Consider the following 57,671-nt stretch of genomic DNA (forward strand, 5'->3'; position numbering starts at 1 on the left):
GAAGTTTCACAAGGAAAAACAACTCAAGCTAATAAAGTAAACAAAGGTAAATCAACTAAACTTCCTAAGACAGGAACTCCATTTGGAGCAACTGCGATGGAAATAACAGGATTTATGGCATTAGCAATAGGTGGATATTTATCTAAGAAGAAAAAGGTTTCGTAGGATAAATATAAATTGACACTATTAATATTACTGGGATTTTTGATCTCAGTAATATTTTTTTGTTTTATATGTTATAATAAATTAATATATTTAACTTAAGTCTATTTTAGGAGGAATACTCATGATAAATAAAGATAGAGTTTTAAAAAGATTTTTAGATTATGTTCAAATTGATTCAGAAAGTTATAAAGAAGGAACCTTTGCAAAAAGGCTTGCAAAGGATTTAGAAGAATTAGGATTAGAAGTAGAATTTGATAAAGCTTATGAAGTTGTAAAATCAGATACTGGGAACTTAATAGCTAGATTAAAGGGGAATAGAGAAGGCGAACCAATTCTATTTGCTTGTCATATGGATACAGTTACTCCATGTACAAATATAAAACCAATTATAAAAGATGGGATTATATATTCAGATGGAACAACAGTACTTGGCGGAGATGACAAGGGTGGAATAGCTGCAATTATTGAAGCTTTAACAGTTATAAAAGAAAACAATATAAAACATCCTACTATTGAAATTGTATTTACAATTGCAGAAGAAGTTGGGATATATGGAGCTAAAAATTTAGATTATTCTAAGATTGAATCTAAAAGTGCTTTTATATTTGATACAAGTGGAGATATAGGAACTATAGTTATTAAAGGACCAGCACAAGATAAACTATTAGTTAAAATTAAAGGAAAGTCAGCTCATGCAGGAGTATGTCCAGAAGATGGTATAAGTGCAATTCAAATAGCTTCTGAAGCAATAGCTAATATGAAGTTATTAAGAATAGATGAAAATACAACTGCAAATATAGGGAAAATTAATGGTGGAGTAGCAACTAATATAGTTTGTCCAGAAGTTATTATTGAAGCAGAAACTAGAAGTACAGTAATAGAAAGTCTAGAGAAGCAAACAGCCCATATGATAGAGACTTTTGAAAATGCAGCCAAAAAATTTGGTGGAGAAGTTGAAATAAGTGTAAATAGATTATTTGGCCAATTTGTAATTGATGAAAATGATGAAATTGTAAATAAGGCTAAAAAAGCATTAAAAGCTATTGGTATAGAAGGAAAAACAACATCAACAGGTGGCGGAAGTGATACTAATGTATTTAATGGTAATGGCTTAAAGGCTATAAATTTATCTAGTGGAGAAAGAAAACCTCATACATTAGAAGAACATATGAAAATAGAAGATTTGGAAATATTATCAAAATTAATAGTTGAATTAGCAAGAGTATAAAAAAGGTGGAATTAAATTCCACCTTTTTTATAAAGAAAATCTAAAAGTTAACACATACCATTATTTCCACCACCAGCATTTCCGCCAGGGCAGCCTGACATATTATTACTAGTATTAGTGTTATTAGGTTGAGTGTTATGTTGTTTATAAACATTCATAATCTCATTAGCTCTTGATTGAAGTGTTACTAAGCTATCTTTATACTCAGAATTTTCAGGGTCAAGATCAGTAGCTGTTTTAATATGATTTACAGCTGTATCAAACCAACCCTTTTTCAAAGAGATAAATCCTTGAAGGTAATTCCATTCTGCAGAATTTCTATGATCAATTAGATTTAATTTAGATTCTGCTAAAACAAAATTATTATTTTCAATCAAGTTTCTAATTTCTTTGTATAAATTTCCGTTTATTAATAAATCATAAGCTATGTTTGCATCAGTTAAAGCTTTTTCAGTTGAAGAATTAACAGAAAGATTATTCATGTTTACATTAAATTTTGCAAGTACATTATTGTAAGCATTTTTGATTTCATCTGTAGATGAGTCTGGTTGAACTCCTAACACTTTATATGGATCCACTTTTAATTCACCCCTTAAATAATTTTAATAGTACTACTTTAAATATATTTTAAGATTTCAATATTATTCTAATAATTAAATTAAAGAATTGTTACAAAAAAAATTATTTTAATTAAACAAGCAAGTTTTATAAAAAGAAAAATCGGATTTCTAAAATAGAAATCCGATTTTATTTAGGCAAAAAAAGTATTTTATATTTTAATTAAAGTAGAGCTTGGCATCCGGCGAAGGACAAACCAAGCTCTACAGGTAATTAGCACTTAACGTACCAACTGCTAGTATATAATACCATGATGGTAAAATAAATTCAACAAGAATTTTATGGTAAATAGATTATAAGAAATAAATTTATAAATATATTGGCAAATTTATATATAGTATGGTAAGTTAATAATTATGAAATTAGAATTAGAGGAGAAAAGCAAATGACAAGATTTAAAAAGGTTTATATAGAAACCACTAATATATGCAATTTAAGTTGTAATTTTTGTCCTAAGACTAAAAGAAAACCAATGTTTATGGATGTGAAGGCATTTACTTATATAGTTAAAAGTATAAAACCTTATACAAATCATATATATTTTCATTTAATGGGGGAACCTTTTCTAAATAAAAATATAGAAGAATTTTTAAGAATAAGTAATGATGAAAATTTAAAAGTGAATATTACCACAAATGGAACATTAATTAATGAGGTTAAAGATATTTTATTAAAATCAAAGGCTTTAAGACAATTAAATATTTCACTTCATAGTTTTGAAGCAAATACTGAAAATGTAGATTTTAATAAGTATATAAAAGATATAATTAATTTTATTATAGAAGCTACTGAAACAACAGATATAATATGCTCATTAAGATTATGGAATATGGATAGTGAAGAATTAAAGGCAAGCAACAAATTAAATAATGATATATTTAGTTTATTGGAAGAAATGTTAAAATTAGATATTAATTTAAGAGAAACTTTAAGTCAAAAAAATGGAGTAAAGCTTAAAAAAAATATATATATTAATATGGCAGAAAAATTTAACTGGCCTAATATAGATCTTAAAAATGAAGAGCAAGAAATATTTTGTTATGGATTAAGAGATCAAATTGGAATATTAGTAGATGGAACTGTAGTCCCTTGTTGTCTAGATAGCGAAGGTAATATACCCTTAGGAAATATTTTTAAAATGCCTATAGATAATATTATAAACTCAAAAAGAGCACAGGATATTTATGATGGATTTTCAAGAAGGTGTGCAGTTGAAGATTTATGCAAAAGATGTGGATATGCTAAAAGGTATAAAAAGTAATAGCATATTTTAGGCGGAGGTAGTAAATGAAACATATTTATAATTTAGCGTTTAAAATGGCTATATCTGCAACAGTTGCTTTAATATTTGCCAATTCTTTAAATTTAAAGTTTGGGCCAGTTGCTGCAGTAATAGCTATATTAAGTATACAAGATACTAGAAAAAAGGCTTTAATAGTAGGCAGGAATAGAGCCTTTGCATGTTTGATAGGACAAGGAATATCATTTGTTCTATATATTTTTATTGGACAAAATCCAATAGTTTTTGGACTTTTTCTTATAATATTTATTCCATTAACATCTAAATTAAAGATTGAAGAAGGTATGATAGCAGCGGTGGTTTTATCAACCCATTTATTAGTAGCTGAAAATATAAATTTTTATTGGATTGTAAATGAAATCCTTATTATGTTAATTGGTATAGGGACTTCAGCAATTGCTAATTTATTTATGCCATCATTAGAACATAAATTTAAGAAAAATAAAGATTATATAGAAGAATCTTTTAGAGTAATATTGTTTAAGATGTCAAAGTCTTTACTTACTCATACAGTAGATATTGATGAAGCAAAATTAATGAATGAGTTAGAAAGAAATTTAGATGAAAGTAAAAATACAGCGTATAAGATAGTAAACAATAATTTCTTTAAAACAAATTCATATCATACCGATTATATAAATATGAGATTAAATCAATTTGATACTATAAAAAGAATGAGACTACATTTTGATAAATTTTCAATGTCTTTTAAACAAACTACTATAATGGCAAACTTTATAAAAGAAGTAGCTAAAAATATAAAAGAAGCTAATGATTGTAGAGAGCTACTTAGAAAATTAAATATATTAAGAGCTGAATTTAAAAAAATGGAGTTACCAAAAACCAGAGAAGAATTTGAAAATAGATCACAATTACTTCAGCTTTTAAATGATATGGAGGAATTCTTAGAAATAAAAAGGAATTTTGTGAAGAGTTCTTTAAAACATGAAATTTAGTATGTCATCATGAATTAGTAAAACAAGGAAATATTGACAAATATTTAGAATAGATATAATATAATAGTATAAAAGTTAATAAGTTTCTTCAGGGCAGGGTGAAAATCCCTACCGGCGGTAAAGCCCGCGAGCTATTTTTAGCATGATTCGGTGAAATTCCGAGGCCGACAGTATAGTCTGGATGAGAGAAGAAAAATTTAAATTTAAAACTATGATTATATTTATAGATTTTTTGCTCTGAACTTTTTTAGTTCAGAGTTTTTTGTTTTTATAAATAGATATAGTGTATTTCTGCATAGAAATTTTAAGTTTATAAAAGCCCTGAATAATAATACTCAGGGCTTTTATTATTTTTTAGGGGAGGATAAATCTATGGATGAAGCTTTTATGAGAAGAGCATTAGAGTTAGCTAAGAAAGGGGAAGGTAGTGTTAATCCAAATCCATTAGTTGGGGCAGTTATAGTAAAAAGTGGTAAGGTTATAGGAGAGGGATATCATCGTGAGTTTGGTAAGGAGCATGCAGAAATTAATGCAATAAAAAATGCTAAAGATAATTTAAATGGAGCAGATTTATATGTAACTTTAGAACCCTGTTGTCATTATGGTAAAACACCTCCTTGTGTTGAAACAATAAAAAAATATGGATTCAGAAGGGTAATAATAGGAACCTTAGATTTAAACCCAATAGTAAGAGGAAAAGGCATTAAAATTCTTAAAGAAGCAGGTATAGAAGTAGTAGTAGGGATTTTAGAAGAGGATTGTAGAATTTTAAATGAAATATTTAATCATTATATTATGAAAAAAAAACCATTTGTAGCTTTAAAATGGGCAATGACAATGGATGGTAAGATAGCTACTTGTGATTATAAATCAAAGTGGATTACCAACGAAAAATCTAGAGCTTTTGTCCATAATTTAAGAAATAAATATAAAGGAATAATGGTTGGTATAAATACTATATTAAAAGATAACCCAGATTTAAGGTGTAGAAATGAAGATTTTAAAAACAAAGATCATTTTAGGATAATTTTAGATAGTAATTTAAGAATTCCTTTAGAGTCAAAAGTTTTAGAAAATCAAGATTATTCTAAAACTATTATTTTTACAACTAAAGGGGCTAATAAGACAAATAAAGTACTTCTAGAAAATAAAGGAATAGAAGTTATAGAAGTAAAAGAAAAAGAAGGCAAAATAAATTTAAAAGAAGTAATGCAGATATTAGGTAATAAAAATATAGATTCTATTCTTGTTGAGGGAGGAGGCACTTTAAATTTTTCCCTTTTAAAAGAAGGGCTAGCCAATAAAATATATGAATTTATATCTCCTAAAATTTTTGGTGGAAAAGAGGCATTAACTCCTGTTGAAGGGGGTGGAGTTGGACAAGTTGAAGAAGCATATAAGCCAGAAATAGAAGAGCTTTTAAGATTTGATAATGATATTTTATTGGTGGGAAAATTCAACAATTAACTTTATAAGCTTTAGATTAATTAGGAGGGTTATAAATGTTTACAGGAATTATAGAAGAAATAGGAGAAGTAAAGTTTATAGAAAAAAGAGAGAAAGCATATAAGGTATTTATAAAATGCAAAAAAGTATTAGATGAAGTAAAAATAGGTGATAGTATAGCAACAAATGGTGTTTGTTTAAGCATAACAGAAAAGGGGAAAGATTTTTTTTCAGCTTATGTAATGAAAGAAACTCTAGATAAAAGTAATTTAATTTATTTAAAGATAGGTTCTAAGTTAAATTTAGAAAGAGCTATGAAAATTAATGATAGGATTAATGGACATATTGTAAGTGGGCATATTGATTCTACAGCTGAAATAGTTAGTTTTAGAAAAGAAGAGCAAACTACTTGGATTACCTTAAAAGCAGATAAAGCTACAAGTAAATATATAGTATATAAAGGATCTATTGCTCTTGATGGAATAAGCTTAACAGTAGCTAAGGTTAATAATAATATTTTTAGTGTATCATTAATTCCACATAGCCAAGAAGGAACTACTTTAATTAGTAAGAATATAGGAGATAAAGTTAATATTGAAGGTGATATTTTAGCTAAATATTTAGAGCGTTTATATGTAAAGAAAGATATTGAAGATAATAATTCTAATATTTCAAGAGAATATCTAATAAAACATGGATTTATGTAGTGATTATAATATTGAGTGAAGGGTGGTGAAGGGAAGAAATTCCCTAAGATTATGAGTAAATTTATTTCTATAGAAGAAGCAATAAAGGAAATAAAAAAAGGAAAGATGATTATAGTTATAGATGATGAAGATAGAGAAAATGAAGGCGATTTAGTAATGGCAGCAGAGCTTGTAGATGGAGAAAGTATAAATTTTATGGCCACATATGGTAAGGGGTTAATTTGTACACCTATAAGTGAAGAGATAGCAAATAAGTTAAATTTAAATCCAATGGTAGAGGATAATACAGACAATCATGAAACAGCATTTACAGTATCAATAGATTATAAAGATACTAATACAGGAATTTCAGCTTTTGAAAGAGCAAATACAATTATAAACTTAATTAAAGAGGATAGTGTGCCAGGAGATTTTAGAAGACCAGGTCATATTTTTCCTTTAATAGGTAAAAAAGGTGGGGTTTTAAAAAGAGCTGGACATACAGAAGCATCATTAGATTTAGTTAAATTAGCTGGGCTAAAAGAAGCTGGAGTTATATGTGAAATAATTAAAGAAGATGGGACTATGGCAAGAACACCAGAACTGGTAGAGTTTAGTAAAAAGCATGATATCGGTATTATAACTATTAAAGATTTAATAGCTTATAGAAATCAAAGAGAAATTCTTGTTGAAAAAGTAGTAGAAACTAAAATGCCAACACAATATGGAGAATTTAAAGCTATAGGATTTATAAATAAATTAAATGGAGAGCATCATGTTGCTTTAGTAAAAGGAGAGGTAGAGAAGGAAGATTCTGTTTTAATTAGAGTTCATTCAGAATGTTTAACAGGAGATGTTTTTGGATCTAAAAGATGTGATTGTGGTGAACAATTTGATAGAGCAATGAAGCAAATAGCTAAGGAAGGAAAAGGTATTCTTCTTTATATGAGGCAAGAAGGAAGAGGAATAGGGTTAATAAACAAATTAAAAGCATATAAACTTCAAGATGAAGGCTTAGATACTGTTGAAGCAAATATAAAATTAGGCTTTCCAGAGGATCTTAGAGATTATGGTATTGGAGCTCAAATATTAAAAGTATTAGGAGTTAAGAAAATCCGTTTAATGACTAACAACCCTAAAAAAATTTCAGGTTTAGAAGGATATGGGCTTAGTATTATTGAGAGAGTTCCAATAGAAATTGAATCCAATAAAGATAATAGGTTTTATTTAAAAACTAAAAAAGAAAAAATGGAACATTTACTTAATATATAACAAATTTAAATAAAAAAATTAATTTATGATAGTGTAAAGTTTCGTATGAAAAAATAGCTTACAGCTAATTTGGAATAATAGTTAAAAATATCTTTGCAATATCTAAGAAAATTTTAAAATTGAATATGCTAAAAAGACCTTCGGTAACGGAGGCAAAAACTTAATCAATATTTGATTTTATGATTTATCAAGAAGTTTGTGATTCTTGCATATGTAATATGGTTTGTTGACCGAGACTGATAAGAATTTGCCACTTTGCAGGCATATTGTCAATACCATCTAGTTGCTTTAATTCGTTTAAAGGACGCCAGTAATTGTAAGGATGCGGGCGTAAGAAATTGTAATAAGCAACCCAAAGGGAGAAGCCATAAAGAGCACCTTCATCACTTCCATAACCACAGGTACCCCTGTAGGAAGATTTAAAGGTACGGTTTAAACGCTCTACAACTTGCTCAACCCAACGAAATTCTTCAGATACTGGATCATCGTTAGTAAGTCCGATAACTTGAGTTAGATTAAATTCTTTATTTTTTTCTAATTCAAATTGTTGCTTCGCTAACGGATATGAACTGTAACCATCGGCAACAAAGTTTAAAGCTTTTCCAGAGAAGTCTTTAAACTTATCAAAAGCCATACGCATTGTTAGTATACAAGGGTCAGTAGCTCTTGTATCAGATACTTGATAACCTAGAATAGACATTTTACAATTAACGTGATAAGTCAAGCATAGTCCCATTATATGCGGGCTAAACTTCTTAAAACTAAATCCGGTAGCATGTTTTGATATTGGATTTAGTTTTAAGAAGTTAATATTAAATTCACGATATATGTAATGAAGCTTATACTTGTATTTATCACAAGGATCAATATTCTTTGGAAGATTCTTAAGATTTCTTTGATAGTATAAGCATTTAGAATTATTACATTTATGTATTTTAAAGTGCTTGCGTTGCTTTTGTTCCGTAAGCGTAGCACCGCAATAAGGACATATAAATACTATTGGTTTAGTTGTGTAATTAGTTTCTTTAAATGTAAGACCACAAACTTTACATTGAAACTGTCCTTTACTGCCATTGTTATCGTATATATATTCATGTGGTGCACCACACTTAGGACATTTAGTTTTTTTAGGGATAGACTTCCCGTTCCGTCTTTGGGCGGGTTTTACGGTCTTGTTATATTTATGTTTGTAATAAGCTAAAAGTAATATATAGTCTACTTTTTCAAATCTAATAATTGTGGGTAGCTTATCTACTTTGAATTTTTGGTATTCTGGGCTATTAGAATCATCAAATATCATCTGGTTAAGTGGAATATGTTGTGAGATGAATAAAAGTAATTGACCGATAATGGCAATTAAATATTGATTATAAGTAATTAAATAAGTTATAATTGAATCTATAATAACGATATCCTTTCATGTGTGATTTTGTTTGGTGAGAGATTCAATTTTAACATGAAATTAGGGGGTCGTTATTTTTTTATACAAAAAAACTGGCGAAACCTTGATATATAAAGATTTAAAAAGAAAAGTAGGGTAAAAAACTTTACACTAACTAATTTATAAAGGAGATTAATTTATGAGAATAATACAAGGAGATTTAATAGGCAAAGGAAAAAAATATGCAATTGTATCAGCAAGATTTAATGAATTTATAGTATCAAAATTAGTAGATGGAGCAATAGATGCATTTAAAAGACATGGGGTAGATGAAGGTGATATTGATATAGCTTGGGTGCCAGGAGCTTTTGAAATACCTCTAATTGCAAAGAAACTAGCCAAAACTAATAATTATGATGCAATAGTATGTTTAGGGGCAGTAATACGGGGAACAACTAGTCATTATGATTATGTTTGTTCAGAAGTGTCAAAGGGAGTTGCGAATGTAGGGTTAGATACTGAAGTTCCAGTAATATTTGGAGTAATAACTACAGAGAATATAGAACAAGCTATCGAAAGAGCAGGAACTAAGGCTGGAAACAAAGGATTTGATTCTGCTATATCAGCTATAGAAATGACAAATTTATTAGACTCTATATAAATAAAGTAGGATTTTTTAAAGTCCTACTTTATTTATTATGAAAACGTTAAACTAAAATGTTGTATTATGTTTAAATATGGTATATAATGTAGAAGAAAGATAACATTTACATAAGTAAACCGATTTAAACTTATAAATTTAGGAGGGACATTATGAAGAAAACATCTAAGAACTTTTTTAAAATATTAGTTTCTAACATAGCACTAATATTTTCAGTAAATTTATTTTTACCTACAATAGAAGTATTAGCTGATGTTAAAGTAGAAGAAAATATTATTGTTAATAGTGAGTATAATGACAATAATAATGATGGAAAACCAGAAGATTGGAATTATTATGCTAATGGAGGAAATTACATATCTTCAGTTGTATCAAATACAATTAAAGAAAAGCCTACTAGTTTATTACTAGATATTACAAAGCAAGATAAAAATACGGTAATAGTTCACCAAACTGTAAAATTATCTGAAAATTCATTAGATAAAAAATATTCTTTTTCACAATGGTTAAAAACTGAAGACTTAAATGGGGGTATAGCTAATATAAGATTGCAAATTGTAAATAAAAGTAATAAAAAGATAGATATATTAGAATTAACTCCAAAGTTAACAGGAACAAGTGACTGGACTAAATTAGAGACTCAATTAGATATTCCTAAAAAGTTAAATGGAGAAGAGGTTTATGGAATAAAAATTGAGAATTACATATCTTCAAATACAACAGGAAAGGTTTATTTTAATGCACCAACATTAAAAGCAATAGGAGATCTTAATAACACTCAAGTAAAAGCCACAATAGCTTCAGTAGATACTTTAGTTAAAAATGGTGGATATGAAAATGTAAAAAGTGATGGAGTTCCAGAAAGTTGGGGAGTCTGGAAAAGTACTGGAGGATTAGAAGTTTCCACAGATAAAAATATTTTTAAAGATGGGAAAACTTCTGTAAAGATAGAAAATGAAATTCCAGGAAGAAGTTCAAGAGGAATATTAAATCAAACTATTAAAAATATACCTCAAGAAATGCAAAAGCAATCAGTAAAGATTTCACAATGGATAAAAACAGAAGGTTTTAAAGGTAAAGGGTTAAGCTTAAGATTACAATATAAAGATACAAGTGGAAATAAAGTTGAACCTATGAGTATAGTTACTATAGATGCAACTGAAAATATGGATTGGACTAACTTTGAATATGTTATAGATTTACCACAAGAAATATTAGGTAATATAATATTTGAATATCTATACGATGATAGTGAAGGAAAAGTTTGGATTGATAATACTACCGTTGAACAATATATTAAAGTAAAAAGTATTATAGCAAATCCATCTATGATAAAATTAAATTCTTCAGAGAGTAAGAATATAAATTTAGAATTTAACCCAGTTAATGCTACTAATAAAAATGTGAAGTTTGAAACTTCAGATTCAGCTATTGTAGTAGTTGATGGAAATGGAAGTGTACAAGCTGTAAATAAAGGAATAGCTAAAATAACAGTTATACAAGAAAAAGAAAATATTAAAATTGAAATTCCTGTATTAGTAGGAGATACAGATATAATTAAAATAAAAAAAATAGATGACATAAACATAAAGCAAAGTGAAGTAGCTAGTGGAATTATAGAAGCTAAATCTATAAATGGAGATAAGCTTAGTTATGAGTTATTAGCTAATCCAGCAAATGGTACTGTTAATTTAAAAGAAACAGGAAACTTTGATTATTATCCTAATAAAAACTTTTATGGAACAGATAGTTTTACAATAGCTATTAAAGATGAAAAAGAAAACTATGGACTATTACAAATTAATGTAAACGTTAATAAATTAAACGGAAGTCCTATATTTGATAATTTTATTATAAAGACTAATGAAAATACTAAGGTTTCAAAAGAGTTAATAGCTAAAGATCCAGAAGGTGAAAGTTTAACATTTAAAATTTTAAAAGATACTAAAAATGGAAAATTTACTATAAAAAATGGGGAGTATGAATATACACCAAATAATAATTTTAATGGTTATGATTTTGTACAAGTAATAGCTAAAGATAGTTATGGAAATGAGACTTTAGCAGAGGGAACAATATTTGTTTCACCATCACTAGATAATATAAAAGCTTTAGTTAAAAGTGAACACCCAAGACTTTTGGCTGAAAAGTCAGATTTTGATAGAATAAAAAAACTTATAAAAACAGATAAGAATGCAAAAGATTGGTATAGTAAGTTAAAGATAAAAGTAGATAAAATAATTAATAATCCAGTGGTTCCATATAATAAGACAGATGGAGTAAGATTAGATACATTAGCATCTAAAAATATAGTAGACTTAGCTTTTATGTATCAAATTACTGGAGATACTAAGTATGCAGATAGGGCTTGGTTAGAGCTTGAAAATGTATCTGTAAATTATCCAGATTGGAGTAATCAACATTTATTAGATACTGCAATGACATCAAATGGAGTAGCTATAGGTTATGACTGGTTATATGATTATTTAAATGATAATCAAAAAAATATAATAGAGAACGCCATAGTAAATAAATCATTAAAAATAGCTTTAGAGCATTACACTAAAAATAATCATCACTTTGTAGAAGATGGATTTAATTGGAATTTTGTGTGCAATACAGGATTTTCAACTTCAGCATTAGCAATAGTTGGTGGGAATAATACAGACCTTGCAACACAAATAATACAAGAAGCTTTTAAATCAATACAACATGGATTGCCACAATATGCACCAGAAGGAGCTTCGATAGAAGGAATTTCCTATTGGGATTATGGAACAAGATATCTTGTTTATTTCTTATCTGCTGTAAGTTCATCAATTAAAGGTGATAATCCATTTATAAAAGCACCAGGAATTAAATATACGGCTGAATATCCTATTTTTATGACAGGTAAAGCAGGAACGTATAATTATTCAGATAATGATTTAGTAAATCCAATAGGATATTTAAATCTTTGGTTTGCTAAAGAATTAAATAGACCAGAATTGACTTGGTATCATAAGTATTATATGGAACAAAAGGATTCCAATGTAAACGTTTATGATTTGTTGTGGTATGATCCAAGTTTATATACAGGAGATATTCCTAAAGAATTAGATAAATCATATAAAAATCAATCTGTAATAACTATGAGAGAAGACTGGACAAGTAAATCAACTAGCTTTTTAGGATTTAAAGGTGGGTTAAATGGAGCACCACATGGAGATTTAGATATAGGTAGCTTTGTATATGATTCATTAGGCATAAGATGGGCTATGGATTTAGGTAAAGAAAATTATAACCTTCCAGGATATTGGGATAAGGGTTCCAATGGTGAGAGATGGACATACTATAGAAAAAAAGCAGAAGGACATAACACTTTAGTTATAAATCCTTCAAAAGATTTAGACCAAGCTGTTCCTGCATACGCACCAATAATTGATATGAAGCTTAATAACAAAAATGGTGGTTATGGAATATTAGATTTAACAGAGGCATATGAAAAAGATGCTATAAAAATAAATAGAGGATTTAATTTTATAAATAGAGATGAATTATTAATGAGAGATGAATTCCTATTAAAACAAGAAGGGGAAGTTATTTGGCAAATGCATACAAAAGCAGAGCCAGAATTGATTGAAGGTGGAAAGGCTGTTATTTTAAAGGATGGAGATAAAAGATTATATGTTAAGTTATTAGAACAAAATAATTTAGTATTTGAAGTAGTAGATGCAAAACCTTATGCAAAATCAATAAATCCAACTGGACAAAATGAAAATATAGGAATAAAAAAACTAATAGTAAAAGCTAAATCTAAAGAAGGTAATATAAATGTTTGGATGGCTCCATTTATGCAAAATGAACAAATTCCAAAGAATTCTCCAGAAGTAAAACCATTATCTAATTGGGGAGAATATTATTAAAAAAGAAGTAATAATATAGATATACTCATCATATAAGTATTATATAAATAATAGAAATGGTGGGATTAGAAAATGGGATGGCAAGAAAGGGTTAATGAGCAAAAAGAAAAGATATTAAAAAATATAGAGTATGGGAAAAGTATAGGAGTAAATAAGATATCAGCTATATTTATGTTAGATGATAAAGAAAAGGATAAGATAGAAAAAGAACTTATTACTTGGCTTATACTAGATGGGTACAGGGTTGAACTTAAACAAGATGAAGTTAAAATTTTGGTTATAGAATGGAATAATTAGTAAGAAGGTCCACAGTTTTATTTTACTGTGGATTTTCTTATTCATTTAATTTAGTATTAAATTTATAAGTTTGTTTATACTTTATAATATAAAATCTAAATAAGTGGTGAAATATATGATATTAAGTAAAGAATTTTATAGTGATAATGCATTAGAATTATCAAAAAAACTTTTAGGAAAAATTTTAGTTAGAGAAATAGATGGAATAAAAATAAAAAGTAGAATAGTTGAAACAGAAGCGTATATTGGAGCTATAGATAAGGCTAGTCATGCGTATAATGGAAGAAGGACTGAGCGAACAGAACCTTTATACGCTGAAGGTGGAATAGCTTATGTTTATTTTATATATGGAATGTATCATTGTTTTAATGTTATAACTGGTAAAAAGGATGTGGCTGAAGGAGTATTAATCAGGGCAGTAGAACCATTAGATAACTTTGAGTATTTATCTAATATTAGATTTAAAAAAAATTACGAAGAATTAAATAAAACACAAAGAAAAAATTTAACTAATGGTCCATCTAAGCTTTGTATGGCATTAAATATAAATAAAAATGAAAATTATAAAAGATTATATGTAAAAGAAGATTTATACATAGAAGATTCAGATTATAAGGATTTTGAAATAATTGAAACTAAGAGAGTGGGTATTGATTATGCAGAAGAAGCTATCCATTTTCCCTGGAGGTTTTATATTAAAGATAATCCATATATATCAGTTAAATAACCAATGGAAAATATAAACTGGTATATTTAAGTATAAAGATTAAAAAACTATTTTTAATTGCTATATTTAAAGGAGGAGTATATGTGAAAATAAAAAGAATAACTTTAGCAGTTTTAATTTTCATAATCATAGGGTCTATACCAGTATATGCAGCACCATGTAAATCAGCAGTTATGATTGGCGAAATATTGGAAGTTCAAAATAATGAAGAAGAAAAGACTATAAAATTATTAGTAGATGGCTATATTAAAGGTCAGGAAATTTCAAAAGAACAAGTATTAATTTTAGTAAATGAAGAAACGGTAGTTATGGATTCTTCTAACGATACTAAAGAAAAAATTGAATTCGAAAAAGGTGACAAGGTTTACATAAGATTAAGTGAGGCTATGACAAAATCAATTCCACCTCAATCAGTAGCAAAAAGGATATATATTTCAAAGAAATAGGGTAATAAAAGAGTTGTATAATTAATATGACTCTTTTATTATTATGGAATTAAATCTCACTTTATAGTAAAATATTACTAAAATACAATAAATAGGAGGTGTTGATACTAATAGTAAATGGTGCTTTGGGAGTAGGAAAAACATCAGTTGCTAAATAATTAGTTTAAAATTTTATTAATAATAACCAATAAACATTTAAAGCTATATGAAGGAAGAGATTTTGATGATATTAAAAAGAAATATATAAAATTAATATTTGAAATAAAAAACCATTAATTAAATTAAAACTTTAAAAATTTAAAATTAGGATGTATAATTAAAAATCATAATAATATCATTAAATATTTAATTAATTTAAATATAATAGGGAAATTATAATGTTAATAACTATTTAAAGGAGAGGTATAGAATATGAGAACAGTAATAGTTACAGACTCTTGTTGCGATTTACCAATAGAATTTGTTAAAGAAAATAATATAGAGGTTTTACCAATAAGAGTTAACTTAAAAGGTGAAGATATACCTGATGATTTAGGACAAACTATAAAGTATAGAGAATTTTATGATATGATTAGGGCTGGAGAGTTACCTACAACATCACAAATAAATTCATATGCCTTTAAAGAAGTTTTTAAAAAACATATTGATAATGGTGAATCTGTTATATACGTAGGATTTTCATCAGCATTAAGCGGATGTGTAAATAGTGCTAAACTAGCTAAAGAAATGTTGGAAGAAGAATGTGGAGAAGTTAATGTAGATATAATAGATTATAAAAGTGCTTCATTAGGTTTAGGACTTATAGTTTATTATTTATCTAATTTACTTAACAGTGGCTCAAGTAAAGAAGCGGCAGTTAAGTGGGTTGAAGAAAATAAATTAAAAGTTAATCATTGGTTTACAGTAGATGATTTAAACCATCTAAAAAGAGGAGGGCGTGTATCAGCAGCAGCAGCTACAGTTGGAACTGTTTTAAATATAAAACCTATTTTACATGTTGACGACGAAGGAAGATTAATACCTGTATCTAAAGTAAAAGGAAGAAAGAAATCATTAAAGGTATTAGCAGAAAAATTAAAGGAAAAAATAATTGATAGTGAAAATCAAGTTATATTTATAAGTCATGGAGATTGTGAAGAAGATGCTATTTATTTAAAAGATATAATATTGAGCAGTAATTCTGTTAAAGATATAGTAATAAATAATATTGGACCAGCTGTAGGATCTCACTCAGGCCCAGGAACAGTTGCACTATTTTTTATAAGTGATAATAGATATTAATTAAAATTTTTAATAGTGGCTATGTTTGACAATAGATAAAATAATTTTTATCATATTCTTAGGAGTGTGAGTACCATGGGAAAAGTCGAAGAGAAAAAAAGAAAAAAAGAAGAGATGTTATTTAATACAGCATTTAATTTATTTTCAACAAAAGGTATAAATAATACAGCTATAAGTGATATTGTTAAATCAGCAGGGGTAGGAAAAGGTACATTTTACTTATATTTTAAAGATAAATATGATATAAGAGATAAATTAGTTACAAAAAAAACAGGAGAATTATTTGAAAAGGCTACAATAGAATTAAAACTAAATAATATAAATGATTTTGATAAACAAGTAATTTTTGTAATTGATTATATAATAGACCAATTAAATAAAGATAAACTTCTTTTAAAAATGATTGCTCGTAACTTATCCTGGGGAATATATAAAAAGCTTTAGATAAAGCAAGTGAAAAAAACAGTTATAGCTACTATGATTTATTTATGGAAAATGCAAAAGAAAAGAATATTAAGTTTAAAAATCCGGAAGTGTTGTTATTTACCATTGTAGAAATGGTTGGCTCAACTTGTTATAATTCGATATTATATGAACAACCAGTTCCTATAAAGGAGTTAAAACCTCATCTATATGAAAGTATTTTAGCTATATTAGCGGCAGGAAGAATTTAATATTTAAATAAAAGATATAAAGGTTAACATAAAAGTTAATTTTTATATCTTTTTTATTTTTATTAATTAATAATTTAAAAGAAAACAAATGTAAAAGTTTTCAAAATAATGTATTGGAAAATTATTAAAATAATATTGACCGATGGTCATAAAAGTGTTAAGGTAAAAATATACAAATGACCAATAGTCAATAAATGGGGGTGAATAGAATGTATAAATTCGGAAAGTTTATAGGTAAAAACAGAATAATAGTACTTATAATAGCTGTACTATTAACTATTCCATCAATATTTGGAATGGTAGCTACAAAAACTAATTATGATATGCTGACATATTTACCTAAGGATTTAGAATCAGTAGAAGGACAAAAAATTATAGATAATTCTTTTGGATCATCAGAAATAGCTATGCTTGTTCTAGAGAATGTAAAAGATTATGAAGTGTCAGATATCGTAAAAGAAATTGAAGAATTGGATGGTGTAGATTCAGTAATTTGGTTAAGAGATTTAGTTGATTTAGAGATTCCTAAAGAAATGTTACCAAAGGATATTTTGGATATGGTATATAGAGATGAGTGTACATTAGTTCCAATAAATCTTTCAGAATCTTCAGCAGATGATAAAACATTAAAAGCTATAGGAGATATAAGAAGTATAGCAGAGGAGCATACAGGAAAATATCATTTAAGTGGTATAGCACCATTACTTAAGGATATGATTCAAGTTGCAGATCATGAAAGAGGTTTTTATGTATTGTTAGCAGTAATTTTAGCAGTAATAGTACTTATTTTAACTTCAACATCTTTTATAATACCAATATTATTTCTTTTAGGAATTGGATTTGCTGTAATTTATAATATGGGAACAAATTATTTTTTGGGAGAAATATCTTATATAACAAAAGCTATTGCAGCAGTACTTCAATTAGGGGTAACAATGGATTTCTCTATATTTTTATTTCATCGTTATGAGGAGGAAAGAGAGAAGGGGATTGATAAATTGGAAGCTATGGCAATAGCTATAGCAAATACAGCAAGCTCTGTATCAGGAGCAGCCTTTACAACAATAGCAGGATTTTTAGCTTTAGTATTTATGAAGCTTGGTTTAGGTAAAGATATAGGGATAGTAATGGCTAAAGGAGTTTTATTTGGTATTATATCGACAATTACAATATTACCATCATTAATAATAATTTCAGATCCGATTATTAATAAATTTAAACACAAAGAAATAATACCTAAGTTTGATAAGTTAGCAAAAACAGTTACTAAAAGACCAATACTATTTATAATTATAGCAATAATTATAGCTATACCAGCTATTTATGGGCAACAACATACTAAAGTTTATTACAATGTTGATAGAGGACTACCACAAGATATGCCATCAATAGTAGCATTGAATCATTTGAAAGAAACCTATGATATGCAAACAACAGATTTTATAGGAGTTAAAGATGATTTATCAATTAATGAAGTTAATGAGATGGTTAGTAAAATAGAAAATGTAGCTGGAGTAACTACGGTTCTTGCATATACTAAAGTTGTAGGACCTATGGTGCCATTGGATGCTATACCAGATAAAGACAAAGAGGTGTTTTTTGGAAATGGTTATCAACGTATTTTTGTTAATTCATCTTATTCAAATGCATCTGATGAAGTATCTAAACAGTTAGAAGAGATAGATAATATAGTCAAGGAATATGATGAAGATGGTTTTATAACAGGGGAAGCACCTCTTACAAAAGATTTAATTACTATATCAGATATTGATTTTGAAAATGTAAATATTATATCAATATTGGTTGTATTTATAATAATAGCAATTGTATTACAATCTATAAGTTTACCTATTATATTAGTTGCAGAAATACAACTAGCAATATTTATAAATATGGGGATACCAACATATACACATACAGTCATACCATTTGTATCCTCAATTGTAATTGGATGTATTCAATTAGGATCAACAGTTGACTATGCAATATTGCTTACTACTAGATTTAAAGAAGAACTTCAATATACAACTGATAAAAGAAAGGCTATGGAGAAAGCCCTTTCATCTTCAGGAAAATCAATAGTAACTAGTGCTGCATCATTTTTTGCAGCAACTATAGGAGTTGTATTTATATCTAAGATAGATTTAATTAGTTCATTAACATCTATGATGGCAAGAGGAGCCATAATAAGCATGTTAGTTATATTGTTTATATTACCAGCTATATTGCTTGTTTTAGAGCCGGTTATAAATAAGACTACTTATAATTGGAAAAAAACTAATAATATTCAGGAGGAGAAGTAATTAAAATGAAGAGTAGGAATAAAAGAATAGCATGTATAAGTGCAATTGCTTTAGCAACATCTTTAGCTTATAACGGTACAGTAGCATTTGCAGGAACTAAAAATGAAGTTGTATTTATTACAATGGATTCTAATGGTGATACTAAAATATAACGGTAAGTAATCATATTGAATCAGATGGAAAAAAAGAAATAAAGGATAAGAGTTCTCTTGAAAATATTACAAACCTAAAAGGAAAAGAAAGTCCTATTAAAGATGGAGAATCATTAACTTGGAAGACAAATGGGGATGATGTATATTATCAAGGAACTATAAAAAAGGATTTACCAGTAGATACTAATATTAAGTATTATTTAAATGATAAAGAGGTTAAGGGGGAAGAGTTAGCTGGTAAAACAGGTAAATTAAAAATACAAATTCAACAAAAAAATAATATATCACAAGTTAAAAATATAGATGGGCAAAATAGATTGATATATACACCATTTTATTCTTTGGTAGCATTACCTTTTGAAACAGATTATATAAAGAATATAAAAGTTAGTGATGGTGGTAAATTAATAAGTGATGGTAAAAGAGAAGTAGCTTTTGGAGTTCTATTACCTGGAATGAAAGAAAACTTAAAAGATGTAGAAGATGTAGATATCTATGATTCTTTAGAGATAGAAGGAGATATAGAAAATTTTAAGATGTCATCAATATATATTAATACATCATCAAAACTTCCAGATATTAAAAATATAGATGGAATAGGGGATTTAAGTAATATGACATCTGATTTAGAGAGATTAGTAGATGCAAGTAAAAAATTAGTAGATGGTTCAAATGCTTTAGCTAATGGAGTTACAACTTATTCAGAGAAAATGCAAGAGTACCAAGGGGGAGTTACAACATTTATGAGTGGAGTTGAAACTGTTATGAATAGTTTAGATAAAGCTGGTGAGGGAGTAACAAAGCTACATGATGGAACAAATTCATTAGCAGAAAATGCAGGAGTTTTTGTAGGAAAAGGAAATGAACTTATTGCAGGTGCACAAACACAAGCAGAAGCTATTGGGAAAGTAAATCAAGCTTTAGGAGCAATTGCAGCAACTTTACCAGATGGACAACAAAAACAAATGCTTTTAGGATTGCAAGGAAAAGTTACAGAGTTATCTAATGGCTCTAATATTTATGTAAAAGGTATAACAGATTATGTAGGAGCTGCAGGTCAATTAAAACAAGGAATAGATATGGTAAATGGTGGGGCTTGTGAACTTTATAATGGATTTTCAGCAGTTGGTAATGGAAAGTCTCAATTAAATGAAGGTAAAAATAAATTAGAGGGAGCAACTAGTGCATTAGTTTCAGCTTCAGGCCAATTAAAAGAAGGGGCAGATACATTAAAGGATGGAATGTTGAAATTTAACAATGAAGGAATAATGAAATTATATAATACTGTAAATGAAAAAGTAGATGAAGTAAAAAAAATACAAGATATAGAAAAAGAAGTAGTAGGTATGGCAGATGAATATGATACTTTTAGTGGTAATGACTCAGAAAATACTAGTAAGGTATCATTTGTATGTAAAACAGAAGCTATAGAAAAGAAAGTAGATAAAAAAGATACAGATAAATCAGAGAATCATAAAGAAACAAGTAGTTTAAATAAAGAAGTATGTAAAGTAAAATCAATAAAGCCATCAGTATTAGAGTTAGTTTTAAATATAATAAAAAAATAGATATTAAAAGTAAGGGATAATTTTAAAATTATTCCTTATTTTATTGTATAGAATGATTAAAAAAACAAAAAAATGGAAAACATATTACTAAGGAGTGATAATATGGAAGAGAAAAAGAAAGTTAATAAAAAAAAGATGGGTATAGTAGTTTCAGCTATAACTATATTAGCAATATGTTTTTGTGTAAGTTATTTTATTACAGATTATATGAGAAATCCTAATAGAGAGAGAGTAGAAGTAACAAATGAAGAGGAAAAAACAGTATATAATCAAGTAAGTAAAGTTATAAAAGATAATGCTACAATTATATTAAAAACAGGTGATAAAATAGATACTGAGGAGCAAATGACAGCATTAAAAGAGAGGTTAAATTTAACTGGTGATATAACAAAAGAAATATTATCAGAAGAACTAGCAAAACAAGGCTATAAAATAGAAGAAATGTCTGATTTAAAGTACACTTTTTTAAGAGCAGAAGAAGATTCTAATAAAGTAGAACCAAATAAGTTCTTTATAGGAGAAAAGGATGGCTTTTTAGCTGTATATAAAAGCGATGAAAATGGAAAATTGACTATAACAGCTGAAAAGGATGTATTTAGAGATAATAAAAGAGTTAAAGATTTACCAGAAAGAGAACAAGATAAAATTAAAAACTTTCAATTTATATATGACTCTAGAGAAAAAGCTATTGAGGACATAACTGAATTAATATCATAATAAATAATCATAGAATAACAAATTTCAAATAAGGGGATAAATAAAATATACACAAAAGTATTAGCTTTAAATTTAGGAGGTATTTTTTATGAATATAAGCCCTTATTATGATTATTTATTAGTTATGACAGATGGAAGTACAAAAGGATTTAATGATTTAGAAATTGCTAAGGGTTATATAAATATTTATTATGAAAACAGAATAAAGAAATATTCTCAAAAAGAAAATTATCATGATATAACAGAGCTTCCTGGTCAATTTAGAAATAGTCTTTGTCAACATATGGGTGTAGGTGAAGGCGAATGTAGAGTATATAATCTACAAGATTTTATAGGGAAGTTAAGAGAAGAATTGATTTTTGATGATGAAAAACAAGAGGTAATTTCTAAACTACTAAAAAAAGATATAGATTTAAATATTTATGATTATGAATTAGATAAAATTTTAACTGATGTTGAAGTTATAAATATGATTGAACCTTATGGTGAAGTTTAATCTTTAAAGAGATGAACTAATGAAAGAAAAGGATAGAAAATTTAAAATTTCTATCCTTATTTATATTTATCTTAGTTAATTCATTTACTATAATGGAGTGTTGAATTATTTAGTTTATAGTGATAAAGTATAAGTTAGGTTTATTATGCATTGTGGAGGTATTTAGTATGTATGAATATATAAAAGGTAAATATATGGGAATAAATAAGGATTATATTATTGTTGAAAATAATGGAATAGGTTATAAAATTTTCACATCTGGTGCTACAATGTCCTCCATGCCTAAAGTTGGGGAAGATATAATGTTATATCTTGAACAAATAGTAAGGGAAGATTTTTTAGGTCTTTATGGATTTGATTCTAGAGAAGAATTAGATATGTTTAAAATGTTATTAAGTATAAATGGTGTTGGAGCAAAAGCAGCTCTATCATTGTTATCTATAAGCAGAATAAATAATTTAAAATATGCAATTATGATGGGAGACGATAAACACTTATGTAGAGCTCCAGGAATAGGTAAGAAAACAGCAGGAAGAATTATTTTAGAATTAAAAGATAAATTGAAACCAGATGAATTAGTTGATGACATAGAAAATGAAGTAAATGGAGAAGATAAAGATTTATACAATGTAAATGCAGTTACAGAAGCGTTAGGAGCTTTACTTGCTTTAGGATACTCAGAAAAAGAAGCAGAAAATGCTATTAAGAAAGTAAATAAAAACGATACAGTTGAGAATATAATAAAAAATTGTTTAAAAGCTTTAATGGGATAGAGGTGAAGTTATGGAAAGAATAATAACACCAGAAGAACTTTTAGAGGATGGTAGTGGTTTAAGTTTAAGACCACAGACGATTAATGAATATATAGGTCAAGATAAAGTCAAAGAAAGATTAAATATATTCATAAAGGCAGCACAAAATAGAAATGAAGCATTAGATCATGTTCTTTTATATGGACCACCTGGACTTGGAAAAACTACTTTAGCTAATATAATAGCTAAAGAAATGGGTGGAGAACTTAAGATAACTTCAGGACCTGCAATAGAAAGGGCTGGAGATTTAGCAGCTATATTAACTACATTAAAAGATAATGATGTATTGTTTATAGATGAAATACATAGATTAAATAGAAATGTAGAGGAAATACTATATCCTGCAATGGAAGATTATGTTTTAGATATAGTAATTGGTAAAGGAGCAGCAGCAAAGTCTATAAGATTAGATTTACCTAAGTTTACATTGATTGGAGCAACTACTAGAATTGGTATGTTAACATCTCCACTTAGAGACAGGTTTGGAGTGCTTTGTGATATGCAGTATTATACAGAAGAACAATTAAAAGATATAATAATAAGATCTGCCTTTGTTTTAAATTGTGATATTACAGAAGAAGGAGCTTATGAACTTGCAAGAAGATCAAGAGGAACGCCAAGAATCGCCAATAGGTTATTAAAAAGAGTAAGAGATTATGCTGAGGTTTATTCAGATTCTTTAATAAGCTTTAAAGAGGCAAAAGCAGCTTTAGAACTTTTAGAGGTAGATAGTAAAGGATTTGATAGAGTTGATAATAAGATATTAGAAGCTATAATCGATAATTTTAACGGGGGACCAGTAGGGATAGAAACATTATCCTATTTTATTGGAGAAGAGCTTGGAACTATTGAAGATGTATATGAGCCTTATTTACTTCAAACAGGATTTATAGTAAGAACAGCAAGAGGTAGAATGGCTACAGATAAAGCATATGAACATTTAGGGAAAAATAGAAAAAATAAAAAAGTGCCAGGAGCACAACAAACATTTTTTAAATAGATATTGTACGTAAGAAGTTAGGAGAGTAAATATGAAAGTTAGTGATTTTGATTTTTATCTACCAGAGGAGCTTATTGCTCAACATCCATTAGAAAAAAGAGATTCTTCAAGATTAATGGTTTTAGATAGAAAAACAGGAAAAGTAGAACATAAACATTTTCATGATATAATTGAATATTTAAATGAAGGTGATACGCTTGTTTTAAATAATACTAGGGTATTACCTGCAAGACTTATAGGAGAAAAGCAGGGTACAGGTGGAAAAATAGAATTTCTTCTTCTAAAAAGAATAGAGGGAGATAAATGGGAATGCTTAGCTAAACCAGGAAAAAGAGCTAAAATAGGTCAAAAATTTGTATTTGGAGAAGGTAAGCTTACTTGTGAGGTTGTAGATATTATTGAAGAAGGAAACAGAATAATTGAGTTTTCTTATGAAGGAATCTTTGAACAAGTTTTAGATGAACTTGGGGAAATGCCATTACCGCCATATATAACTGAAAGATTAGAAGATAGAGAAAGATATCAAACAGTTTATTCTAAAGAAAAAGGATCGGCAGCAGCACCAACGGCAGGATTACATTTTACAGAAGATTTATTAAAGCAAATTAAAGCTAAGGGTATTAATATAGCTTACTTAACTTTACATGTTGGACTAGGTACATTTAGACCAGTAAAAGCTGAGACTATAGATGATCATATAATGCATTCTGAATATTATTTACTAGATGAAGAAGATGCTAAGATAATAAATGAAACTAAAAAAAGAGGAAACAGAGTTATTTCTGTAGGTACAACCTCAACAAGGACGTTAGAAACAATTGCTGATGAAAATGGATTTGTAAAAGCACAAAGTGGATGGACTAATATTTTCATATATCCAGGTTACAAATTTAAGGTTGTTGACAATTTAATTACTAATTTTCATCTGCCAGAGTCAACATTAATAATGTTAGTATCAGCTTTAGCAGGGAAAGAAAATGTTATGAATGCTTATAAGGAAGCAGTGGAGGAAAAATATAGATTCTTTTCCTTTGGTGATTCCATGTTTATAAAATAAATTAGAAATTTAAGACTTACTAGCGAAAAAGGAAGTGGGATTTATTAATGAGTAAGAAAAGATATACATTACTGAAAAAAGATGGAGCAGCAAGAAGAGGAAGATTTGAAACACCACATGGAACAATAGAAACACCAGTTTTCATGAATGTAGGTACTTGTGCTGTTATAAAAGGTGCAGTTTCAACTATGGATTTAAAGGAAATAGGTTGTCAAGTTGAATTATCGAATACATATCATCTTCATTTAAGACCATCAGATAAAGTTGTAGCTAAGCTTGGTGGATTACATGAATTTATGAATTGGGATAGACCTATACTTACAGATTCAGGTGGATTCCAAGTATTCTCATTATCAGGAATGAGAAAAATAAAAGAAGAGGGCGTTTATTTCTCATCTCACATAGATGGAAGAAAAATATTCATGGGACCAGAAGAAAGTATGCAAATTCAAAGTAATCTTGCGTCAACTATAGCTATGGCATTTGATGAATGTATTCCAAATCCATCAACAAGAGAGTATGTAGAAAAGTCAGTTGCTAGAACAACAAGATGGCTTGAAAGATGTAAAGTAGAAATGGATAGATTAAATTCTCTTGATGATACAATAAATAAGGAACAAATGCTTTTTGGTATAAACCAAGGAGGTTGTTATGAAGATATAAGAATTGAACATGCTAAAACAATAACTAAAATGGATTTAGATGGATATGCAATTGGTGGATTAGCAGTTGGAGAAACTCATGAGGAAATGTATAGAATTATAGATGCTGTAGTACCATATCTTCCAGAAGATAAGCCAATTTACTTAATGGGAGTTGGAACACCTGAAAATATTTTAGAAGCTGTTGATAGAGGTGTTGATTTCTTCGATTGTGTTTTACCAGCGAGAAATGGAAGACATGGTCATGTGTTTACTAAGAATGGTAAAATAAATCTTATGAATGCAAAATTTGAATTAGACACAAGACCTATAGATGAAGGATGTCAATGTCCAGCATGTAGAAGTTATACAAGAGCTTACATAAGACATTTATTTAAAGCGAAAGAAATGCTAGCTATGAGATTATGTGTTCTTCATAACCTTTATTTCTATAATAAATTAATGGAAGATATAAGGGCAGCAATTGATGGAGGGTATTATAAAGAATTTAAAGAACAAAAGATTAAAGAGTGGAACACTAAAGCTTAAAAGTAAAACATATTCTTTTAAATAGTTGACAATACTATATAAATGGAGTATATTACTTTATACGAAGGATAGTTCATAAAAATAAGGGAGGGAATTAATATGAATTTTCTTATAACATTAATGCCAATAATTTTAATGTTTGGACTTATGTATTTATTACTTATATTACCTGAAAAGAAAATAAATAAGAAATATAACCAAATGTTAACAGAACTAAAGAAGAATGATGAAATTATGACAAGAGGTGGAATTATCGGTAAGATAATAATAATAGAAGAAAACAATGTCATAATAGAAACAAGTGCTGAAAGAACAAAAATTAAAATTTCTAAAACTGGAATTGCAACAAAATTAAATAAAGACGAAGAATAAGAATATTACCCCTTGATATATCATAAGATTAAATATCAGGGGGTGATTTTATATGGAGTGGAAAAGTTACTTTAGAAGTATCTTAAAGGGTGTAGTAGGAGCATTAATCATAACTATTTTAATTACATCAATCCTTTCTTTAATAATGACTAAAGTTACGTTTAGTGAAGGCGTATTTAATATTATTTACGTTGTAATTTCTTGTGTTGCTTTAGTTATTGGAAGTATTATGGGAGCTAAAGCTCATGGAAGTAAAGGATGGTTAGTTGGATTAGGAGTTGGTATTATATTTTACATAGCATTATACATAATAGGCGTTATCTGCGGTGCTGAAGCTGGTCTTGCTATGTATGATTTAATAAAATTCTCTTTATGTGTTTTAATTGGTACCTTATCAGGAATGCTTGGAATCAACCTTTAAGATTAAAAAAAACTTCAACATTTGTTGAGGTTTTTTTTATGTTAAAAATTTGTAACAATTTAGAAAAATTAGCGTTATAATTCAAAAAATTAGCAATTTATATTGATATTACTTAACATAAGTAATATAATTTAGAGTGAAAACGAAACAGAGGGGGAAAAACATGAAAGCAAAAGGCAAAAGTAAAAGCAAAAGCTCAATAATACTTGTACTCTGTGTCATTGCTATATTTTCTTTAGCATTTGCAGGCTTTAAGGGTTTTAAAGTAGCGGGATGGGAGTTTAAGTCATTCGATAAGGTTATAACCAAGGGGTTAGATTTGCAAGGCGGTGTTTCTGTATTAATGGAAATACAAGAAGAAAATATTTCTAGAGATGACCTTGAAAAAACAAGACAATTGTTAGAGTTAAGAGTTAATAAACTTGGAGTAGCAGAAACTACTGTAGCAACAGAAGGGGACAAGAGAATAAGAGTTGATATTCCAGGAAAGTTTGACTCAAATGAAATCGTTGATAGCTTAGGCAAAACAGGAAACTTAACATTTAAAGATCCAGAAGGAAATGTGGTTTTAACAGGAAAAGATGTTAAAGAAGCTACAGCTATGTTAGATAATCAAACTAATAAACCTGTAGTATCATTAAAGTTAAATGAAGATGGGCAAAAGAAGTTTGCTGATGCAACTTCAAAAAATATAGGGAAACAAATATCTATATCAATGGATGAAGAAGTAATTTCTAGTCCTAAAGTTCAAAATGCTATAACAGACGGAAATGCAATTATAACAGGAAGTTCAACAATAGATGAAGCAAAGAATTTATCAGGACTTATAAATTCAGGGGCATTGCCAGTATCAATTAAAGCAGTATCAGTTAAAAATGTTGGAGCACAACTTGGTGCAGAAGCACTTCCAAATGCTATGAAAGCTGGTGTTGTTGGTATAGCTTTAATATTTATTTTTATGATAGTTTATTATAGACTTCCAGGATTGTTATCAAGTATAGCATTAACGCTATATATAACTTTAGTTCTTTTAATATTTGTAGAAGTTGGTGCAACGTTAACATTACCAGGTATAGCAGGCTTCTTACTTACAATAGGTATGGCAGTTGATGCGAATGTTCTTATATTTGAAAGAATAAGAGAAGAATTAGCAAAGGGTATCAGTATTAAAAGTGCTGTTAAAAAAGGATTTGAAAATGCATTATCATCAATAGTAGATTCAAATATAACTACAATTATAGCAGCTCTAGTTTTATATTTTATAGGATCAGGGGCAGTAAAAGGATTTGCAGTAACACTTATGATAGGTATATTAGTAAGTATGTTTACAGCTTTAGTAGTTACAAAACTTTTAGTAAACTTAGCAGTTGAAATGGGCCTTTTAAAAGATACTAGACAATTTAGAGTAAAGAGGGGGGCTAAGAATGCTTAAAATAGTAGAAAAAAGTAAGCTTTGGTTCTCAATTTCATTAGTAGTAATTTTAATAGGGTTAGGCTTTATGTTTACAAGAGGTCTTAATTTTGGAATAGATTTTAAAGGTGGAACTAAAGTAACAATAGAGTTAGGGGAAAACTTTAATAAGACTGAAGTTGATGAAATTGTAAAAAAATATGCAGATGATGCAGTAACAAATGAAGTTGATAAAACTCAATATGAAATAAAGTCAAAGGATTTAGATACTTCTAAAGTTGCAGAACTTTTTAAAGAAATAAAAGAAAAGTACAATTTAGAAGATAAGGCATTATTATCACAAGATGAAATTGGAGCATCTATAGGTAAAGAGTTGACAAGAAACTCAATTGTTGCATTACTTATAGCTTGTGGAGCGATGCTTGTTTATATAGCATTTAGATTTCAAATGAATTATGGTATAGCAGCGCTATTGGCATTATTACACGATCTTCTAATTACAATAAGTGTATTTGCTATATTTGATATACCAGTAAACACACCATTTATTGCAGCTATTTTAACAATTATAGGTTACTCAATAAATGATACTATAGTAATATTTGATAGAATCAGAGAAAATTCTAAAAATATGAGAAGAGCATCTTCTATAGAAATTGCTGATAAGAGTTTAACTCAAACATTAGCAAGATCAATTAATACAACATTAACAACATTATTTGTAATTGCAGCAGTTAATGTATTTGTACCTACAGTTAGAGAATTTTCATTCCCATTACTTGTTGGTATAGCAGTAGGAGCATATTCTTCAATATTTATAGCTTCACCACTTTGGGTTCTATTAAATGATAGAACAGCTAAGAAAAAGGAAGTTAAAGCAGTATAATAATTGTATAATATACTATATATGTAAACCTTCAAAAATTTTTGAAGGTTTATTGCTTTTTTCGTAGAAAACATTTGTAATATTAGTGATTTTCAATTATAATATATGTGTTTTCTTAGTTTTATGGAGGAGTTTATAATGCGCAAGTTTTGGGAGAGTATTTATAGTCCAAATTATATAACTGGATATAATCCCTTTATACTTAAAGATATGAATAAAGCCATTGAAAGAGTAGTAGAGGCTGTTAATAACAGAAAAAAAATTGTTATTTATGGGGTGCCGAATGTAGACGGATTGTGTGCTCTTGCATCATTGAGTTTGGTTTTAAGATATCTAAATGCAGATATTGAATATATAATTCACGATGATGACTTAAATACTTCTGGAGTTACATCTAATGATATAATTAATAATGTTAATTTTTTAGGAGGTCAACTTCTAATAACTTTGGGGATAGATTTGAATTCAGAAGAAGAGCAATTGCTTTGCGAAGATCTTGGTATAGATTTGATAGTTTTGGAAAATAAAGTAACTAGTAGTGCTAAAAAATACATATACATAAATCCGAATCAAAAAGGTTGTCAATATAGATATAAAAATTTATCTATTAGTGGATTAACTTTTAAATTAATGCAAGCCATAGCAATATATTATAACATAAAGAGCATTAATAAATATTTGGATTTAATTTTAATTGGTGAACAATGGGCAGAAGTACCCTTAAAAGGAGAAAATGCTGTTATTTTAAAAGAAGGTAGGAAATTTTTAATTAATACTAATAATCATGGATTAAGATCAATTATGGATTATTACAGTATAGTAGAAATGGATGAGGACTGCATTTTAAAAATAATAGATGTAATAACACCGACTATTAATGCAGTTAGAATGATGGACAATGCTCGAATAATTATAGAGCTATTAACAACTACTAAAAAAGAAAGAGCAGAACAAATAACTAAATATTTAAATAAATCAAAGATAACTATATAATATAGTATTAGCAAAATAAAGTTAGTATTTTAGCTTACGATAATTATATAGTTTATAATTTTTAAAAATGGAGGATTTACTATGAATCTAAAAGAGAAAATAAGAATAATTGATAATTTTCCAAAGGAAGGAATAAGCTTTAAAGATATCACAACTGTAATAGGTGATGGAGAAGCTTTAAAATATTCAATAGATAAGATGGTTGAACATCTTAAGGATAAAAATATAGATTTAATAGTTGGACCAGAAGCTAGAGGGTTTATTTATGGAGTTCCAGTAGCTTATGCTATGGGAATAGGTTTTGTACCAGTTAGAAAACCTGGCAAATTACCAGGAGAAACAGTTTCAGTTGATTATGATTTAGAGTATGGAAAAGATACATTACAAATACACAAAGACTCAATAAAAAAAGGTCAAAGAGTAGCTATAGTTGATGATCTTTTAGCAACAGGAGGAACTATAGAAGCTGTTGCTAAACTTGTTGAAATGGCAGGTGGAGAAGTTGTATCTTTAGAATTTGCAATAGAACTAACAGACTTAAACGGAAGAGATAAATTAAAGAATTATGATGTTATGTCATTAGTTCAATATGATATCTAAATTTATTGAAAATAATAATTAAATATTATATAATAGAAATAATAAGATGGCTGGTTTTTTAAACCAGCCATTGATTTTAGAATTTAATGTGGCAAAAAGGAGAGGTATCTCAATGGTTGAGAATCTATTGCAAAAAATAAAAGAAAATTGTAATAATATAGATATTGAAGTTATAAAAAAGGCATATGATTTAGCTACAGAAGCACATAAAGAGCAAAAAAGAGAATCTGGTGAACCCTATGTTATTCATCCTATAGATGTTGCGTGTATTTTAGCTGAGATGGGGATGGATACAAGTACTATAGTAGCAGGTTTACTCCATGATGTTATTGAAGATACTGATTATACATATGAAGATATAAGCAATATATTTAGTGAAGAAGTTGCAAATTTAGTTCAAGGGGTAACTAAACTAGGTAAAATAGAGTATAAAACAAAGGAAGAACAACAAGCAGATAATGTAAGAAAAATGCTTTTAGCTATGGCTAAAGATATAAGAGTTATAATAATTAAACTTGCAGACAGACTACATAATATGAGAACTTTAAAATTTATGCCTAAAGAAAAGCAAAAACAAAAGGCAAAAGAAACTTTAGATATATATGCTCCTTTAGCTCATAGACTTGGTATATCTAAGATAAAATGGGAACTTGAAGATTTATCTTTAAGATATATGCACGAAGAAGAATATTATGAGTTAGTTAAACAAATTGCAGAAAAAAGAGTTGAAAGAGAAACATACATAGCTAATATAACAAAAGATTTATATGAAAAACTTGAGGAATCTGGCGTAGATTCAGATATAGAAGGAAGACCTAAACATTTTTATAGTATATACAAAAAAATGGTTAACAAAAATAAAAGTATAGAACAAATATTTGACCTTACAGCTATAAGAATATTAGTCAATTCTGTTAAGGACTGTTATGGAGTTTTAGGTATTGTTCATACAATTTATAAACCTATACCAGGAAGATTTAAAGATTATATAGCAATGCCTAAACCTAATATGTACCAATCATTACATACAACCGTAATAGGACCACAAGGGAAAACTTTTGAAATACAAATTAGAACTTTTGAAATGCATAGAACTGCTGAGTATGGTATAGCGGCACATTGGAAATACAAAGAAGGAGATACTGGGGAAGATAAGGAAAAAAACTTAGAGAATAAATTAGCTTGGCTTAGAGAGATGTTAGAATGGCAAAAGGAAACCTCAGATGCTGAAGAGTTTATAGAAGGGTTTAAAATAGATTTATTTGCTGACGAAATATTTTTATTTACACCTAAAGGAGTAGTTATAAATCTTCCAAATGGATCAACACCTATAGATTTTGCATATAGAATACATACTGATATAGGAAATAAATGTGTGGGAGCTAAAGTTAACGGAAAGATAGTTCCTCTTGATTATAAGTTAAAGACTGGTGAAATTGTTGAAGTTCTTACGTCTAATTCAGCTAAGGGTCCGAATATGGATTGGCTAAATATGGCTAAAAGTAATCAAGCTAAGAGTAAGATAAGACAATGGTTTAAGAAAGTCAAAAAAGAAGAGAATATTGACAAGGGAAAAGAAGTATTTGAAAAAGAGTTAAAAAAACAATCAGTAGTATACTCTGAAATAGCTAAAGGTGAAAGTTATGAAAGATTATTGAAGAAATACAACATTCATAATATAGAAGATCTTTATGCTAGTATAGGAATAGGTCAAATAACAGCATCTTCATTTATAGCAAGATTAAAAGAAGAAAATATATCAGAAAAGGAAAAGCATTCACAAGAGACAATAAATAAAAGCATAGATGATCATATTCAAAAAAGTGATAAAAAAGTATTAAATAATAGTTATGGGGTTACTGTTAAAGGCCTAAATAACATTATGGTTAGATTTGCAAAGTGTTGCAATCCTGTTCCAGGAGACGAGATATTAGGATATATAACAAAGGGGAGAGGAGTATCTGTTCATAGAGCAGATTGTAGTAATTTAAAGGCCTTAATAAATTATGATGAAGAAAAAGTAGTTGAAGTAACTTGGGGAAAAGCAAAAGGTGCTGGATATGTTGCTGAGATTCAAGTAAAGGCAGAAGATAGAATAGGAATATTATCGGATATCATGATAATAATAACAGATGCTAATTTACCTCTTAATGCCTTAAATGCTAAATCATCTAAGGCTAATATAGCAATAGTTAATATAAAGGTTAAAATAGATTCAATAGAACAATTAAAAGAGCTTATGAGAAAAATAAGAAGATTAAAAGGTGTAATGGATGTTTATAGAATGAATAACTAAAGGATGTGTATAAATGAGAGCTATAGTTCAAAGAGTATCTTCATCTAAGGTTACAGTTGATAATTCAATCATAGGATCAATAAGTAAAGGTGTGAATTTATTAATTGGAATATCAAAAGAAGATACTGAAGAAGATTTAAAATATATAAGAGATAAAGTTATAAATTTAAGAATTTTTGAAGACGGAAATTCAAAAATGAATTTATCTCTTTTAGATGTAAAAGGTGAAATTCTTGCTATCTCTCAATTTACTTTATATGGTGATTGTAGAAAGGGTAGAAGACCTAATTTTATGAATGCAGAAAGTGGCGAAAAAGCAAAAGAGTTATATAATAAATTTATAGATCTACTTAAAGAGTCAGGTTTAAAAGTAGAAACTGGAGAATTTGGAGCCCATATGGAAGTAGATATTCAAAATGATGGGCCAGTAACTTTACTTTTAGAAAGCAAGAGAAATTTTTAGTTTGGAGGTTTATTATGATAATAAAAACAATACCAGCAGGTAGTTTACAAGCAAATTGTTATATAGTTATGGACGAAGAAACTAAAGAAGCCGTAGTTATGGATCCAGGTGGAGATGCAGATTGGATTATAAAAGAAATAGAGACTTTAGGTGCAAATATAAAATATATTTTATTAACTCATGCACATGCAGATCATGATGGAGGGGTAGTAGACCTAAAGAAGAAATATGATGTGCCAGTTTATATGCATAAAGAAGAAGAAATGTATATGGAAAAAGATAACTTTGTTTTTGGGAAAATACCTAAATTTTATAGTTTCATAGAAGATGGAGATGAATTAAACATAGGAAGTTTAAAAATAAAATGTATTCATACTCCAGGTCATACTAAGGGTGGACTATGTTTTCTAATTGAAGATAAAGTATTTACAGGAGATACTTTATTTCAAGGATCAATAGGTAGAACAGATTTTTCAGGTGGAGATTTCAATGAAATAATAAGAAGTATAAATGACAAACTTTTAGTTCTTCCTAATAATGTAGAAGTTTATCCAGGTCATGGACCAAAGTCTACAATTATATTCGAAAGGATGAGAAATCCATTTCTAGCATAAGGAGAAATAATGGAAATAAGAATATCATTAAATGATTTAAAATATAGATATGATGTATATCAGATGTTTAATATTTATTATCCTCTTCATGAATTAAAATTTGTAGAAGATGGGGAATATATAGTAAATATTAATGAGAACAATATAGAATTTAAGTATAAAGATTTTTATAATAATATAAAGATTTCAGAGAATATAAAAGAAGATATAAAAAGAATAATTTTTTTAGCTTTAGAAGAAATAACAGGAGATCATTACCCATGGGGAATACTTGTGGGTATAAGACCTTCTAAAATAGCATTAAAATACCTTCAAGAAGGTAAAAGTGAAGAAGAAATTATAAAAATCTTTAAGGATAAGCATTTAGCTTCTGAGGAAAAAGCAAGATTATGTATTGAAGTTGCTAAAACAGAAGAAAATTTTGTGAATAAAAGAGAAGAAAGCATTTCAGTTTACATAGGAATGGCATTTTGTCCGACAAGATGTTTTTATTGTTCCTTCGCAGCAAATCCAATTGGAGGGAATAAAAAATTAGTATCTCCATATTTAGATGCATTAACTTATGAAATAAGAGAAATGAAAAAATATATTGAAGAGAGAAATCTTAATATTGAAACGGTATATTTCGGAGGGGGAACTCCAACCTCTATTAGTAATGATGAATTTGAAAATATAATGAAAGAGATTTACAATGCTTTCATTCATGGGAAAAATGTAGTAGAATTTACAGTGGAGTGTGGAAGACCAGATAGCATAACAGAAGAAAAGTTAATTACAATGAAAAAATATAATACTACAAGAATTAGTATAAATCCTCAAACTATGAATGATGACACTTTGAGTATGATAGGAAGAGGTCATACATCAAAGGATGTAGTAGAAAAATTTAATTTAGCTAGAAAATTAGGATTTAAAGATATAAATATGGATATGATAATAGGTCTTCCAGGAGAAGGGTTAAATGAAGCTAAATATACAGCAAATGAACTTTTAAAACTTTCACCAGATAGCTTAACAGTTCATGGTTTATCTTTAAAGAGAGCATCAATACTTTATGAGAATTTTATCTTAAAAAAAGGAATTCAAATAAAGCAACAAGTAGAATTAGCTTCTATGTATGAAGAAAGCAGAAATTTAGCTAAAAGTTTAAATTTAAAACCATATTATATGTATAGACAAAAAAATATGGTTGGAAATATGGAGAACTTAGGATATTCTAAAGAGGGTAAAGAATGTATATATAATATTCAAATGATTGAAGATAAACAAACAATTATAGCTCTTGGGGCAGATGCGGTTTCAAAGGCTGTCTTTTTAGAAGAAAATAGAATTGAGAGATTTGCTAACATTAAAGATGTTAGAGAATATACAAAAAGAATAAAGGAAATGGTAGAGGGAAAACAAAAATTATTAGACTCTCTTTATCTGAAATAGGAGGCGAAATTTATGGAAATTAAGGCACCTAAGGGTACTAAAGATATGCTTCCTCAAGATGCATATAAATGGCATTTTGTTGAGGAAACTTTTAAAAATACAGCTAAGTTTTATGGGATGAGAGAAATCAGAACTCCTATATTTGAACATACAGAATTATTTTTAAGAGGTGTAGGAGATACTACGGACATAGTCCAAAAGGAAATGTATACTTTTAATGACAAAGGTGATAGAAGTATTACATTAAAACCAGAAGGAACTGCACCAATAGTTAGAGCATTTATAGAAAATAGATTATTTAATGAAGCTCAACCAACAAAGCTTTATTATTCAATACCATGTTTTAGATATGAAAATGTACAAAAGGGTAGATTAAGACAATTCCACCAAGTAGGTACAGAAGTATTTGGATCTAAGGAACCATCAATGGATGCTGAAGTTATAGCTTTTGCTATGAATGTATTAAAGAATTTAGGCTTAAAGAGTTTAAGTTTAAATATAAATAATCTAGGTTGTCCAAAGTGTAGACCTAATTACAATGAGGCGTTAAAGAAGTATCTAAAAGAAAATTATGATAACTTATGTCCTTTATGTAAAACAAGATTTGAAAAAAATCCAATGAGAATTTTAGATTGTAAAGAAAAGAAATGTAATGAAATTACAAAGAATGCACCAATAATATTAGATTATATGTGTGAAGAGTGTGATACTCACTTTACAGATGTAAAGAAATATTTAGATGCATTACAAGTGCCATATACTGTTGACCCTGGTATAGTAAGAGGATTAGATTATTATACAAAGACAATTTTTGAAATATTAAATGATGATTTTACAGTATGTGGTGGTGGAAGATACGATAGATTAATTGAACAATTAGGAGGTCCAGAAATGCCTTCAGTTGGATTTGCAATGGGAGTTGAAAGACTTATAATGACTCTTGAAAAGGAAGGGATAGAGATTCCAAATGAAAATCTATTTGACCTTTATATAGGAGCTAGAGGTGATTATGCAAAACTTGCAGCCTTTACTATTGCAAATAAATTAAGAAACTTTAACGTTAAAACAGAAATAAACCATATGGGAAGAAGCGTTAAGGCTGAAATGAAATATGCAAATAAAGTTGGAGCGTTATTTACTACAATTTTAGGTGAAGATGAGCTTCAAAATAAGACTATCAAACTTAAGAGAATGAGTGATGGTGAACAATTTGAAGTTGATTTAGACAATATAGAAGAAATAGTGAAAGTGCTAAAATAGCAAGGAGGAATTTACAATGGGTGAGTCTTTAGGCGGCTTAAAAAGAACCATGATGTGTGGTGAGGTTAGAGAATCTAACGTTTCACAAAAAATTACACTTATGGGATGGGTTCAAAGAAATAGAAAACTAGGAGGTCTTCAATTTATAGACCTTAGAGATAGAGCTGGAATAATGCAAATAGTTTTTGGTGAAGAAATAAATGCTGAAGCTTTTGAAAAAGCTAAAAGTGTAAAACCAGAGTATTGTATTGCAGTTACAGGAGAAGTAGTTTTAAGAGAAGCTCCAAATAAAAATATGGATACAGGATTAGTGGAACTAAAATGTGAAAGCATAAAAATTCTTTCAGAATCAGATACACCACCGATTTATATTAAAGAAGATTTAGATGCAGCAGAAAGTATAAGACTTAAATATAGATATTTAGATCTTAGAAGACCTGATATGCAAAAAATATTTATGGTAAGAAATAGAGCTACTAAAGCTGTTAGAGATTATCTAGATAATAATGGATTCTTAGAAGTTGAAACACCAATGCTTACTAAGAGTACTCCAGAAGGAGCTAGAGATTATTTAGTACCTTCAAGAAACTATCCTGGAATGTTTTATGCATTACCACAATCACCACAAATATTTAAACAATTATTAATGGTTTCAGGATTTGATAAATACTATCAAATAGTAAAATGCTTTAGAGATGAAGATTTAAGAGCAAATAGACAACCAGAATTTACTCAAATAGATTTAGAAATGAGCTTTGTTGAAGAAGATGATGTTATAGCTTTAAATGAAGGATTAGTATCACATGTATTTAAAGAAGTAGCTGGTGTAGATGTTAAACTTCCAATTAGAAGAATGGAATTTAAAGAAGCTATGGAAAAATACGGTTCAGATAAACCGGATTTAAGATTTGGTATGGAAATTACAGACTTATCTGAAGTAGTAAGTAATGTTGAATTTAAAGTATTTAGTGATGCATTAACTAATGGAGGTTCAGTAAGAGCTCTTTGTTTAAAGGGTGGAGCTTCTATGGGTAGAAAAGATATAGATAGATTAGGTGAATTTGTTAAGACATTTAAAGCTAAAGGATTAGCTTGGATAGCTCTTAAAGAAGAAGAAATAAAATCACCAATAGCTAAATTCTTAAAAGAAGAAGAAATGAATGCTATAATAGAAACTATGTCTGCAGAAACAGGAGATATAATTTTAATAGTTGCTGATAAAAATACAGTAGTATTCCAAAGCTTAGGTCAATTAAGATTAGAATTAGCTAAGAAATTTGATTTAATTAAAGATAAAAATGAATTTAACTTCTGTTGGATTACAGAATTCCCATTATTTGAGTATGATGAGGAAGAAGGTAGATATCATGCTGCACATCATCCATTTACATCACCAATGGATGAAGATTTAGATATGCTAGAAACTAATCCTGCTATGGTTAGATCAAAAGCATATGACTTAGTATTAAATGGAGAAGAATTAGGTGGAGGTTCAATAAGAATCCATAATTCAAAATTACAAGAAAGAATGTTTAAGGCATTAGGATTTACAGAAGAATCAGCTCAAGAAAGATTTGGATTCTTAATAGATGCATTTAAGTTTGGTCCACCACCACATGGAGGATTAGCATTTGGGTTAGATAGAATGATAATGTTCTTAGCAGGAACAGAAAATATAAAGGATGTTATAGCATTCCCTAAAAACCAAAATGCTTATTGTTACTTAAGTGAAGCACCAAATATAGTTGATGAAAAACAACTTGAAGAATTAGGTTTAAATATAAAGGTTAAAGAAGAAAACTAAAAATAAAAAAGATATAGGGATTATTTTATTCCCTATATCTTTTTGTTTTTAATAATTTAAGTCTAAAAGTCTCCCTTTATTTTTCAAATGAAAAATTAGTTTATCAGGATTATTCATAATTTGTTCTTTAGGCATGTCTATAGAATTTAACATTTCAATTGCTAGATCAAATTTTCCTATATAAGAAGCAAAATGTGAGTCAGAGCTTAGAATTACTTTATTACCATACTTCTTACAAAGTAAAGCTATTTCTTTGCAGACAACATCACTACCTTTTCTAGATTTTCCAAGTAAAGAACTATTATTTATTTCAATCATTATATCCTTTTCTAAAGCCTTTTTTATGATTTTTTCGTAATCTAGTTGATAATTTGGATTGCCTAGATGTCCTAGTATTTCCATTTCTTTATAATTATCCATAACTTTTAAAATAGCATTTGTATTTTCATCCTTTGATTTAGGTTGGAAGCAAGGTTCGTGTAACGAAGCGATTACGTAATCTAGTTTAGAAGCAGAATAATTATCTATATCTAAGTTCCCGTTAGCATCTATTATATTAGCCTCACATCCTTTTAAAATAATAACATCTTCTATAACTCGTGGTAATACTCTTAAGTTATGAAAATACCAAATATGAGGAGCTCCTGGCATATTAGGTCCATGTTCAGAGGTTCCAAGAATCTTAATACCTTTTTTAGAGCAAAAATGAACATTTTCTAGTAAGGTACTATAAGCATGACCGCTAATTATAGTATGTGTATGTAAATCAGATAAATAATTCATATAAAAGCATCCTTTCTAAATATATTATTTAATAAATGAAATTAAAATCAGTATTTGAAGTAGAAATATTACTGGTATTCCTAAAGTAAATTTAATATGTTTAGTTTTATGTCTAAATAAATACATACCAATATATTCACCGATACTACCACCTAATAAAGCTATTAAAAGTAAATTAAACTCACTTATTCTCCAGTGTTTTTTATAGCTTTCTTTTTATCTACAAACATAATTATCATAGCAAATAAATTTATTGCTAGAAAATAAATCTTTAAAATATTATACATAAATATCTCCTATATTTTTATTATACACTTATTATAAATTAAAATAAGTATATAATAAAATAACTATATAAAAATGATTAAGAACAGATGTTTATGTGAATAATTCTGGTATAATATTTTAAAGAGATTAATTTATATTTGAGGGAGTTGTAAAGTTTGACTAATAAAGCACTAGAGATTTTAGAAAAAGTTTATGGATATAAAAGTTTTAGAAAAGGGCAAGAAGATATAATTAACAATATACTAAATAGAAAAGATGTTTTAGCTATAATGCCAACTGGTGGAGGAAAATCTATATGTTATCAAATTCCATCCCTTATATTAGATGGAATTACTATTGTTATATCACCTTTAATATCATTAATGAAGGATCAAGTAGATGCAATTAAAGAAATGGGGATAAATGGTGTATATATAAATAGTTCTTTAAGCACAATAGAATTTAATTCTATTATTGATGGAATTAGAAGTAATAAATATAAAATAATATATGTTGCTCCAGAAAGACTAGATTCAAATGAATTTATAACAGCAATAACCCAAAATAATATAAGTCAAGTGGCAATAGATGAAGCTCATTGTGTATCACAATGGGGACATGATTTTAGATCAAGCTATAAAAGAATAGATAATTTTATAAATAAATTACCTAAAAGACCAATAGTATCAGCTTTTACAGCCACAGCTACTAATGAAGTTAAAGAAGATATTATAAAATTATTAGGGCTTAAAGAGCCAAAGGTATTTATAACTGGTTTTGATAGAGAGAACTTAACTATAAATATAATAAAATCAGGTAATAAGAAAGATTATTTAATAAACTATATAGAAAATAATAAGGATCAGTCAGGAATAATATATGCAGCAACCAGACGAGAAGTAGATAAAATTTATGATGAACTAAAAAATAGAGGATATGAGGTTGGGAAATATCATGCAGGTTTATCTGATGAAGTTAGAAAAGAATATCAAGATAACTTTATTCATGATAACTTAAATATAATAGTTGCAACAAATGCTTTTGGAATGGGTATAGATAAACCAAATATAAGATATGTAGTTCATTATAATATGCCTAAAAACATAGAAGGATATTACCAAGAGATAGGGAGAGCAGGTAGAGACGGAGAAAAGAGTGAGTGTATATTACTATTTGCCCCAGGAGATGTTCAAGTACAAAAGTATCTAATTGAAATGAGTATAGAAAATCAAGAAAGAAAAAATAATCAATATGAAAAATTACAGCAAATGGTTGATTTAGTTTATAGTAACGGTTGCCTAAGAAATTATATATTAAATTATTTTGGCGATAGGAAAGAAGAACCATGCAATAATTGTAGTAATTGTTTATATAAAGGTGAAGTTATAGATAAAACCATAGATGCACAAAAGGTTCTTTCTTGTGTCTATAGAATGAAAAGAAGCTTTGGAAGTACAATGGTAGTAGATGTTCTTAGAGGATCAAAAAATAAAAAGGTAAGTCAGTTTGGTTTTGATAACATATCTACTTATGGAATAATGAAGGATTATTCCAATGAAGATCTTAAAACTTTTATAAATACTTTAGTTGCTCAAGGATATTTAGATTTAGTTCAGGGAACATATCCTACATTAAAGCTTAATAATTTATCTATGAAGGTATTAAAAAGTGAAAAAGAAGTTAAATTAAAAGAATTTAAAGTAGAAAGAAAACTTAAAGATACTAATAAGCTATTTGAGATTTTAAAAGTTTTAAGATTAAATATTTCAAGGAAAGAAAATCTTCCACCGTATATTATTTTTGGAGATGGAACTTTAAGAGAAATGAGTATTAAATATCCTATTCAAAAAGAGGATATGCTTAAAATATCAGGGGTAGGAGAAGGTAAGTATAACAAATATGGAATTTATTTTAGAGAAGAAATAGAAAAATATGTTAAGGAAAATAATATAGATATAGATAAAAATAATAATGTAGAAAGTGACTTATCTGATTTTCCTTTTGAAGTAGTTACAGATAAAGGTTTATTAGAAGAATTATTAAATTTAAGAGATAAGTTTGCTAAAAAAGAAGGTGTACCTAGACAAAAAATATTAGCTAAGAATTCACTTAAGGAAATAAGTGGAAGATATCCAATGAATATAGAAGAATTGAAAGATATAGGTGGAGTAGGGTCTAAAAAGATAGAATTATATGGAGATGAAATTATAGAAAAGGTTAAAACTTATGTTAGTGAAAAAAACATACAAGTACATTGGACTGAAAAAAAGAGAAGGAAGCTAATAATTGATGGTGAAACAAGAGGGAATGATGAAATAGCTTTAGATAGTTTAAAGGAAGGTAAGAAACTGGAAGATATATCAGAGGAAATAGAAATATCAATTTCAACTATATTAGGTTATGTAGCTGATTATATAAAAGAGACGGGAGACTCAAACTTTAGTTTAGATTTAAAAAAATATTATAATGCAGAAGATAGAGATAATATATTAAAAGCTTGCAACAAAAATGGATATGATAAAATAAGCATAATAAAAAAGCAATTATCTGATACTATAAAGTATGAAGCGATTAGAGCAGTTATTTTAGAAGAGTATTTTAAGGTATCTTAACAAAAAGAGAGAATTTTAAGTTCTCTCTTTTCGTTAATTAAAGAGCCAAATTATAGATTTTAAGGGCATCTTCATATTTGATTTTCACAAAATTTCCTACATATCCATTTGATTCAACTAGTTTTTTTGCCATTTCATCAAAATGTTCATTAGTAATATGGATTTCTTTAAGAGTAGTTTTAAGGTCTAACTCTCTAAAGAAGTTTTCAAGACTCTTAATTCCTAAAAGAATGGTTTCTTCTGGATTATTTAAATTTATTTCTATATTAAAAACTCTATTTGCAAATTGAAGAAATCTATTTATATCATGTTTATAAACATATTTCATCCAAGCTGGAAATATTATAGCTAAACCAGCACCGTGAGCTATATCATATATTCCACTTAATTCATGCTCTATATCATGACTTGCCCAATCACCAATTCTACCCATACTCAATGAATCGTTATGAGCTACCATACCACAAAGCATTATTTCAGCTCTAGAATTATAGTCATTTAAATTATTAATAACTCTTAAACCATTATCTATAATAGATTTCATTGTAGCTTCACACAACCTGTCAGTTAAATCTACATTAGGTTCATTAGTAAAATATCTTTCCATAACATGTGCTAACATATCAGCTATTCCACAAGCTGTTTGATATTTAGATAATGTAAATGTAAGTTCAGGATTCATAATAGAGAATATGGGTCTTAAAGTAGGATGTCCTGTACTTTTTTTATAAAACCCATCTTCATTAGTTATAACAGTACCAGAACTAGTTTCACTACCAGCAGCTGGAATAGTAAGTACAGTGGCAAGATTTAAACACTTATGTTTAATTGGAGTTCCAGTAAATAGATCCCATACATCCCCATTGTAATTTACACCAGCAGAAATTGCTTTAGAAGAATCTATAACGCTACCGCCACCAACTGCTAATATAAAATCTAAGTGATTTTCTCTACAGATTTTAATACCTTCTCTTACAAGTGATACTCTAGGGTTAGGTTTAACACCTGAAAGTTCTATAAAGTCAATTTCTTCAGCCTTTAATGAATTAATTATTTTATCATATAAACCAGAATTTTTAATACTGCCACCACCATAATGTAGAAGTATTCTATTAGAGTATTTTTTAACCTCTTTACCTACTTTAAGTTCAGAGTCTTTTCCGAATATTAATTGTGTAGCATTTTTATAATTAAAATTTTTCATCGTATAACCTCCAATATTTATTTAATAATATAATACATTACTATTTAAAGGTTTTCAATTAATATTAATTATTGATTTAGATAATATTTTAATAAATTTAATATTAAAGTTGAATAATTATTTATATAAATGGTAAAATATAAATACCGTACATAGGTATTTTATTTTGGAGGGAAAAATAGTGTTTGAAGATAATGAAAAATTAAGAAAAGATATTATAAATAGATTAAAAAGAATAGAAGGACAAGTAAAAGGAATCCAAGGAATGATGGAAAAGAATGTTTGTTGTGGAGATATACTTATTCAAATATCAGCAATTAGATCTGCAATAAATAAAGTAGGTGGTCTTACTATAGAACATTATGCTAAGAATTGTTTAGGAATAGAAGAAGATACTGAACAACAAGAGAATTTGAAAAAATTAATAAAAACTATAGATACTTTTGTAAAGTAAAGATTAAAAAGGATATGAGAGAAGCATATCCTTTTTATTTTATATAAAATAAATTCAAAAATATACTTTATATACCAAAATATAGAATAAAACCAATTAAAATAGAATTAATTCACTATTATTAAATTAAAAAAAAATCTATAATTTAAACTGTAAACGATATTATAACTATAATTAGGATACATATACATTAATTTACATTATATAAGTTAATGTATAAATAAAAACAAAATACATCAAAGAGATAAAGGGGGATAATTATATGGCAAAAAGAAGTATTAGGAAAAAAAGACATGTACAAGCTATTGCGTGTGCAATAACACTTTCTATGGTAACACCAATTGTTTCTGGATACGCAGTGCCAATAAAAGCAGAGGTTATTAATAAGCAAGAATTATCAGAGAATTACACTGTTAAAGATTCACTTCAACCTATAGGGAATGCATATAGCATTAAAACTTTATTAGAATGGAGTCCAGAAAGTGATGAAGCAGTAAGATATAATAGAGCTACTATAAAATTAAAAGATAGATTTAGAGGTCCAGTTGTAAATGAGAATGCAAATCCAGAAGCTAAAATAATGAACTGTGCTTTAACTAATCCACAGACAGATAATGCGCCATCACAAGGGGGAGATACTGAAAATGCATATGTATTTTCCTATTGGCAATATGTTGATTCATATGTTTATTGGGGAGGTTCAAATAGAGGAATATTTGTTCCACCTACTCCAGATATAGTAGATGCTGCTCATAAAAATGGTGTACCAGTATTAGGAACTGTAGGTTTTCCATGGGGATCAAGTCCAGATGCAGAAGATTCTTATGTTAAGCAAGTAAGAGAGTTTTTAGTTAAAAATGATGATGGAAGCTTTCCAGTAGCTGATAAAATGATTGATATGGCACATTTTTATGGGTTTGATGGATGGTTTATAAATCAAGAGAGTTACGGATGTAATAAAGAAGATGCCGATCTTATGGTAGAGTTTTTCACATATATGCATGAAAAAGATCCTAGTATAAGAATAGGATGGTATGATTCTATGACCACTGATGGACCTGTTGGATACCAAAATGCATTAAATTCTAGAAATGTGGGATTTTTTCAAAATGAAGGTAAGACAGTAACAGATGAATTCTTTTTAAATTATAATTGGAATGTAGGTAGAGTTGATACTAGTGTTAAGACAGCTAAAGATGTAGGAAGAAGTCCTTATGATGTATTTGCAGGAGTTGAAGTTCAACAAAATGCATACAATGATAATTTTCCTGTTGAACATTTATTAGATGAAGAAGGAAAGTTAAAACTATCATTAGCTATGTATTGTCCAAACTCAACTTTTTCAATGTCAAAAGATATAGAAGATTTTTACAAACATGATCAAAAGTTTTGGGTAGGCCCAACACAAGATCCGTCTAAGACAGATACAAGTGAAAGATGGGTAGGACTTGCAAATTATGTAGCAGATAAATCAGCTATAAATAAGTTACCTTTTGTTACTAATTTCAATTTAGGACATGGACAAGCATATTATATAGATGGAAAATTATCAAGAGATAAAGAATGGAATAATAGATCACTTCAAGATTATTTACCAACATGGAGATGGATTGTAGAATCAAATGGTTCAAAGCTTGTTCCAAATTTTGATAGAAGTGATGCCTTTAACGGAGGAAGTTCCCTTTCTATTAAAGGTAATTTAGAAGCTGAAAATCCAAATCATATTAAATTATATAGTACAGATTTAACTATATCTGATGCTAGCACAGAATTATCTATTACGTATAAAACACCACTTGAAAAAAATAATATGAAGGTTGGATTATGTTTTGGAGATAATTATGACGAGTCAAACTTTGTATTTTTAGAGGTTGAAGATGGTAAACCAGGAGAATGGAATACTACAACTATATCTTTAAGTGATTATGTAGGACAAACTATATCAGGAATATCATTAAAATTTGATAGTAAAGAAAATATAAATAATTACAATATAAACATTGGAAATATATCAATAGAGGAAGGAAGTTCAAATGTAAAACTTCCTGCATCAAATAGTGTTGTTTTAGACGAACAGCTTTTCCATAATGCTCAAAAAGCAGAAGCTAGAATATACTGGGATGATGTAGAAAATGCAGAGTTCGATGAAATATATAGAGTTAAACCAGACGGTAGTAGAGAGTTTGTAGGTGCAACTTATAATGATGCATATTATATATCACCATTCAATAGATATGAAAATGAAAAAGAATTTAATTTTGAAGTAGTAGGTGTTGATAAAAACTTTAATAGAGGTGAAGCCAAAGCTTTAAAATTTAAGTGGAATATGCCAGGAGATTCAACAGAGGTACCAAAGGAAGAAAAACCTATTAATCTTGCATTAAATAAAAGTGTTAGAGCAAGTACAGAAAATTCAGGGGAGCCAGCAATAAAAGCAGTAGATGGTACAGTTGAAAATAATAGCAAATGGTGTACTACTACTGGTATGTATGGAGGATGGCTAGAAGTAGATTTAGGTGAAGAAAAAACTATTCAAAGATGGGTTACAATGCATGGGGAAGCAGGTGGAGAAGCAAAAGATACAAATACTGCAGCATTTAAATTACAGGTTCTAGATAAAGATGGAAGATTTAAAGATGTAGATGTAGTAAATAATAATACAGAAGGAATAGTAGATAGAAATTTAAAAGAGCCTGTAACAGGACAAGTATTTAGATTATATATAGATGATCCAGGTCCAAGTCCATGGAAGGCTATAAGAATATATGAATTCCAATTATATGAAGATGCATATACTCCTACAACAGAAAATATACCAATGAATACTGTAAAAGCAACTAATAATTTAGGCGCAGATGATGAAGTATTATTTAGAAATGTACCTGAAGGTTATGAAGTAAATCTATATAGAAATATAAATGATAATGAGCCATTTGCAAGTAAAATAGCAGACAATGGAGGAGAAGTTAGGTTTACAGGATTAGACTTTGGAGTAGAAGAAGGAAGAATATATTTTGCTACTAAGCAAGATGGAAAACAAGAAAGTATTAAATTAAGTGTTTCATATGATAATGAAAATTGGGATATAACAAAAATACCAAATAAGTTTACTATTTCAGATTATCAAATAGGGCCTAGAATGGCATTAAAAGATATATATTATGGAATATTAGAAATTGGTGATCTAAAGCCAGGAGATATAGTAAGTTATTATAAAAATATTGATGATGAATACCCAACTAAAATAAGTATTCCAGTATTAGATAATCAAACTTCTACAATAATACAACCAATTATATTTCATAAAGATGGAGGAGAAATAGTACTTCAAGTTAAGAGTGAAGGTATGAAAGCTACTCCTAAATTTAAAGTAGCATACAAAGAAGATAAAGAAGCATCATCTAAAGGAAACTTAGAAATAAGTATTAAAGATAATAGTAATAATGCTATTAATGGAGCGGTATATGAAGTTATAAAAGATAATAAAGTAGTGGAAAAGATAACTACTGATGATTTAGGAAAAGGTAAAATAGAATTAGATCCAGGAGCATATTCAATTAGATATACAGGGAATTTAAAAGAATATAAAATAGATGAAGCTTTATATGATGTAAATATAGAAAAACCGTTTGATATAGGGCTAAAAGAGTTAAGTCTGGAAAAAATAGTAAATAATGATACAGATAATGAAAAACCACAGCCACCTGTTAAACCAGGAGAAGAAGATAAAAAACCAGAAGAAGATAAAAAACCAGAGGAAAATAAAAAACCAGAGGAAAATAAAAAGCCTGATATACCAACATCATCAACAAAACCAGAAAGTGAAAATAAGAATGGAGCTTCCAACAATATTCTTCCGAAAACTGGAGGAGTACCTAGTGCAGGAGTATTAGGCATTGCAGGAATATTAACTTCTTTAGGTGTATTATTTACAAGAAAGAAAAAATAAAATTAATAACAAAAAATAGAGGCATTATTGTCTCTATTTTTTTGATTTTTAAAATAGGAATGGTACAATAATAATTTCAAGAATATTTAGAATTAAAGTGATAATTAGAAGGTATATAAAATGGCATTAATTAATAAAAGAGCAATAAATAATTATAAATTTTAAACGATTGATAAATAATAAGAAAAAATATTGACAAATTATATTTTAATTTATAACATTTATAATATAGTGTTAAAATATTCGGGGTATTTAAAGGGGGAATAAAAATGAGTAGAGAGAATTTTAGTTCTAGATTAGGACTTCTTGCAGCAGCGGCAGGTTCTGCAATAGGTTTGGGTAATATATGGAAATTCCCTTATATTACAGGTCAAAATGGTGGGGCAGCATTTATATTGGTTTATTTAGGGTGTATATTTTTAATAGGAATACCTGTTATGTTATCTGAATTTGCAATAGGAAGAAAAAATCAGGTTAATGCAGTAGAAAGCTTTAAAAAAATTGCACCTAATACTAAGTGGCACTGGACAGGATATTTAGCTACAGCTACAGCTTTTATAATTTTATCTTTTTATGCAATCATTGCAGGATGGGTATTTTCATATATATGGAGATCTGCAACTGGAGTATTAAAAGGAGTTTCAACACAGGGGTTTGGAGATTATTTTAATGCATTAACTTCTAACCCAGTAGAACCTATGATTATGACTTTACTTGTATTAGTTATTACAGCAATTATAATATTTTTTGGGATAAAAACTGGTATAGAAAAGTTTAGTAAAATAGCTATGCCTTTATTACTTGGTCTTATAATATTATTAATAATTAGATCAGTAACATTACCTGGAGCTAAAGCGGGGTTAGAGTTTTTATTTAAACCAGATTTTTCAAATTTATCTGTTAAAGGTATATTAGAAGCTTTGGGACATGCTTTTTATACATTAAGCTTAGGAATGGGGATTATACTTACATTTGGTAGTTATACAAAGAAAAGCGAAAATTTAGTATCATTATCATATCAAGTGGCTATTGCAGATACTGTTATTGCATTAATGGCAGGCATAGTTATTTTCCCAGCTGTATTTGCATATGGCTTAGAACCTACAGCAGGACCAGGCCTTTTATTTATAACATTACCAGCAGTATTTAAAGCAATGCCATTAGGGCAATTATTTGAATTTATGTTCTTTGTATTAATTGCCATTGCAGCATTAACATCAACGGTATCATTAATGGAAACAGTAGTAACATTTGTTTCAGAACAATTTAATTTGACTAGAAAGAAGACTATAGTAATTATTACATCAGGACTATTTGCTTTAGCAATACCAAGCATATTATCCTTTGGTCCACTTTCTCATATTAAATTACTTGGAGATAGAGGGGTATTTGATACTTTAGATTTTGTAACAGGTCAAATATTCTTACCAATAGGTGGAATACTTATATGCTTATTTATAGCTTGGGTTTGGGGAATTAAAAATGCAGCTAAAGAAATATCAAATGATGGTAGTTTAAAATTTAAAATTAAAGGGATATATTCGATTTCAGTTAAGTATTTAGCACCACTATCTATATTAATAATATTTTTATATGGTTTAGGAATTTTCAATATATTTAAATAGACCAAAAGATACTTAAGGCTCGCCTTAAGTATCTTTTTATTTATTATTTTTATAGTATTCTTTTATTTCACGTTTTCTTTTAGCCGATACAAATAATCTAGTTATTGTTGAAACGAAAATAACTCCTAAGGCTAAAGTACCGGCACTAGCTATTGTTGTAATACCTGTTTCTATAGATTTCATTATATTTCCTGTAACAGCTTCATACATTGTATAATACATTCCACCACCAGGAACTAATGGTATTAAGGCACAAATAACTAATGTAGTAACTGGTGTTTTTAAGATTCTTGCAAATATTTCAGAGTATAGGCTAAATACTAATGAAGAAATAAATAAAGCTGATAAGGTAGTTAAGTCAAAGGATAAGCCTAGTAAATAAACAAACCATGAAATTGCTCCGCCTAAAGCTGCAAAGAATAATTTTTTTCCTCTTATATTAAATAATATTCCAAAGCCTAAAGTTGCTATGAAAGTTATTAACGTTTCTGAAATCATTATTAAAATCTCCCAAAGGTATTTATCCAAAAACTAAGTACAGCACCAGTTCCAACAGCTATTGAAATAGCAACTAAAAATGCCTCAGCTGCTCTAGTTAAACCCGCAAGTAAATCTCCAGATATGGTATCACGTATTGCATTTGTAATTGCAAGGCCAGGAACAAGAAGCATTATTGATCCTATAATTGTAGTATCTATGTTGTTGGAAATTCCAATTTTTTTAAAGATTATTGCCATAATAGCTGAAATTCCGGCACAGATACTGTTAATAAAAAATGGATTTATATTAATTTCTGAAAATTTTATTGAAATTATTTTAATTATAAGTCCTATAAAAAAAGCAGCTATTCCATCTCTAAAAGTACCATTAAATAAAAATACAAAACAAAAAGCACCTAGAGCAGAAATTATTACATTAGTAGTTAAGCTATATCTTTCACCTTGATCTATTAATTTAAGTTCTCTTTTTAAATCTGATACAGATAATTTACGAGAGATAATATTTCTAGATAAATCATTTACTTTATCCACTTTATCTAAATCTACAGTTCTTGTTGATACACGTCTTATCAATGAAAAAGTTTTATCACCATGACAAACTGAAACCATTATACCAGTGGGAGTTACAAAGCTTTCAGCTTCTTCTGCACCATAAATTTTACAGATTCTCCATATGATTTCTTCAGCTCTGTAGGTTTCACCACCACTTTCTAACATTATTTTTCCAGCAAAGGTAGCCACATGAAGTAATTCATTTACATCCATAATATTCGCTCCTATATTAAAATTTCTTAAAGTATTATATCACAAACATTAAAAAAATATATATGAAAATGGAAAAACATAAAATATACTTAAATATAGCTTGTACACAAAGAAATATAATAAAATAAACAGTTAAAAAATGCGTATAAAAATTAATAAAAAATAAAAAAAGTACGTATATTCAAAGGGATTTTAATAGATTTACAAAATTTGAAAAAAAGAAAAGAATATTAATTTAAGTTATTGATTATTATCTTAATTATAATTATAATTTAAAGAAAAGATTCGGGGTGGAAAAAATGAATTTTAATAAATTATCAAAAAATGACGAGCTAATTTATGGATTAGTAGAAAAAGAATTAGACAGACAAAGAAATGGAATAGAGCTTATAGCTTCAGAAAATTTTGCATCAGAAGCAGTTATGGAAGCTATGGGATCATATTTAACTAATAAATATGCAGAAGGTTATCCAAGTAAAAGATATTATGGCGGATGTCATGTAGTAGATGAAGTTGAAGATATAGCAAGAGAAAGAGTTAAAAAATTATTTAATGCAGAACATGCTAATGTCCAACCACATTCAGGCTCTCAAGCTAACATGGCAGTTTATTTTACTATATTAGAGCCAGGTGATACTGTTTTAGGAATGGACTTAAGTCATGGTGGACATTTAACTCATGGTTCACCAGTAAACTTTTCAGGTAAATTATTTAACTTTGTTTCATATGGAGTAGATAAAGAAACTGAAATAATAGATTATGAAGTTGTTAGAAAACTTGCTATTGAACATAAGCCTAAACTTATAGTTGCAGGTGCAAGTGCATATTCTAGAATAATAGACTTTAAAAAGTTTAAAGAGATATGTGATGAAGTAGGAGCTTTATTTATGGTTGATATGGCTCATATTGCAGGACTTGTTGCAGCAGGACTACATCCATCACCAGTACCATATGCAGATTTTGTTACATCAACTACACATAAAACATTAAGAGGACCAAGAGGTGGATTAATTCTTTGCAAAGAAGAATATGCAAAATTATTAGATAAAAACATATTCCCAGGAATTCAAGGTGGGCCGTTAATGCATATAATAGCAGCTAAAGCAGTTTGTTTTAAAGAAGCTTTAGATCCAAATTATAAAATATATATGCAAAAAGTAGTAGATAATTGTAAAGTATTATCTAATGAATTAACAAAATATGATTTTAATATAGTATCAGGAGGAACAGATAATCACCTAATACTTGTGGATTTAACTAATAAAGATATAACAGGTAAAGAAGCAGAGAATATACTTGATAGTATTGGAATTACAGTAAATAAAAATACTGTTCCAAATGAAAAGAGAAGTCCATTTATAACATCAGGTATAAGAATAGGAACTCCTGCAATTACAACAAGAGGCTTTGAACAAGAGGATATGAAAGAAGTTGCATCAATAATTAGTGATGCACTTTCAAATAAAGATATAAATTTAGATGAGCTTAGAAATAGAGTAATAGCTTTATGTGATAAGCATCCTCTTTATTAAATTATTAAATAGATGAATAAGAGTAGTTTTACTTTTATTCATCTATTTTTTATTTAAATTAGTGTATATAATAACATATTTACAGATTAACAATATAATAAAGTAAGTAATATTTGGAGGATTTTATGTCAAAAAGAAATCAAGTTAGAGATCAATATCTAACAACTAACCAAGGAGCTCCTATTACTAATGATAAAAATTCATTAACAGTTGGAGATAATGGACCAGTTTTACTTAAAGATACTAATTTAATTGAAAAATTAGCTCATTTTGATAGAGAAAGGATACCAGATAGAGTAGCACATGCTAAAGGCTCAACTGCACATGGATATTTTAAATTATATAATTCTATGAAGGCATATACAAAGGCTAAATTATTTACTGATACAAAGAACATAACCCCTGTTATAGTTAGGTTTTCAACAGTAGTTGGTTCAAAGGGGTCAGCAGAAACAGCAAGAGATCCAAGAGGGTTTGCTGTTAAGTTTTATACTCAAGAGGGGAATTATGATTTAGTTGGCAATGATATACCAGTCTTTTTTATTAGAGATGCTATAAAATTTCCAGATATGTTTCATTCTTTTAGACCATCACCAGTTACAGATTTGGTAGATAAAAATAGATTTTGGGATTTTATAGTAAACTCTCCTGAATCAACTCATATGATAACTTGGGTATTTTCAGATAAAGGAACAAGAAAAAGCTTTATTCATATGCCAGGCTTTGGGGTTAATACATTTGTATGGGTAAATAATAAAGGAAAGAGATTATATGTCAAATATCATTGGCATCCCATGGCTGGAGATAAAACAATTGATAGAAAAGAAGCAGAAAGATTGGCAGGAACAGATCCAGATGTTGCAACACGAGAATTATATGATGCTTTAAATAAGGGAAAAGAGGTAGAATATGAACTTTTAGTGCAATTAATGGATCCTATTTTAGAAGATTCATTATCTTTTAATCCCATTGATGCAACAAAGGTATGGCCAGAAGAAGAATTTCCATTAATACCTGTAGGGAAACTTGTTTTAACACATCCACCAACTAATTTTTTTGAAGAATCAGAACAAGCAGCATTTGCACCAGGAAATTTTATTCCAGGAATAGAAGCTTCAAATTGCAAATTATTACAAGGAAGATTATTTTCATATCCAGATTCACAAAGATATAGGTTAGGAACAAACTTTACTGAATTACCAGTAAATAAACCAAAAGTTCCAGTAGTGAATAATCAAAGGGCAGGAAGTATGCAGTATGATAAACATCTAGGAATAGTAGACTATAACCCTAATATATTAAATGATGGAAATCCAGAACCAGCCAAAGAAGAAGGTAAAATATGTTTAGAATATGTAGATGGTTATATAGAAAGAAAACCAATAAATAAGGAAAATGATTTTGAACAAGCAGGAAATCAGTATAGATCATATACAAAATTAGAAAAGGATCATTTAATTGACAATATAGTAAATGATTTAAAGGAGGTAGATAAGAGAATTCAATTAATGGCAATAAATAATTTTATGCAATCGGATAATGAGTTTGGAAATAGAGTTAGGATAGGATTAGGAATAAAATAACAAAAAGAGCTATCATTTTTTTGATGGCTCTTTAATGTTTTAAACCCCTTCATTATTAAAATCAGGTACAAAACTTATTGAATTAGTTCCAGTATCTTGAATAAATCCATTTTTAACACCAATAGTAACTGCATAATCAACTAATGAATCGTAGTGTTTAGGATTTAGTTGTTTATTTATTTCAGGATATTTTTCAGAATTAAACATAGGAGTATATTGATTCATTAAAGAAATAAAAACTTTATCTTTAAATTTATTATATATAGAATCAATTATTTTTTTTGAATCAAATAATAAACCAGGTAACATTAAATGGCGAATTATTACTCCTTTTTTGATAAGTCCATTTTCATCAAAGGTTGCTTCGCCAACTTGTTTAAGCATTTCTTCTAAAATAATAAGTAAATTATTTGAGTAATTATCTATTTTAGAATATTTTTTTGCGTATTTATCATCAAAATATTTAAAGTCAGGAAGGTATATATCAATATATCCATTTAAAGCTTTTATAGTATCTAAAGAGTCTGTTCCATTTGTATTATAAACTATTGGAAGTTTTAGACCATTAGCTTTTGCTAAATCTAAAGCTTGTATAATTTGAGGGACATAGTGAGTAGGAGTTACTAAGTTAATATTATGTGCCCCTTTTTCTTGAAGCTCTAAAAAAATCTTAGATAGCCTTTCAATAGATATTTCTTTTCCAAATCCCTTATTTGAAATAGTGTGATTTTGGCAAAATATACATTTAAGATTGCAATTTGAAAAAAATACAGTGCCTGATCCATTTTTACCTGATATACAAGGTTCTTCCCATTGGTGGAGATATGCTTTTGCAACCTTTAAAGTATTATCACAATTACAATATCCTCGTTCCCCTAAATTTCTATTTACAGAACAACCCCTAATGCATAATTTACAATTATTTAATAATTCTATAGATTTCAATTAAAACACCTCTAAACAATTATATCACCTTGTAATAAATTTTTATAAAAATATTAAGAAAAAATTTAAAACTACGAAATTAGTAATAAGGAAATATAAGGAGGGAAGGTTATGAGAATGAAAGTAACAGAAGCTACTAATAAATGTTTTGTAGTTGCAACAACAGCTTTAGCCTGTGTTAATGTTTTTGGCTTAATAGGTATGATAAATAGAAATACTATGGAATTAAAAGTTGCATTACTAACAATGGTTATTATAGCTATTTCAACATCAGTTATGATATTTAAATATATACAAGATAGGAATAATATTAAAATAAGACATATAGTAGGAACCCCTTATGCAGTAGTTTATGCTATAACTCTTTTTGCTACTAATTCAATAGTAGCACCAATTACAATTGTTCCGTTGATAGTTATATGTATGATTTATTTAGATGAAAAATACTTAATCATACCAATATCTGGAGCAACTATTTTAAATATAATTTGGAGTTACGTAAGATGGGGGGATTCTTTAACTAATTCATATATATTACTACAATTTGTAAGTATAATGATGTTTTTTATAATGGCTTATGTGGTATCTAAAATTTCCAATAAAATTAGGACTGCTGCAGATGAAGATGCATTAAAAACTATAAAATTAGTAGAAGAACAAAATAGAATAATAATAGGAATAAAAGAAGCTATTGAATTATTAAATAAAAATACTCAATCAATATCAGGATTTTTTGCAACTATAGAAAGTTCTTCAAGTAATATTCAAAGTGCAATAGGAGAAATATTAAATGGTTGTGAAAACTCAACAGCAAGTATTGATGATCAAAATAAAGCTACCAATAATATTAAAAGAGATATAGAGGAAGCTGTAGTAAGTTCAAAAGATATGGAAAATAATTTTAATGAAAGTAAAGAAACTTTTGTTAAGACTTTTAAAATAGTAGAAAACTTAAGTGAAAAGTCAGAAATAATAAAGTTGAAAAATAAAAATGTAGCAACAACGTCGGAGAAATTACAAGAAAAAGCTAAAAAAGTATTATCAATAATGTATATAATACAAAGTATATCAGAAAAGACTAATTTATTAGCATTAAATGCTGCAATTGAATCAGCAAGAGCTGGTGAATTTGGGAAAGGTTTTTCTGTAGTTGCAGAAGAAATCAGAAAGCTTGCAGAACAAAGTAAGGAATCTTCAGAAGAAATAAATTCTATTCTAAAAGAATTAGAAGATGAAGTTATAAATGTATCAGATTCAATTTCAGAAGTTACGCAAATAATAAATGAAGAAGAAGTTTTAGTAAAAGATACAACAGCAAATTTACAAAATCTAAAGTCAGATATAGGCGAAGTAGCAAACAAAGTAGAAATTGTTAATGAAAAAATAAACCAAATAAATAGAGATAATTTTAAGATTAACGAGGGTATTATAAATATAGCATCAATATCAGAAGAAACTTTAGCTAATTCTCAAAATACTAGTTCAATAGTAGACTTATTATTTAAAGAGATAATGGATTCTAAAGATTCATTAAATGAATTAGTTATGTTATCTGAGAGATTAAATGAATATGTTCAATAAATAATAATTATTATTTTAAAGTGATTTAATTCCGTATAAAATGATATAATAATAAATAATTATTTGAATCAATAAAGGAGAAAAATAAATGAAACTTATATCATGGAATGTTAACGGAATTAGAGCCTGTGTTACTAAGGGATTTTTAGATTTTTTTAATGAAGTAGATGCAGATATATTCTGTATTCAAGAAAGTAAATTACAAGAAGGACAAATTAACTTAGATTTATCAGGATATTATCAATATTGGAATTATGCAGAGAAAAAAGGATATTCAGGAACAGCTATATTTACTAAAAAGGAACCTTTAAATGTCTTTTATGGAATTGGAATAGAAGAACATGATAAAGAAGGTAGAGTAATTACATTAGAATTTGATGACTTTTATATGGTAACTGTTTATACACCTAATTCTCAAAATGAACTTGCAAGATTAGACTATAGAATGAATTGGGAAGATGACTTTAGAAAATACTTAAAGGCTTTAGATTCAAAAAAGCCTGTAGTTATTTGTGGAGATTTAAATGTTGCTCATAAGGAAATAGATCTTAAAAATCCTAAAACTAATAGAAAAAATGCAGGGTTTACAGATGAAGAAAGAAGTAAATTTACTGAGCTATTACAAGATGGATTTATAGATACCTTTAGATATTTTTATCCAGAAAAAGAAGGAGTTTATTCTTGGTGGTCATATAGATTTAATGCAAGAAAAAATAATGCTGGATGGAGAATTGATTATTTTATAGTATCTGAAAAATTAAAAGATAGATTAATAAGTGCAAATATACATTCTAGTGTATTAGGATCAGATCATTGTCCAGTTGAATTACAATTTAAATAGTATTATATTAAGGTAGAGTTTATATAAGCTCTACCTTTTTGTACAAATATAAGATTTTAAAATGTACATTTATGTTATTGTATTAATTTTACATATATAAAAAAGCCATTTACTGTACTTCAAATTACAACATCAGTA

The 57,671-nt window shown here is 28.0% G+C and carries 52 protein-coding genes and 1 riboswitch (1 of these 53 only partly in view); of the genes, 44 read left to right on the forward strand and 8 right to left on the reverse strand.

The genetic code is table 11. From position 1 onward, the window contains the following. Window positions 1-165, forward strand: the 3' portion of a protein-coding gene (locus BTM21_RS04035) for a 5'-nucleotidase C-terminal domain-containing protein (RefSeq protein WP_021876001.1). The gene continues 1,932 nt to the left of window position 1, outside the view; only the last 165 of its 2,097 coding nucleotides appear in the window; its start codon lies beyond the left edge, outside the window; the stop codon is at window positions 163-165. Window positions 166-286: 121 nt separating this feature from the next. Continuing rightward, a complete protein-coding gene (locus BTM21_RS04040) occupies window positions 287-1,393 on the forward strand; it encodes a M20/M25/M40 family metallo-hydrolase (RefSeq protein WP_021876000.1) in 1,107 nt (368 codons plus the stop codon). Window positions 1,394-1,440: 47 nt separating this feature from the next. On the opposite strand, the gene BTM21_RS04045 is transcribed toward BTM21_RS04040, so the two are convergent. Further along, window positions 1,441-1,971: a J domain-containing protein gene (locus tag BTM21_RS04045; RefSeq protein ID WP_079481451.1), complete on the reverse strand. Its 531-nt coding sequence runs from the start codon at window positions 1,969-1,971 to the stop codon at window positions 1,441-1,443. A 425-nt stretch (window positions 1,972-2,396) separates the two neighbouring features. Between BTM21_RS04045 and BTM21_RS04050 the strand changes: the two genes are divergently transcribed. The 5 genes from BTM21_RS04050 (at window position 2,397) to BTM21_RS04070 (ending at window position 7,671) form a co-directional block, all read left to right on the forward strand. Beyond that, a complete protein-coding gene (locus BTM21_RS04050; protein WP_021875998.1) occupies window positions 2,397-3,272 on the forward strand; it encodes a radical SAM/SPASM domain-containing protein in 876 nt (291 codons plus the stop codon). Between the two features lie 26 nt (window positions 3,273-3,298). Next, window positions 3,299-4,267, forward strand: a complete 969-nt coding sequence (locus BTM21_RS04055) for an aromatic acid exporter family protein (RefSeq protein WP_096145348.1) — start codon at window positions 3,299-3,301, stop codon at window positions 4,265-4,267. Window positions 4,268-4,347: 80 nt separating this feature from the next. Continuing rightward, window positions 4,348-4,464: riboswitch (FMN riboswitch) on the forward strand. Between the two features lie 175 nt (window positions 4,465-4,639). After that, window positions 4,640-5,734 (forward strand): bifunctional diaminohydroxyphosphoribosylaminopyrimidine deaminase/5-amino-6-(5-phosphoribosylamino)uracil reductase RibD, encoded by a 1,095-nt coding sequence (gene ribD, locus BTM21_RS04060; protein WP_021875996.1) that lies wholly within the window; start codon window positions 4,640-4,642, stop codon window positions 5,732-5,734. 35 nt (window positions 5,735-5,769) lie between these two features. Continuing rightward, a complete protein-coding gene (locus BTM21_RS04065; protein WP_021875995.1) occupies window positions 5,770-6,420 on the forward strand; it encodes a riboflavin synthase in 651 nt (216 codons plus the stop codon). A 51-nt stretch (window positions 6,421-6,471) separates the two neighbouring features. Next, window positions 6,472-7,671 carry a bifunctional 3,4-dihydroxy-2-butanone-4-phosphate synthase/GTP cyclohydrolase II gene (locus BTM21_RS04070; RefSeq protein ID WP_079481449.1) on the forward strand — a complete coding sequence of 400 codons (1,200 nt, stop codon included), beginning with the start codon at window positions 6,472-6,474 and terminating at the stop codon, window positions 7,669-7,671. Between the two features lie 187 nt (window positions 7,672-7,858). On the opposite strand, the gene BTM21_RS04075 is transcribed toward BTM21_RS04070, so the two are convergent. Next, window positions 7,859-9,073, reverse strand: a complete 1,215-nt coding sequence (locus tag BTM21_RS04075) for a DDE-type integrase/transposase/recombinase (protein ID WP_079481077.1) — start codon at window positions 9,071-9,073, stop codon at window positions 7,859-7,861. 178 nt (window positions 9,074-9,251) lie between these two features. Here BTM21_RS04075 and ribH point away from each other — a divergent pair, with 178 nt between their 5' ends. From ribH to aspS, 29 genes are all read left to right on the forward strand, one after another. Then, window positions 9,252-9,713, forward strand: coding sequence for a 6,7-dimethyl-8-ribityllumazine synthase (ribH, locus tag BTM21_RS04080; protein WP_021875993.1), 462 nt, complete (start codon window positions 9,252-9,254; stop codon window positions 9,711-9,713). A gap of 152 nt (window positions 9,714-9,865) precedes the next feature. Continuing rightward, window positions 9,866-13,618, forward strand: a complete 3,753-nt coding sequence (locus BTM21_RS04085) for an Ig-like domain-containing protein (RefSeq protein ID WP_021875992.1) — start codon at window positions 9,866-9,868, stop codon at window positions 13,616-13,618. Between the two features lie 72 nt (window positions 13,619-13,690). Next, entirely contained in the window at window positions 13,691-13,915 is a 225-nt protein-coding gene (locus BTM21_RS04090; protein WP_021875991.1) for a hypothetical protein, read from the forward strand. Between the two features lie 115 nt (window positions 13,916-14,030). Continuing rightward, complete coding sequence (locus BTM21_RS04095) at window positions 14,031-14,642, forward strand: DNA-3-methyladenine glycosylase (protein ID WP_021875990.1); 612 nt, start codon at window positions 14,031-14,033, stop codon at window positions 14,640-14,642. 83 nt (window positions 14,643-14,725) lie between these two features. Next, window positions 14,726-15,088: a hypothetical protein gene (locus tag BTM21_RS04100; RefSeq protein WP_021875989.1), complete on the forward strand. Its 363-nt coding sequence runs from the start codon at window positions 14,726-14,728 to the stop codon at window positions 15,086-15,088. A gap of 411 nt (window positions 15,089-15,499) precedes the next feature. Continuing rightward, window positions 15,500-16,369 carry a DegV family protein gene (locus BTM21_RS04105; protein WP_096145349.1) on the forward strand — a complete coding sequence of 290 codons (870 nt, stop codon included), beginning with the start codon at window positions 15,500-15,502 and terminating at the stop codon, window positions 16,367-16,369. Window positions 16,370-16,444: 75 nt separating this feature from the next. After that, window positions 16,445-16,813, forward strand: a complete 369-nt coding sequence (locus tag BTM21_RS14120; RefSeq protein WP_341429539.1) for a TetR/AcrR family transcriptional regulator — start codon at window positions 16,445-16,447, stop codon at window positions 16,811-16,813. 44 nt (window positions 16,814-16,857) lie between these two features. After that, complete coding sequence (locus tag BTM21_RS14125; protein ID WP_341429540.1) at window positions 16,858-17,043, forward strand: hypothetical protein; 186 nt, start codon at window positions 16,858-16,860, stop codon at window positions 17,041-17,043. Between the two features lie 209 nt (window positions 17,044-17,252). Beyond that, complete coding sequence (locus BTM21_RS04115; RefSeq protein WP_079481448.1) at window positions 17,253-19,346, forward strand: efflux RND transporter permease subunit; 2,094 nt, start codon at window positions 17,253-17,255, stop codon at window positions 19,344-19,346. A 5-nt stretch (window positions 19,347-19,351) separates the two neighbouring features. Next, on the forward strand, window positions 19,352-19,498 hold the full coding sequence (locus BTM21_RS13650) for a hypothetical protein (protein WP_161493122.1): 147 nt from the start codon (window positions 19,352-19,354) through the stop codon (window positions 19,496-19,498). Between the two features lie 317 nt (window positions 19,499-19,815). Beyond that, a complete protein-coding gene (locus BTM21_RS04120) occupies window positions 19,816-21,066 on the forward strand; it encodes a hypothetical protein (RefSeq protein ID WP_096145350.1) in 1,251 nt (416 codons plus the stop codon). A gap of 102 nt (window positions 21,067-21,168) precedes the next feature. Next, window positions 21,169-21,783, forward strand: a complete 615-nt coding sequence (locus tag BTM21_RS04125) for a hypothetical protein (RefSeq protein WP_021875984.1) — start codon at window positions 21,169-21,171, stop codon at window positions 21,781-21,783. Between the two features lie 88 nt (window positions 21,784-21,871). Next, complete coding sequence (locus BTM21_RS04130; RefSeq protein ID WP_096145351.1) at window positions 21,872-22,279, forward strand: hypothetical protein; 408 nt, start codon at window positions 21,872-21,874, stop codon at window positions 22,277-22,279. A gap of 167 nt (window positions 22,280-22,446) precedes the next feature. After that, complete coding sequence (gene ruvA, locus BTM21_RS04135; RefSeq protein WP_021875982.1) at window positions 22,447-23,052, forward strand: Holliday junction branch migration protein RuvA; 606 nt, start codon at window positions 22,447-22,449, stop codon at window positions 23,050-23,052. A 10-nt stretch (window positions 23,053-23,062) separates the two neighbouring features. Beyond that, the gene (gene ruvB / locus BTM21_RS04140) at window positions 23,063-24,091 is read left to right on the forward strand and encodes a Holliday junction branch migration DNA helicase RuvB (RefSeq protein ID WP_021875981.1); all 1,029 of its coding nucleotides are present in this window, start codon (window positions 23,063-23,065) and stop codon (window positions 24,089-24,091) included. 31 nt (window positions 24,092-24,122) lie between these two features. After that, window positions 24,123-25,148: a tRNA preQ1(34) S-adenosylmethionine ribosyltransferase-isomerase QueA gene (queA, locus tag BTM21_RS04145; protein ID WP_021875980.1), complete on the forward strand. Its 1,026-nt coding sequence runs from the start codon at window positions 24,123-24,125 to the stop codon at window positions 25,146-25,148. Window positions 25,149-25,195: 47 nt separating this feature from the next. Further along, window positions 25,196-26,338: a tRNA guanosine(34) transglycosylase Tgt gene (gene tgt, locus BTM21_RS04150; RefSeq protein ID WP_021875979.1), complete on the forward strand. Its 1,143-nt coding sequence runs from the start codon at window positions 25,196-25,198 to the stop codon at window positions 26,336-26,338. Between the two features lie 99 nt (window positions 26,339-26,437). Next, window positions 26,438-26,710 (forward strand): preprotein translocase subunit YajC, encoded by a 273-nt coding sequence (gene yajC / locus BTM21_RS04155; protein ID WP_096145352.1) that lies wholly within the window; start codon window positions 26,438-26,440, stop codon window positions 26,708-26,710. Window positions 26,711-26,762: 52 nt separating this feature from the next. Continuing rightward, window positions 26,763-27,131, forward strand: coding sequence for a TIGR04086 family membrane protein (locus BTM21_RS04160; protein WP_021875977.1), 369 nt, complete (start codon window positions 26,763-26,765; stop codon window positions 27,129-27,131). A gap of 163 nt (window positions 27,132-27,294) precedes the next feature. Beyond that, window positions 27,295-28,563 (forward strand): protein translocase subunit SecD, encoded by a 1,269-nt coding sequence (gene secD, locus BTM21_RS04165; RefSeq protein WP_079481446.1) that lies wholly within the window; start codon window positions 27,295-27,297, stop codon window positions 28,561-28,563. After that, window positions 28,556-29,428, forward strand: a complete 873-nt coding sequence (gene secF, locus BTM21_RS04170) for a protein translocase subunit SecF (protein ID WP_079481445.1) — start codon at window positions 28,556-28,558, stop codon at window positions 29,426-29,428. The genes secD and secF overlap by 8 nt, the downstream gene beginning before the upstream one ends. A 138-nt stretch (window positions 29,429-29,566) precedes the next feature. Further along, window positions 29,567-30,421, forward strand: coding sequence for a DHH family phosphoesterase (locus tag BTM21_RS04175; RefSeq protein ID WP_079481444.1), 855 nt, complete (start codon window positions 29,567-29,569; stop codon window positions 30,419-30,421). Window positions 30,422-30,502: 81 nt separating this feature from the next. Then, entirely contained in the window at window positions 30,503-31,021 is a 519-nt protein-coding gene (locus BTM21_RS04180; RefSeq protein ID WP_021875972.1) for an adenine phosphoribosyltransferase, read from the forward strand. Window positions 31,022-31,133: 112 nt separating this feature from the next. Further along, entirely contained in the window at window positions 31,134-33,317 is a 2,184-nt protein-coding gene (locus BTM21_RS04185; RefSeq protein ID WP_021875971.1) for a RelA/SpoT family protein, read from the forward strand. A 13-nt stretch (window positions 33,318-33,330) separates the two neighbouring features. Then, window positions 33,331-33,780: a D-aminoacyl-tRNA deacylase gene (dtd, locus tag BTM21_RS04190; protein ID WP_021875970.1), complete on the forward strand. Its 450-nt coding sequence runs from the start codon at window positions 33,331-33,333 to the stop codon at window positions 33,778-33,780. 14 nt (window positions 33,781-33,794) lie between these two features. After that, window positions 33,795-34,394, forward strand: a complete 600-nt coding sequence (locus tag BTM21_RS04195; protein ID WP_021875969.1) for an MBL fold metallo-hydrolase — start codon at window positions 33,795-33,797, stop codon at window positions 34,392-34,394. Between the two features lie 9 nt (window positions 34,395-34,403). Continuing rightward, window positions 34,404-35,828, forward strand: coding sequence for a coproporphyrinogen III oxidase (locus BTM21_RS04200; protein WP_021875968.1), 1,425 nt, complete (start codon window positions 34,404-34,406; stop codon window positions 35,826-35,828). Between the two features lie 12 nt (window positions 35,829-35,840). Further along, window positions 35,841-37,088, forward strand: coding sequence for a histidine--tRNA ligase (hisS, locus tag BTM21_RS04205; RefSeq protein ID WP_021875967.1), 1,248 nt, complete (start codon window positions 35,841-35,843; stop codon window positions 37,086-37,088). A 16-nt stretch (window positions 37,089-37,104) separates the two neighbouring features. Continuing rightward, the gene (gene aspS, locus BTM21_RS04210) at window positions 37,105-38,892 is read left to right on the forward strand and encodes an aspartate--tRNA ligase (RefSeq protein ID WP_021875966.1); all 1,788 of its coding nucleotides are present in this window, start codon (window positions 37,105-37,107) and stop codon (window positions 38,890-38,892) included. A 48-nt stretch (window positions 38,893-38,940) separates the two neighbouring features. Here the strand turns inward: aspS and BTM21_RS04215 are convergent, their stop codons facing one another. Next, on the reverse strand, window positions 38,941-39,675 hold the full coding sequence (locus BTM21_RS04215) for a phosphatase (RefSeq protein WP_021875965.1): 735 nt from the start codon (window positions 39,673-39,675) through the stop codon (window positions 38,941-38,943). A gap of 24 nt (window positions 39,676-39,699) precedes the next feature. Further along, a complete protein-coding gene (locus BTM21_RS14205) occupies window positions 39,700-39,864 on the reverse strand; it encodes a DUF1294 domain-containing protein (protein WP_375792453.1) in 165 nt (54 codons plus the stop codon). Between the two features lie 254 nt (window positions 39,865-40,118). On the opposite strand from BTM21_RS14205, the gene recQ reads away from it, so the two are divergent. Then, on the forward strand, window positions 40,119-42,554 hold the full coding sequence (gene recQ, locus BTM21_RS04225; protein WP_021875963.1) for a DNA helicase RecQ: 2,436 nt from the start codon (window positions 40,119-40,121) through the stop codon (window positions 42,552-42,554). 37 nt (window positions 42,555-42,591) lie between these two features. Here recQ and BTM21_RS04230 read toward each other — a convergent pair whose 3' ends face one another. Continuing rightward, a complete protein-coding gene (locus BTM21_RS04230) occupies window positions 42,592-43,758 on the reverse strand; it encodes an iron-containing alcohol dehydrogenase (RefSeq protein ID WP_021875962.1) in 1,167 nt (388 codons plus the stop codon). A gap of 181 nt (window positions 43,759-43,939) precedes the next feature. Between BTM21_RS04230 and BTM21_RS04235 the strand changes: the two genes are divergently transcribed. The 3 genes from BTM21_RS04235 to BTM21_RS04245 all read left to right on the forward strand — a co-directional run bounded on the left by BTM21_RS04235 (window position 43,940) and on the right by BTM21_RS04245 (window position 49,786). Then, entirely contained in the window at window positions 43,940-44,212 is a 273-nt protein-coding gene (locus tag BTM21_RS04235; RefSeq protein ID WP_079481443.1) for a metal-sensitive transcriptional regulator, read from the forward strand. 262 nt (window positions 44,213-44,474) lie between these two features. Continuing rightward, window positions 44,475-48,161, forward strand: a complete 3,687-nt coding sequence (locus BTM21_RS04240; protein WP_021875960.1) for an endo-beta-N-acetylglucosaminidase — start codon at window positions 44,475-44,477, stop codon at window positions 48,159-48,161. Between the two features lie 269 nt (window positions 48,162-48,430). Further along, window positions 48,431-49,786 carry a sodium-dependent transporter gene (locus BTM21_RS04245; RefSeq protein ID WP_021875959.1) on the forward strand — a complete coding sequence of 452 codons (1,356 nt, stop codon included), beginning with the start codon at window positions 48,431-48,433 and terminating at the stop codon, window positions 49,784-49,786. Window positions 49,787-49,822: 36 nt separating this feature from the next. On the opposite strand, the gene BTM21_RS04250 is transcribed toward BTM21_RS04245, so the two are convergent. Next, window positions 49,823-50,284 (reverse strand): threonine/serine exporter family protein, encoded by a 462-nt coding sequence (locus BTM21_RS04250; protein WP_021875958.1) that lies wholly within the window; start codon window positions 50,282-50,284, stop codon window positions 49,823-49,825. A 2-nt stretch (window positions 50,285-50,286) separates the two neighbouring features. Beyond that, on the reverse strand, window positions 50,287-51,051 hold the full coding sequence (locus tag BTM21_RS04255; RefSeq protein ID WP_021875957.1) for a threonine/serine exporter family protein: 765 nt from the start codon (window positions 51,049-51,051) through the stop codon (window positions 50,287-50,289). Between the two features lie 299 nt (window positions 51,052-51,350). On the opposite strand from BTM21_RS04255, the gene BTM21_RS04260 reads away from it, so the two are divergent. Further along, window positions 51,351-52,583, forward strand: coding sequence for a serine hydroxymethyltransferase (locus BTM21_RS04260; protein WP_079481442.1), 1,233 nt, complete (start codon window positions 51,351-51,353; stop codon window positions 52,581-52,583). A 125-nt stretch (window positions 52,584-52,708) separates the two neighbouring features. Next, window positions 52,709-54,166, forward strand: a complete 1,458-nt coding sequence (locus tag BTM21_RS04265) for a catalase (RefSeq protein WP_021875955.1) — start codon at window positions 52,709-52,711, stop codon at window positions 54,164-54,166. Between the two features lie 39 nt (window positions 54,167-54,205). Here BTM21_RS04265 and BTM21_RS04270 read toward each other — a convergent pair whose 3' ends face one another. After that, entirely contained in the window at window positions 54,206-55,111 is a 906-nt protein-coding gene (locus tag BTM21_RS04270) for a radical SAM protein (protein ID WP_021875954.1), read from the reverse strand. Between the two features lie 111 nt (window positions 55,112-55,222). Here BTM21_RS04270 and BTM21_RS04275 point away from each other — a divergent pair, with 111 nt between their 5' ends. Together BTM21_RS04275 and BTM21_RS04280 are read left to right on the forward strand one after the other, a co-directional pair. Then, window positions 55,223-56,692, forward strand: a complete 1,470-nt coding sequence (locus BTM21_RS04275) for a methyl-accepting chemotaxis protein (protein ID WP_021875953.1) — start codon at window positions 55,223-55,225, stop codon at window positions 56,690-56,692. A gap of 88 nt (window positions 56,693-56,780) precedes the next feature. Next, window positions 56,781-57,533, forward strand: coding sequence for an exodeoxyribonuclease III (locus tag BTM21_RS04280; RefSeq protein ID WP_021875952.1), 753 nt, complete (start codon window positions 56,781-56,783; stop codon window positions 57,531-57,533). The last annotated feature ends 138 nt before the right edge of the window (window positions 57,534-57,671 follow it).

Source organism: Clostridium chauvoei (assembly GCF_002327185.1).
Lineage (GTDB): Bacteria > Bacillota > Clostridia > Clostridiales > Clostridiaceae > Clostridium > Clostridium chauvoei.

What these genes read in the sequence shown, in the direction of transcription:
- BTM21_RS04090 (WP_021875991.1), top strand. Translation starts at nt 13,691, where the DNA reads ATGGGATGGCAAGAAAGGGTTAATGAGCAAAAAGAAAAGATATTAAAA.
- ruvA (WP_021875982.1), top strand. Translation starts at nt 22,447, where the DNA reads ATGTATGAATATATAAAAGGTAAATATATGGGAATAAATAAGGATTAT.
- BTM21_RS04255 (WP_021875957.1), bottom strand. Translation starts at nt 51,051, where the DNA reads ATGGATGTAAATGAATTACTTCATGTGGCTACCTTTGCTGGAAAAATA.
- dtd (WP_021875970.1), top strand. Translation starts at nt 33,331, where the DNA reads ATGAGAGCTATAGTTCAAAGAGTATCTTCATCTAAGGTTACAGTTGAT.
- BTM21_RS04240 (WP_021875960.1), top strand. Translation starts at nt 44,475, where the DNA reads ATGGCAAAAAGAAGTATTAGGAAAAAAAGACATGTACAAGCTATTGCG.
- BTM21_RS04275 (WP_021875953.1), top strand. Translation starts at nt 55,223, where the DNA reads ATGAGAATGAAAGTAACAGAAGCTACTAATAAATGTTTTGTAGTTGCA.
- BTM21_RS04180 (WP_021875972.1), top strand. Translation starts at nt 30,503, where the DNA reads ATGAATCTAAAAGAGAAAATAAGAATAATTGATAATTTTCCAAAGGAA.
- BTM21_RS04250 (WP_021875958.1), bottom strand. Translation starts at nt 50,284, where the DNA reads ATGATTTCAGAAACGTTAATAACTTTCATAGCAACTTTAGGCTTTGGA.
- BTM21_RS04115 (WP_079481448.1), top strand. Translation starts at nt 17,253, where the DNA reads ATGTATAAATTCGGAAAGTTTATAGGTAAAAACAGAATAATAGTACTT.
- BTM21_RS13650 (WP_161493122.1), top strand. Translation starts at nt 19,352, where the DNA reads ATGAAGAGTAGGAATAAAAGAATAGCATGTATAAGTGCAATTGCTTTA.
- BTM21_RS04065 (WP_021875995.1), top strand. Translation starts at nt 5,770, where the DNA reads ATGTTTACAGGAATTATAGAAGAAATAGGAGAAGTAAAGTTTATAGAA.
- ribH (WP_021875993.1), top strand. Translation starts at nt 9,252, where the DNA reads ATGAGAATAATACAAGGAGATTTAATAGGCAAAGGAAAAAAATATGCA.
- queA (WP_021875980.1), top strand. Translation starts at nt 24,123, where the DNA reads ATGAAAGTTAGTGATTTTGATTTTTATCTACCAGAGGAGCTTATTGCT.
- ruvB (WP_021875981.1), top strand. Translation starts at nt 23,063, where the DNA reads ATGGAAAGAATAATAACACCAGAAGAACTTTTAGAGGATGGTAGTGGT.
- hisS (WP_021875967.1), top strand. Translation starts at nt 35,841, where the DNA reads ATGGAAATTAAGGCACCTAAGGGTACTAAAGATATGCTTCCTCAAGAT.
- secF (WP_079481445.1), top strand. Translation starts at nt 28,556, where the DNA reads ATGCTTAAAATAGTAGAAAAAAGTAAGCTTTGGTTCTCAATTTCATTA.
- ribD (WP_021875996.1), top strand. Translation starts at nt 4,640, where the DNA reads ATGGATGAAGCTTTTATGAGAAGAGCATTAGAGTTAGCTAAGAAAGGG.
- BTM21_RS04245 (WP_021875959.1), top strand. Translation starts at nt 48,431, where the DNA reads ATGAGTAGAGAGAATTTTAGTTCTAGATTAGGACTTCTTGCAGCAGCG.
- BTM21_RS04085 (WP_021875992.1), top strand. Translation starts at nt 9,866, where the DNA reads ATGAAGAAAACATCTAAGAACTTTTTTAAAATATTAGTTTCTAACATA.
- BTM21_RS04230 (WP_021875962.1), bottom strand. Translation starts at nt 43,758, where the DNA reads ATGAAAAATTTTAATTATAAAAATGCTACACAATTAATATTCGGAAAA.
- BTM21_RS04040 (WP_021876000.1), top strand. Translation starts at nt 287, where the DNA reads ATGATAAATAAAGATAGAGTTTTAAAAAGATTTTTAGATTATGTTCAA.
- BTM21_RS04215 (WP_021875965.1), bottom strand. Translation starts at nt 39,675, where the DNA reads ATGAATTATTTATCTGATTTACATACACATACTATAATTAGCGGTCAT.
- BTM21_RS04105 (WP_096145349.1), top strand. Translation starts at nt 15,500, where the DNA reads ATGAGAACAGTAATAGTTACAGACTCTTGTTGCGATTTACCAATAGAA.
- BTM21_RS04200 (WP_021875968.1), top strand. Translation starts at nt 34,404, where the DNA reads ATGGAAATAAGAATATCATTAAATGATTTAAAATATAGATATGATGTA.
- aspS (WP_021875966.1), top strand. Translation starts at nt 37,105, where the DNA reads ATGGGTGAGTCTTTAGGCGGCTTAAAAAGAACCATGATGTGTGGTGAG.
- BTM21_RS04175 (WP_079481444.1), top strand. Translation starts at nt 29,567, where the DNA reads ATGCGCAAGTTTTGGGAGAGTATTTATAGTCCAAATTATATAACTGGA.
- BTM21_RS04130 (WP_096145351.1), top strand. Translation starts at nt 21,872, where the DNA reads ATGAATATAAGCCCTTATTATGATTATTTATTAGTTATGACAGATGGA.
- BTM21_RS04160 (WP_021875977.1), top strand. Translation starts at nt 26,763, where the DNA reads ATGGAGTGGAAAAGTTACTTTAGAAGTATCTTAAAGGGTGTAGTAGGA.
- yajC (WP_096145352.1), top strand. Translation starts at nt 26,438, where the DNA reads ATGAATTTTCTTATAACATTAATGCCAATAATTTTAATGTTTGGACTT.
- BTM21_RS14120 (WP_341429539.1), top strand. Translation starts at nt 16,445, where the DNA reads ATGGGAAAAGTCGAAGAGAAAAAAAGAAAAAAAGAAGAGATGTTATTT.
- BTM21_RS04265 (WP_021875955.1), top strand. Translation starts at nt 52,709, where the DNA reads ATGTCAAAAAGAAATCAAGTTAGAGATCAATATCTAACAACTAACCAA.
- BTM21_RS04195 (WP_021875969.1), top strand. Translation starts at nt 33,795, where the DNA reads ATGATAATAAAAACAATACCAGCAGGTAGTTTACAAGCAAATTGTTAT.
- BTM21_RS04280 (WP_021875952.1), top strand. Translation starts at nt 56,781, where the DNA reads ATGAAACTTATATCATGGAATGTTAACGGAATTAGAGCCTGTGTTACT.
- BTM21_RS04055 (WP_096145348.1), top strand. Translation starts at nt 3,299, where the DNA reads ATGAAACATATTTATAATTTAGCGTTTAAAATGGCTATATCTGCAACA.
- BTM21_RS04260 (WP_079481442.1), top strand. Translation starts at nt 51,351, where the DNA reads ATGAATTTTAATAAATTATCAAAAAATGACGAGCTAATTTATGGATTA.
- BTM21_RS04185 (WP_021875971.1), top strand. Translation starts at nt 31,134, where the DNA reads ATGGTTGAGAATCTATTGCAAAAAATAAAAGAAAATTGTAATAATATA.
- BTM21_RS04125 (WP_021875984.1), top strand. Translation starts at nt 21,169, where the DNA reads ATGGAAGAGAAAAAGAAAGTTAATAAAAAAAAGATGGGTATAGTAGTT.
- BTM21_RS04050 (WP_021875998.1), top strand. Translation starts at nt 2,397, where the DNA reads ATGACAAGATTTAAAAAGGTTTATATAGAAACCACTAATATATGCAAT.
- secD (WP_079481446.1), top strand. Translation starts at nt 27,295, where the DNA reads ATGAAAGCAAAAGGCAAAAGTAAAAGCAAAAGCTCAATAATACTTGTA.
- tgt (WP_021875979.1), top strand. Translation starts at nt 25,196, where the DNA reads ATGAGTAAGAAAAGATATACATTACTGAAAAAAGATGGAGCAGCAAGA.
- BTM21_RS04095 (WP_021875990.1), top strand. Translation starts at nt 14,031, where the DNA reads ATGATATTAAGTAAAGAATTTTATAGTGATAATGCATTAGAATTATCA.
- BTM21_RS14125 (WP_341429540.1), top strand. Translation starts at nt 16,858, where the DNA reads ATGGAAAATGCAAAAGAAAAGAATATTAAGTTTAAAAATCCGGAAGTG.
- BTM21_RS04070 (WP_079481449.1), top strand. Translation starts at nt 6,472, where the DNA reads ATGAGTAAATTTATTTCTATAGAAGAAGCAATAAAGGAAATAAAAAAA.